Source organism: Streptomyces sp. cf386 (assembly GCF_900103585.1).
In the GTDB taxonomy this organism is placed as follows: domain Bacteria; phylum Actinomycetota; class Actinomycetes; order Streptomycetales; family Streptomycetaceae; genus Streptomyces.
Window position 1 is genome coordinate 308,670 of sequence record NZ_FNHV01000010.1, and the last position, 56,069, is coordinate 364,738.

Here is a 56,069-nt window from a genome sequence, read left to right on the forward strand (position 1 = left end):
GCGCAACCGTCACAGTCCCCGCACCCAGCGTGGTCCGGCTCAAGCGATTCGTCCGGGTTCCCTATCGGGGGCCCGTTCCTCTTACCCGCAGGGCGCTCTTCGCGCGCGACGGGGGCCGGTGCATGTACTGCGGTGGCGTCGCAACCAGCGTCGACCATGTCATTCCGCGCAGCCGCGGGGGCAAGCACGTCTGGGACAACGTGGTGGCGTCCTGCCGCCGCTGCAACCACGTGAAGGCCGACCGACATCTGTTCGAGATCGGCTGGCGGCTGCGCCACAAACCCGCCCCACCCACCGGTCTCGCCTGGCGCATCATCGGCACCGGGCATAGGGACCCGCGCTGGCTGCCGTACTTGCAGCCGTTCGGCGCGGAGGACGCCATGGCCCGGATCGACGGCATTTCCGCCTGACGATTCGGGCTTTCGCATACCCGGTGTCTCCGGGGCTCCGCGGTCAGGCCGTGGGGCCCCAGCACGGGATGTCTCAGTCGCGCGCCCCCTCCGCCCGCGCGCCCCGCAGGACATACGTCACTCCGCCCACGCCGAAGGCGACGAGCGCCACCACCCATGCGTCCCGCTCCCCGGCCGGCTGCACCAGCCATGCCCACAGCGGCACCGTGGCCCCGTGCAGGGCGGAGGCGCCCAGATACACCGCGCTGACATACCCGAAGACCGGCAGCCAGCTCAGCCGGGCGCCGAGCAGGACGGCCGCGGTCGCGGTGAGGCCGGTGCAGCCGAGGATGTTGCGGATCATGGCCGGCGGGCCGAAGAAGGACGGGTGTCCGAGGACGGCCCACGGCAGCAGGGCCGCGGCCAGCGCGGTGAGCGCCAGCAGATGGATCAGACGGCGCCGCCACCAGGGACGGACGGCCGTACGGTCCAGTTCGTCGGAGGCCGTGTACAGGCTCGTGCCGATCACCGCGCCCGCGAACAGCGGGGCCAGCGCGATCACCGGCACCCTGCGGTCCGGGTCCAGATAGGCGTCCAGGCCGTGCGCGGCCCAGACCGCGAGGGCGGCTGTCGCGGCGAGGGCGGCGACCGTGCGCGGGAGGGCGCGCGAGCGGGCGTACAGGAGCGGGCCGGACGTCGTCACAGGGCCGGCACCTCGCTCGGGTCGCATGCGCGCGCGGTCGCGAGGTACGCGGACAACCAGGCGCGGCGCTCCTCGTCGCCCATCGCCTTCAGACGGGCGCGGGCATCGAGCCGGTCCCGCAGGTCCGCGCGGTCGGCCTTGCTCCCCTTGGCGTTCAGCTCGTCGAAGTCCTGCGCCGACGGACTCGGCGCCAGGTAGTGCTCCACCGCGTCGTCGGCCCTGGCCACGCGCGGGTCCACGGCCTTGTCGCACTCGTTGCGGCCGTACAGCGCCATCCCGGCCTCCCACGCGAACCGTTGCGGATCAGCGAGTTTTCCCCGTACGACCGACCAGCCGATCGGCAGGTGGACCTCGTCCGGGCCGGGCTCACCCGGCAGATCGGTGAAGCGGACCGGCAGGTTCCGTACGCCGTGCAGTCGGTCCGTCAGGCCGGACAAGGCGTCCGTGACCTGCGGCAGGAGGTCCTTGTAGCGGGCGTTGACGCAGATCTGCGGAGCGGTGGAGGTGTCGCACACCTGCTGCCGGGCGAGCGTGTTGGTGTGCCACAGGCCGTCGCCGGTCTGCACCAGCAGGGCGCCCGCGGCCGTCGCGGCGGCCAGCGGCACCAGGGCCGTGAACCGGCGGCGGGCCGCGTACGCGAGGACCGCCGCCACCGCGAGACCGCCCGTCCACACCGCCACCACGGGCGGTTGCCACCACACCGGTACGTCGATGTCCGAAGCGGAGCCGAGGGGCGTCAGCTGCCGGAGCGGGCCCGTGTTGTCGTACATCACGATGCCGAGGACCGCGTACCCGGCCACCGCGAGCAGCGGCGCCGTCAACATCCAGGGCAGGAGCCGGCCCACGACGTGGCCCACCAGGGCGGCGGACGCCAGGGCGACCGCGTCCGTGAGCGGCGCGACGAGGTCCGGACGATCACCGGTGGCGCAGAGCGCGGTGGCGAGCAGGGCCAGGGCGGCGGTGACCGCGTACCCGGCGACGATCCAGCACGCCACCGGCAGGGCTGCGGCCAGGAACCGGGCGAGCGGGCTCCGCACGGCTGTCGCCAGCAGTTGCTCGGTACGGCGTCTGCGCTCCCGGCCGCCCTGCCGGCAGCCGGCGGCCAGGGCCAGCGGGACGCCGAGCAACAGGGCTGCCGTGTGCAACTGCTCGCGGGTCTCGGCCCATCCGCCCTGCCACTGCGCGGACGCGGCGGCCAGCGTGGCGGCGAGGGTGAGGAAAAGGGCCGCGCCGGTCCAGGGGGCGAAGCCGCGGCGGAACTCGGCGCGGAGGGGGTGGCGGGGTGTGCGCGGGGGAGGGGCGCTCGGTGCGTTGCGGTGCGTCTGCGGCTCCTGTTCCTGCGCCGGCCCCTTCTCCTCCCCCTTCTCCTGCCCCTTCTTCCCCTTCTCCTCCCCCTGTGCTGCTACGAGGGTCATCGGGTCGTCCCTTCGAGGGTGTGGGCCGTGCGGGCGGGGGACTCGTGGTCGCGGTGGGCGCGCAGGGCGGCCGTATAACCGCGCTCGATCGGGTTGTCGCCGATGACGCCTGCCGCCGTTTCGCCGAGCGCCGCTAGGGAGTCGGGGGTGCCGCGGTAGGCGACTCGGCCCGCGTCGACGAGGGTGACCTCCGTGCAGGCCGCCGCCACGTCCTCCACGAGGTGGGTGGAGACGATGACCGTGGCCGAGGCGCCCAGTTCGCGCAGCAGTTCGCGGAACTCCATGCGCTGCTCGGGGTCGAGACCGGCGGTCGGCTCGTCGAGGAGCAGCACCTGGGGGTCGTTGACGATGGCCTGGGCGATGCCGACCCGGCGGACCATGCCACCGGACAGCGTCTTGACCTTCGCGTCGATCCGGTCGGCGAGGCCGACCCGGGCGACGGCCCGTTCGACGGCGGCCGGGGTGTCGGCGGCGGGCATGTCCTTCAGCCACGCCACGTACGCGACGAACTCCCGCACGGTGAAGCCCGGGTAGTAGCCGAACTCCTGGGGCAGATAGCCGAGTTGACGTCGCACCGCGCTGCGGCGCCGCTGCTCCCCGGTGTCCTCGCCGAGGATCTCCACCCGCCCGCCGGTCGGTTCGGCGACCGTGGCGAGGACCCGGATCAGCGAGGTCTTGCCGGCCCCGTTCGGACCGAGCAGGCCGTGGACGCCGGGGCCGAAGTCGACGTCGAGGGAGTCGAGGGCGACGGTCCTGCGGTGTCGGACGTGGAGGTCGGTCACGCGGATGGTGGGCAAGGGGGCTCCAGGGTGTGGGCGTGGGCGCGGCTGTGGTCGGTGGGTCTGACGTCGGGTCGGACCAGCCCGGACCCGGGCCGCCCGGTCGGGGTCAGCGCCGGTCCAGGTGGTCGTAGGCGGAATGGCGGGCGGCCAGCAGCGCGGCGCACAGGACTGCCGCCGCCGCCCAGCCGCCCTGGGTCGGGGCGCCGTCGAGGTAGGCGGAGGTCTGCTCGGCCAGGCGTGCGGTCAGCCGGCCGTCCGCGGTGAGTACCGGGGCCAGTACGGCGCACAGCCAGCCGCCGCCGGTCAGGGCCGTGGCGGCACGGAAGCCGACGTAGCCGGCCAGGGCCAGCGCGATCAGCGTCAGCGCGAGCCCGGGCAGCAGCCAGGCAGCCGCGCCGGGGGCGCCCGACGACGGCAGCAGCAGCCCGGCCAGGGTCAGCAGCGGAAGGCTCACCGCCAGCACGGCGGTCGTCCGCGTCAGCACCAGCCGGAGTCCGGCCGAGGGGGTGGACGCCGCGATCTCGTGCAGCGGATCGGCGTGCGCCCCGTAGGACAGGGCGACCCCGGCGACCGGCACCACCGGAGCGACGGCCAGCAACAGGGGCCGCGCCCCCGCGAAGTCGGCGAACCGGGCCAGCAGAACAGCAGCGAGTGCCACCCCCAGCACGGCAGCCGACCAGGCACCACGTACGGCGGGCCCGGCGGCCCACAGCACACGGGATGTGCGGGAGCCGGTGGGGGGAGTGGGGAGGTGCCGGTCTGCACGGGGGCGGACTTGGGGGAGGAGGCGGGCTCGGGGGGAGCGTGCTGCGGAAGCCCGACTCTCCTGCGACGTTCGCGTGGTCGGCGCCGGCTGGGTGCTGTGGGCGGCCGTAGTGCCCCGCGCTGCCCGGGCCCCCCGCGCAGCCGACGTGCCCTCCACCGCCCCCCTCTCGCTCGCCCTCAACACCGCCCCCAGTACCGACTCCCGCACCTCCGCCAGCACCACCCCCGCCGACGTCTCCCGCACCGCCCGTGACACCCGGGCCGCGCAGTGCCCGCAGGACTCCAGGTGTTTCTCCAGGGACCAGGCGTCCGGGTCCGGGAGGGAGCCGTTCGCGTAGTGGGTGACGAGGGTGTCGGACGCGTGCCAGTCGGTCATGCCTGGCCTCCCAACGGTGAGGGGTTCAACTGGGCGAGCGCGGCGCGGAGTTCGGCGCGGGCGCGCATCGCCCGGGACTTGACCGTGCCCTCGGGTATGCCGAGCAGGCGGGCGGTCTCGCGGGTGGACAGTCCGTCGACGACCGTGGCGCGCAGCACGTCGCGCAGTTCGGGCGAGATCCGGTCGAGGGCGGTGCCCACATCCCCGTACTCCAGCCCCGCCAGCACCCGTTCCTCGGTGGACGGCACGGCCGTCGCCGTCGGGTGCCCGGTCCGCGCCTCGTCCACCGGCGGAGCTTCCAGCCGCGTGGCCCGCTCGTGCGCGCGCCGTGCGTCGACCAGGCGGCGCGCGGCGATGGTCCACAGCCAGCCGCCGGCCTCTTCACCGCGGTGCGCGTCGGCCGACCGCCACACCGTCACGAACGTGTCCTGCAGCACCTCGCGCACCACCTCGGGGTCGGCGCAGCGCCGACGCAGCCGTGCGTGCAGCCATCCCGCGTGCCGGTCGTAGAGCGTGGCCATCGCGGCCGAGTCCCCGCCCGCGACGGCACGCAGCAGCGCCGCGTCCGAGTGCTCCTCGTCCTTCTCCCGGTGGCCCCCCATGGGGCGGAACAGTCTCACACCCCGTCTATCGACGACTCCGGGGCGACCGGTTCACGAACAGCGGAACAGCGGACAGGGGAGCGGCGGACAGGGGAGCAGCGGCACATGAGAGAGCGCCCGTGGCCGATGTGCTGTCGCTGTCGGCCACGGGCGCTCGGGAAGGCGGTCGGGGTCAGTCGGCCGCCGGGCGCCACTGGTGGGCGGCGCGGATGGCGGTTCGGCCGCCCAGCAGGCCGACCACCGCCGCCAGTACGGCGCATCCCGCCATCGCGCCCGCCAGCACGCGCCAGGAGAAACTGCCCTCCTGCACGACGGCGATGAAGAACATCGAGTGCCAGGCGCTGACGGCTCCGGTGATGACCGTGGCGATCAGCAGCGGCACGGTCAGATGCCACAGGGCGACCGACCGGAAGACCCGGTGACTGCCGGTCAGCACGGCGAGCGGCGCCAGCACATGTCGGACCCGTACGAACTCCGCGGCCGCGCTCATCGTGCCGGCGAGCAGCAGGAGGGTGAGGCCGAGGGAGCCGAAGAGCAGGATCCAGTTGTTCAGCCGGGCCTTGTTGGAGGCGCCGGTCAGCCAGTTCTCGCCCAGCGTCTCGACGTTGACGGCCGGTACGGCAGCGTAGGCCGCCCGCTCCACCTCGGCCTGCTGCCCCAGGGTCTTGGGGACCACGAGGAGCTGGCCGTAGAGCTGGTCGAGCGGCAGGTCCGAGGGGGCGACCTGAATACGCAGCTCCGGCCCGTACCAGTTGCGGATCTCCGCCAGGCGCCGGTCGCCGCCCTTGGCCGGCTCGGCGGAGGCGGGGCACGTCAGGCCCAGCGACTTCAGGGCGTCGCAGGACCCCTGGAGGAGGGGTGCCGGCTGCTCCGGGTTCGTGTCCACGGAGAACAGCCCCGCGCCCGCCGGGAGCGAACCGGCGAGGTCCCGGATCGCCGGCTGGGTGATGTCGCGGCTGTAGACACTGAGGACGGAGTCGCCGACGCGGGCCTCGGAGGCGCGTGCAGCTGCCGCCTTCTCGCCCAGTCGGCTGTTCCACACCTGGAGTTGGGAGATCAGCCCGAGTCCGATGACCATGGCGATCGCCAGCCGGACCACGACACCGGGGTGCGCGACCGTCCAGCGGCCTCCGATCAACTGGCCCGCACGGCCGGTGCGGAAGCCCTGTGCGGCGAACTTCTCGCCCAGCGCACGGCTGGCAGCGGCGGCCACGGACGGCAGCAGTGCCCACATGACGACCGTGCCGAAGGCGAAGAGGAGGAGGCCGGGAGTCCCCCGGAAGTACTGGCTGAGCGCGACGAGGGCGATGCCCGCGCCGCAGCCGTACAGCCGCCACTTCGGAATCCGCGAGGCGAAGGACCGGGGCCGGGTGGCGGTGCCGCTGCGGTCGACGCGGTGGAGCAGAACGACCCCGCCCAGGCTGATCACGAACGACACCAGCAGCGCGGTGACCGTCATCGGCCAGGCCGCCCGCAGGTCGTCGCCGTTCAGCAGATAGCCGGTGGGCGGAATCCGCAGGTCGGTGGCGGACGCCGCGAGCATGGGGAGGACCGCCACCGCCGTGCCGGCCGCGATGGGCAGGGCGGCCTCGCCGATGTTGACGACCGCGCGGTGCCGCCAGGTGCCGCCGAGTGCCTGCAGCAGGCCGCTGCGGCGGTCGCGGGTGCGCGAGCCGACGCGTGCGGCGACGACCAGCAGGGACAGCGCCGGCAGGCCGGTCAGTACGCCGAGGGTGAGCAGCACCTGGCCGAGCGGGCGGCCGTACAGGTCCTCGCCCATCGGGAAGGCCCGTCCGAAGCCCGTCGCGTACTGCCAGGCGTCGCTCTCGCCGAGCTGGTCCGGAGTCTGGGCGGGCCGGACATAGGCGAGGCGTTCCGAGGGGGAGACGAGGCCGGACTTGCCGATGGTGCCCGCATAGTCGCCGTACCGGTCGGTGATCCCCTCCTGCTTGCCCTCGCGGACCAGCTCCGGGGAGAGCACCGCCTCGCCGGGGGCGGGCCAGCGGGACAGGCCCGGCGGGGGCGGGGCGTCGGTCTTCAGCGGGGAGACGTAGATGACGGAGTGCTGGACCTCGCCGACCGCGTCGAAGCTCTCCCGCCACATCGTGACGGCGTCCTGCCGTCGGTCGGTGAGCAGCGGTCCGCGTGCCTGGTCCCGGGCCTCGCGCCCGTCGTAGGTGGCCACCGCGGCCACCGATCCCAGGGCGACCACGGCGACCGCCACCGCTGCCGCGAACAGGGCCCAGAAGCGCAGCCGGTCGCCCGGGCTGCCGCGCCCGGCCGCGAACCCGATGCGCAGCAGCTGTCCCCACAGCCGTCCGCCCCGCCCCGCCGACGGGGTGGCGGCACCCGCATCGCGGGTCTGCTCGGTGACGGTGCTCACGCGTCCACCCCGTCCCGTACGTCCGTCAGCACGCCGGACTTGAGCCGCAGCGTCCGCTGGGCGCGCGCGGCGACCGACGGGTCGTGGGTGACGAGCAGCAGGGCACAGCCACGCTCCCGGGACACCGCGAACAGCAGGTCGGCCACGGCCTCCCGAGCCTCCGGGTCGAGGGCGCCGGTCGGCTCGTCGGCGAGGAGGACGGCGGGGTCCGTGATGAGAGCGCGGGCGACGGCCGCGCGCTGGCGTTCACCGCCCGAGAGCATGCCGGTCGGGGTCGTGCCGTGCGGCACCCCCAGGTCGGCCAGCAGCTCGGTCGCGCGCCGGTACGCGGCCTTGTGGTCGCCGCCGCTCAGCAGCATCGGCAGCGCCACGTTCTCCACGGGGGTGAGTTCGGGCAGCAGCTCGCCGAACTGGAAGACCATGCCCATGTGTTCGCGGCGCACCTGGGCCAACTGCCCCGCCGGAAGTCCGGTCAGCTCCCGCCCGTTGATCCGTACGGTGCCGCTGTCCGGCTTGACGAGGCCGAGGACGCAGGTGAGGAGCGTCGACTTCCCGGAGCCGCTCGGGCCGGTGACGGCCACCGACTCACCGGGCTCGACTCGCAGGCCGACACCGTCCAGCAGCACACGCTCGCCCAGCCGATAGTGGAGATCCTCCACCTGCAGACCGGTCGATTCTCCGGCAGTCACCCTCGTTCGCTCCTTCAACAGAAACAGAAACAGCTGAACCGCCGGACCGGCGTGAAAGCCGGTCCGGCGGAGAGAACTCACGTCCGACCCAGGTCAATCCCAGGTCGGCTCACTCAGGGGGCAGCTCACTCAGGGAGCGACCCAGCCCGAGCAGTCGTCGGGCGCGGCGTTGTTCTCGTCGCAAGCCTGGAACTTGATGATGCGCGATCCGTCACCCGAGACGACGCGGGTGCCGGAACCGCTGTGGTTCCACAGCGTGCGCTTGGTGTCGGGGCTGGCCTGACGGTAGTACTCCGCCTTGCCCGGGTCGCCGTCGGAGCTGCCGTCGTAGACGGAAATCACGCCACTGTCGCTGTTCCACGGGTTCGTCGCGGTGACACCGCCCCCCTTGGCGCTGATCGCGATCGCGCTGCTGGTCGGCAGCACGAGCGCGGCGGCTATGACGGCCCCGGCGACAATCTTGATTCTGGACACGTTGTTCCCCTCCTGTGTCAAGTGGCTGGTGGGCAGCGCGAGTTGACGCGGCACGGCGCCTGTGCGGCGGTTCCGCGCTGTTGTTCCCAGGCGTTGATGACCGTCACACAGGTAACACCCGGGTAGGAAGTCGTTTAAGCCCCGGTGACGAGAACGAGATGGCCGATCCGGTGTGGGAACGCGTGTGCTTCGGTTGCCTCTCGGGGAGCCGGCCGCAGGGCTGAGCGGAACGGCGTGCAGGGATTCGCTCTCATGTGCGCGACAAGCCTGCGGAGTCGAACCGGAATTCCCGGAACCGTCACGGCGCCGGCGCTTTCGGGAGCGTTCGCCGTCGGGGTCGAGGGTTCGGTTATTGGCCGGATCCGATCACCGGTTATCACCCGAACCGATCTACGAATTCACCGGCAAATCCCCTCATAGGGGATGCATGATGAATTTATCGGAAAATGCAGGGAGTAGTGCGAAAATCGATAGCCCATTCCCGCTCGCGCACCCCGCGACTTGTACAGCGCCAAAGCCCCGGGATGTGTCACAGCGGCATTCGCTCCGCGTGCGGCGGGCGGCAGAATGTGAGGAGAGGCACGTTGTTGGTTTCTGTACGTCTGCCGTGACGTCTGCTGGGTAGGGCTGCGGTACTGGACGTCGTACTCGACACAAGGAGGCCATCGTGGCCGCGCATGTTCTGCTCTCTGCCCTGTCCAAACCCGAGGCGCCCATCGAGCCCGAGATGCACGACTGTGTCTTCAGCGCCGAGGGCGCCTGCGCCGAGATCCCCCTCACCAGCGAACCGCCCCTGCCCGACGCCGAGCCCCTCACCAGTGAGCCGCCGCTCGCCGACGCCGCGCCGCTGACCAGTGAGGCGGCTGCCTGGGACATGGGTATGGACACCGGTATGGACATGGACATGGACTTCCCGAGGCCGTAGATGACAGCACAGCGGCCGGCCGGCGCCCCAGACCAGGAACTTCCCTCCGACGATCTGTCCCGGCTCGCCGAGCTGTGCGGCGTCGCCCCCTCCTACCGGCCGTCCGCCGACCGCACGGTCACGGCCTCCGCCACCGCGCTCACCCTCGCCCTGGCCGCCCTCGACGTCGACACGAGCACGCCTGCCGCCGTCGGTGCCGCGCTCGCCGCGCGCGAGCGGGAGCTGCGGGAGCGGCTGCTGCCGCCGACCGTGGTGTGCTGGAGCGGCGACGCCGAGCCCGAGGCGCTGGCCGCGCTGCCGTCCGGCACCCGGCTGCACATCGAGACCGAGCAGGGCGAGACCCGGGCCACCGTCGGCCAACTCCCGTCCGGAGTCCACCGCTTGACGGTGACCGCACCCGACGGCCGTACGGCGACCAGTCGCCTGGTCGTCGCCCCGCCCCGGCTGCCCACACCCGCCGGACGCTCGTACGGCCTCCTCGTCCAGCTCTACTCCCTCCTCTCCCGCCGCTCCTGGGGCATGGGCGACCTCGGTGACCTCGCCGAACTCGCCGCCTGGGCCGGCCGGGCGCTCGGCGCCGGATTCGTGCAGGTCAACCCGCTGCACGCGGCCGTACCCGGCGCCCCGACCGACCCCTCGCCCTACCGCCCGTCCTCCCGCCGCTTCCCCGACCCCGTGCACCTGCGGGTCGAGGACGTGCCCGAGTTCGCGTACGTCGAGGACCGTGAGCGCGTGCAAGGGCTGCTGGAGCGGGCCGGGCGGCTGCGGGAAGCGGTGCTGGAGAAGGGGGAGCTGATCGACCGGGACGCGGTGTGGGAGGCGAAGCGGGAGGCGCTGGAGCTGGTGCGCGAGGTGCCGCTCGGGCCGGGGCGACGGGCCGCCTACGTCGACTTCCTCGCGCGCGAGGGACAGGCCCTGGAGGACCACGCCACCTGGTGCGCGCTCGCCGAGGTGCACGGCTCCGACTGGCCGCGGTGGCCGGCCGGGCTACGGGATCCCCGGTCGCCCGAAACCGCCCGCGCGCGCCGCGAGTTGATGGACCGGGTCGACTTCCACTGCCGTCTCGCCTGGCTCACCGACACCCAGCTGACCGCCGCCCAGCGGGCCGCCCGGGAGGCCGGGATGCCGGTCGGGATCGTGCACGACCTGGCGGTCGGCGTGCATCCCGGGGGCGCCGACGCCTGGGCACAGCAGGAGTACTTCGCGGCCGGGATGTCGGTGGGCGCACCGCCGGACGCCTTCAACGCGCGCGGCCAGGACTGGGGGCTGCCGCCCTGGCGACCGGATCGGCTGGCCGAGTCGGGGTACGAGCCGTATCGCCGACTGCTGCGGGCGCTCTTCCGCTCCGCGGGCGCCCTGCGCATCGACCACGTCATGGGGCTGTTCCGGCTGTGGTGGGTGCCGCAGGGGCATCCGCCGACGGAGGGGGCGTACGTCCGCTACGACGCCGAGGCCATGCTCGCGATCCTGGTGCTGGAGGCCTCCCGGGCCGGGGCGCTGGTGATCGGGGAGGATCTCGGCACGGTCGAGCCGGGGGTGCGGGAGACGCTTCGCAAGCGGGGCGTGCTCGGTACCTCGGTGCTGTGGTTCGAGCGGGACTGGGACGGGGACGGCCGTCCCCTGCCGCCCGAGTCCTGGCGCGCCGACTGCCTCGCCACCGCCACCACCCACGACCTGCCGCCCACCGCGGCCCGCCTCACCGGCGAACACGTCGAACTCCGCGACAGCCTCGGCCTGTTGACCCGGCCTCTGGAACAGGAGCGGGCGGAGGCGTCGGCGGACACGGGCGAGTGGCTGGAGCTGCTGTCCCGGCTGGAGCTGCTGCGGGGCACGCACGGCGGGCAGTGCGACTCGGAGGAGGAGGCCGAGATCCAGGCCGTCCACCGCTTCCTGCTGCGCACGCCGGCCCGCATGGTCGGCATCTGGCTCCCGGACGGCGTGGGCGACCGGCGCCCGCAGAATCTGCCGGGAACGTGGGACCAGTACCCGAACTGGCGGCTGCCGATCGCCGACGCCGAGGTGAGGGCGGTGACGCTGGAGGAGTTGGCGGGGTCGGCGAGGGTGTGGGCACTTGTGGAGGCGGTGCGGGCGGACGCGGGTCGGCATTCCTAGGGCACCCCGGGCGCGCGGCCCGTCATGGGGTTCTGTACTTTTGGGACCGTGGACAAGAAGAACGCCCTGCGCGCCGGCGCCCTGGCTGCCGGTACGACGCTGATGATGCTGCTCATGTCGTCCCCCGCGCTCGCGCTCACGCGTGACGACGGCGACGACCCCGGCCAGGGCCTGAGCGTCATGGAGACGCTGGGCCAGTTCGTCTTGGCCCCGATCGTGCTGTTCGCGGTCATCGCGGGCCTCGTGATGGTCCTGGACCGCTCCACCGACCGCCAGCCGAAGGCCAAGGCCAAGGCGAAGGCCTGAGCAGGCACGATCAGGCCGAGGAGGCCTGATCAGGGCGGCTGAGCCCGCTCACAGCTCTTCCCGAGGGCGCCGGCCCCGTCGTCCCGTACGCGTAACCGCCGTACGGGACGACGAGGTCGGCGCCCTCGGTGTGTTCTCACGCCGGGTACGGCGCCGTCAGATACCGCTGCACCGTGGGCGCCAGCCACGCCACGGCCTCCTCGGGGGCCAGATCCACGGCGGGCGGAAACCGCAGGACGTAGCGCGTGAGCGCCAGCCCCAGCAACTGCGCCGACACCAGCGCCGCCCGCGCGGGGGCCTGCTCGGGGTCGGGGCACATCCGGCGCGCGACCGGCACCAGCTGGTCCCCGAAGATGCCCCGCATGCGCTCGGCCCCGGCCTGGTTGGTCACGCCGACTCTGAGCAGGGCCGTGAGCACCTCGTTCTGCTCCCACATGCTCAGGAAGTGCGACACGAGCGCCCGGCCGACGTCCTCCCGGGTCAGTGACGCCGGGTCGGGCAACCGCAGATCGATGGCGACGGCCGCCGCGAACAGGCCCTCCTTGTTGCCGTAGTAGCGCATCACCATCGACGGATCGATGGACGCGTCCTTGGCGATGGCGCGGATGGTGGCGCGGTCGTACCCGTCGGTCGCGAAGCGCTCGCGGGCGGCGTCGAGGATCGCCTTGCGCGTGGCGTCGGAGCGACGGGGTGGGGTGGGGGGCGTGCTGTGCGTCATGCCAACAACTGTAGGCCAACACCTGTTGACACCCAAAGGGTGCGGTTCTAGTGTTGCCAACAACCGTTGGCAAACAAGTGTTGGCAATAGGAGGCCACCATGAACGGCACTCGCACCGGCACTGTGGGCAGCACCCACCCCGTGATCGTCGTCGGCGCCGGCCCCACCGGCCTCCTCCTCGCAGGCGACCTCGCCGCCGCCGGTGTCCCGGTGGCCCTCGTCGAGAAGCGCCCCCACAAGATCAGCAACCTCTCCCGCGCCTTCGGCGTGCACGCCCGCACCCTGGAGCAGCTCGACGCCCGCGGCCTCGCCGACCGGCTGCTCGCCACCGGCAGCACCATCACCGAGCTGCGTCTCTTCCGTCGCCTCTCGCTCGACCTGGGCACGCTGCCGTCCCGCTTCCCGTTCCTGCTCATCACCCCGCAGTACGAGGTCGAGCGGCTGCTGGAGCGGCGGGCTCGGGAGCTGGGCGTCGAGTTCCTCTTCGAGCACGAGGTCGTCGGACTGCGGCAGGACGACGGCGGGGTCGACCTCCAGGTGTGCGGCCCGGACGGGGCGGTCGTCACCCGTCGCGCGGCCTATGTCGTCGGCGCCGACGGTCACCGCAGCGCCGTACGCCGTGCGCTCGGTCTGCCCTTCCCCGGCGTCGCCGTCATCAAGTCCCTGTTCCTGGCGGACGTCCGGCTCGCCGAGCAGCCGGGGAGCGTGCTCACCGTCAACGGTGCGGGCGACGCCTTCGCGATGATCGCGTCCTTCGGCGACGGCTGGTACCGCGTCATGGGCTGGAGCCGCCGGCACGAGGTCCCCGACGATGTCCCGCTCGACCTCGACGAGGTCAGGGAGGTCACCCGTCGCGCCCTCGGCACCGACTACGGCATGCACGACGCCCGCTGGCTCTCCCGCTTCCACAGCGACGAACGGCAGGCGCCCGCATACCGGGTCGGGCGGGTCTTCCTCGCCGGAGACGCCGCGCACGTGCACTCGCCGGCCGGCGGCCAGGGCATGAACACCGGCCTCCAGGACGCGGCCAACCTCGGATGGAAGCTGGCCGCGGCCGTGCGGGGCTGGGCGCCCGACGGACTGCTGGACACCTACCAGGCCGAGCGCCACCCCGTCGGCAAGGCCGTGCTGCGCAGCAGTGGCGGGCTGGTCCGGCTGGCGCGGGCGCAGAACCCGGCCCTGCGTGCCCTGCGCGCCCTCGTCTCCGCCTTCGCCGCCATGGCCGGGCCCGCCCGGACGAAGGCCCTGGCCCAGATCTCCGGCATCGGCTACCGGTACCCGGCTCCCCGCGGCGCCCACCGCCTCACCGGCACCCGCGCCCCCGACGTCACACTCGCCGACGGCAGCCGCCTCTACGAGGCCCTGCGCGGCGGACGGTTCGTGCTGATCACGCCGAAGGCGGACGAGGCCGAGGCTTGCGGCAGCCGGGGCGCCCGCGAGGACCGGCTGGCCGTCGAGCGCTGGGCGGGCGACCGCCGTACGACCGTGCTGGTGCGGCCCGACGGATACGTGGCGTGGGCGGCGGACGTGACGGACGCGGCGGCGGTCGAAGCGGCGCTCGCCGCTCACCTGGGGTGAGGGGAGCCCCGCCTACCGCTGCTCGGGCGTCCCCGCGAGCAACTCCCGCAACAGGTCGGCCAGTTGGTCGGCCTGTGCGTCGTCGAGGGCTGACAGGGCCTCCGTCTGGGCGGTGAGGCCCGCGCCGACCGCCTCGTCGATGAGGGTCAGCCCCTTCTCGGTGAGGGTGACGTGCAGGCCGCGGCGGTCGTGCGGATCGGGGGAGCGGCGCAGCAGGCCGGCCCGTTCCAGCTTGTCGAGGCGGCCGGTCATGCCTCCGGTGGTGAGCATCAGCGTCGCCGAGAGCTGGCGGGGCGAGAGCGTGTAGGGGTCGCCGGAGCGGCGCAGGGTCGCCAGGACGTCGAACTCACCGCGGGAGATGCCGTGGGGTGCGTACGCCTTCTCCATCCGGTCGCCCATCGTGCGGGAGAGGCGGAAGATCCGCCCGAAGACCTCCATCGCCTTGGTGTCGAGGTCGGGGCGCACGGCCGCCCACTGGTCGACGATCGCGTCGACGGGGTCCTTGCGCTGGGGGCGTTCGCTCATGGGCCGAGTATCGGTCGCCGGAAGCTCGACTGCAAGAAAGTGGCTTGACGGTAAGTGGCTTAGCGCTAAGCTAATTTACCGCTGACCTACCTGAAGGGTGTGTCCCATGACCGCCTACCGTGCCCACCGTGCCGGCGGTGCCTCCCGCCCGGCCCTGATCCTCCTCACCGCCCTCGCCCCCATCTCCTGGGGCACGACCTACGCGGTCACCACCGAGTTCCTGCCGGCGGACCGCCCCCTGTTCACCGGCCTGATGCGCGCCCTCCCCGCCGGTCTGCTGCTGCTCGCCGTCGCCCGCGTCCTTCCGCGCGGCGCCTGGTGGTGGAAGTCGGCGGTGCTGGGCGCGCTGAACATCGGCGCCTTCTTCCCGCTGCTCTTCCTCTCCGCGTACCGGCTGCCCGGCGGTATGGCGGCCGTCGTCGGCTCGGTCGGCCCGCTGTTCGTCGTGGGCCTCTCGGCGCTGCTGCTGGGGCAACGGCCGACGGTACGGAACATGCTCACCGGCGTCGTGGCGGCCTTCGGCGTCAGCCTCGTGGTGCTGAAGGCGGCCGGTGCGCTCGATGTCGTCGGCGTGCTGGCGGCCCTGGCCTCCGCGGCGTCCATGTCCGCCGGCACCGTGATGACCAAGCGGTGGGGACGGCCGGACGGCGTCGGCCCCCTCGCCCTCACCGGCTGGCAGCTGACGGCCGGCGGCCTGCTCATCGCGCCGCTCGCCCTCCTGATCGAGGGTGCGCCGCCCGCGCTCGACGGCCGCGCCACCGTCGGCTACCTCTACCTGGCGCTGGCGAACACGGCGGTCGCGTACTGGCTCTGGTTCCGCGGCATCGGCCGCCTCAGCGCCACACAGGTCACCTTCCTCGGCCCCCTCTCCCCGCTGACCGCCGCGGTGGTGGGCTGGGCGGCACTGGGGCAGGCGCTGACGCCGGTGCAGCTCGCGGGCATGGTGCTCGCGTTCGGGGCGACGGTGGTGGGGCAGATCGGGTCGCGCCCCAAGGTCCAGCGACCTTTCAGTTCTGCTGAAGATAAGGGCCGAAAAGATTCGATGGACGTGACCGGTCTGGCGCTGCGACGGTAGATCGACCCCGATCACCGACCAGCGAAAGGACCTCCGTGACCGTCGTCCTCCCCAGGACAGCCCCCACCCCGACCTCCCTCGTCAAGGCGACCTCCCTCGGTATCGCGCTCGCCGCCCTCGCCACCGTCGTCTGGTCCGGCAGCTTCGTCGCCTCCCGTGCGCTGGGCGACAGCGTGCCGCCGGTGCAGCAGGCGTTCTGGAGGTGGGTGGTGGCGTTGGCCGCGGTGGCTCCCTTCGGCGCTCGACAGGCCTGGCGGCAGCGGGAGTTGATCCGCCGCCACCTCGGCTACCTGGTCGTCGCCTCGCTCTTCGGCGTCACCGCCTACAACACCCTCGTCAACCAGGCAGGGTTGACCACGCCCGCCGCCAACATGGGCATGATCATGGCCGCTTCGCCGGTTCTGATGGCCGTGTTCGAGCGGGTCGCGGGGGTACGGCTGGGAGCGCGCCGGGTGCTGGGACTGCTGACGGCCTGCGCGGGCGTGGTGCTGCTGATCGGGGGAGGCACGGGCGGGGCCCGTTTCGCGGCGGGAGATCTGTGGATGATCGCGGCGGCCTGCTGCTTCGCCTCGTACAGCGGCCTGCTGCGGCGCAGGCCCGCCGAACTCGGCGGCACGGCCTTCCTGTTCACCACCTTCCTGCTGGGCGCGGCGCTGCTGCTGCCCGCGCAGGGCGTGAGCCTGGCGGTGCAGGGCGGCTTCGACCCGACGCCCGGCACCGTCCTGCCGATCCTGTACGTGGGGATCGCCTCCTCCGCCGTCGCCTTCTTCGCCTGGAACCGGGCGATTGCGCTGGTCGGCCCGAGCCGAGCCGGGGTCGTCTACTACCTCCAGCCGGTGTGCGTGGCCCTGCTGTCCCGGGCGGTCCTCGGCGAGGCGGTCGGCGGGCCGCAGGTGCTGTGCATGGCGCTGATCCTCGGCGGGGTCGTCCTGGGGGCGGCGGCGCGTCGGTGACGTAGGTTGCCGCCATGGTCGAGTGGGACATCCGGAAGCTGCAGATCCTGCGGACGTTGCGGGAGCGGGGGACCGTGACCGCGACCGCCGAGGCGCTGCGGATGACGCCGTCGGCCGTGTCGCAGCAACTGACGAACCTCGCCAAGCAGGTCGGGGTGCCGTTGCTGGAGGCACAGGGGCGGAGGGTGCGGCTCACGGACGCGGCGCGGCTGGTGCTGCGGCACGCCGAGGCCGTGTTCGAGCAACTGGAGCGGGCGGACGCCGAGTTGGCGGCCTACCGGCACGGCGAGGTCGGCGAGGTGCGGGTGGCGGCCTTCTCCACGGCGGTGCCCGCGCTGGTCGTACCTGCCGTGCGGGCGTTGCGGGAGACGTCCCCCGGGGTGGTCGTACGGGTGCGGGAGGCCGAGGCGGGGGAGGCGTACGAGGTGCTGGCGGCGGGGGAGGCGGACCTCGCCCTGTCGCTGGCCGCGCAGGCGCCGACGGTCGGGGACGCGCGCTTCACGCGGGTGGAACTGCTCGCGGACCCGCTGGACGTCGCCCTCCCGACGGGGCACGAACTGGCGGATGTCGAAGGGCTTCGGCTGGCCGATCTCGCCGGGGAGGACTGGATCTTCGGCGGCAGCGGGCCGTGGTCGGACATCACGCGGGGGGCGTGCGAGGCGGCCGGGTTCACTCCTCGGCAGGGGCATGCGGCGGCCGGGTGGACGGCGATCCTGGCGATGGTGGAGGCCGGGATGGGGGTGGCGTTGGTGCCGCGGATGGCCGCCGTGGCGCGGGGTGGGGTGGTGATGCGGGAGGTGGCGGAGCCGCGGCCGGTTCGGCATGTGGTGGCGGCTGTGCGGAGGGGGAGTGAGGCCGGGCCCGCGGTGGGGAGGGTGCTGGGGGCTCTGCGGGAGGCCGCGCGAGGCTGACGCACCGCGCGGCGGAACCCAGAGCCCATGGCTCTCAGGGCCGGTGCACCTCGTACAGGAAGCAGCCGTACTCGACGGCCCGGACGTGGACGAGCGCCACCGTCGGGTCGGTGAACGCCTCCGCGAGAGCCTCCGTGAAGTCCCCCGGATCCACGAGCCGACCTCCGAGAATGCGCCCCTCGGCCGAGTAGCGGCGCACGGTGCGGTGGGCGCCCGTGAAGGGCAGGGCGTCACCGTCGGGCCCCGCGCACTCCTCGGCGTGGATGAAGACGGGGCCCTGCTCGTCGTACGCCCCCGGGTCGGCGCCCGTCTCGGCCGCCCAGCGGCGCAGCGGAGCGTAGGACACGAGGGCGATCAGTTCGCCGGGCGCGCTGCGGCGCAGGCAGCAGCGCAGGGGCGCCCCGCCCTCCTCGTCGGTCACGGGAACCATGCGGCGCCCCGCGTCGTCGGCGGAGCGCAACTCCTTCAGGGCCGTCGGTTCGATGGGGCGTGCCAGGTGGGTCGTCATGTCCCCAGCCTCCCGCGCGTCGGCCCCGCCCACCGGCGGTAAACGGACATCGCGCTCCGCCCGCGCAGACGAGGGGCGCCCGCTGCCGTGGCACCGGGCGCCCCTGTCGACGTACGTACGACGGCCGTTACCGCTCCGCCGCCACGTCCGCGGCCTGTGCCTTCAGCGCCCGCTCCACGCCCGCCCGGGACTCCGAGACGAGGCGACGCAGGGCCGCGTTCGGCTCTGCCGACGACAGCCACGCGTCCGTCTTGCGCAGCGTCTCCTCGGAGACCTGGATCGCCGGGTAGAGGCCGATCGCGATCTGCTGGGCGATCTCGTGGGAGCGGGAGTCCCAGATGTCCTTGACGACCTCGAAGAACTTGTCCGTGTAGGGGGCGAGGAGTTCGCGCTGGTCGGTCTGGACGAAGCCCGAGATCACCGCCTCCTGCACGGCGTTCGGGAGCTTGTCGGAGTCGATGACCGACGCCCAGGCCTCGGCCTTGGCCTCGGGGGTCGGGCGGGCGGCGCGGGCCGTGGCGGCGTGCCGCTCACCGGCCGCGGTCTTGTCCCGCTCGTACTCGCCCGCGATCTCCGTCTCGTCGAAGCGGCCCACCGCCGCCAGCCGCTGCACGAACGCCCAGCGCAGCTCCGTGTCCACGGCCAGCCCCTCGATCTCCTGGGAGCCGTCCAGCAGACCCTCCAGCAGATCCAGCTGCTCCGGCGTGCGGGCCGTCGCCGCGAACGCCCGCGCCCACGCCAGCTGGTGGTCGCTGCCCGCCTCCGCCGCGCGCAGGTGGGCCAGCGTGGCGTCCGTCCAGCGGGTCAGCAGGGCCTCGCGGGCGGCCGGGGCGGCGTACAGCTCGATCGCCAGCTTCGTCTGGCGCTGCAGCGACTGCACGACGCCGATGTCGGACTCCTTGCCGATGCCCGACAGGACCAGGGAGAGGTAGTCGCGGGTGGCGAGTTCGGCGTCGCGTGCCATGTCCCAGGAGGACGCCCAGGACAGGGCCCGGGGGAGCGAGGCCTCGAAGTCGCCGAGGTGCTCGGTCACGAAGGCCAGCGACTGCTCGTCCAGGCGGACCTTCGCGTACGACAGGTCGTCGTCGTTGAGGAGGATCACGTCCGGGCGGGGCTTGCCCGACAGCTGCGGTACGGCGGTCAGTTCGCCGTCCACGTCCAGCTCGACGCGCTCGGCGCGCAGCAGCTTGCCGGAGGCCGCGTCCAAGTTGTAGAGGCCCACCGCCACACGGTGCGGGCGCAGCGTCGGCTCGCCCTTCGCGCCGGCCGGCAGTGCCGGAGCCTCCTGGCGGATCGCGAAGGACGTGATCACACCGCCGGCGTCGGTCTTGATCTCGGGGCGCAGGATGTTGATGCCCGCGGTCTCCAGCCACTGCTTCGACCAGGTCTTCAGGTCACGGCCGGAGGTCTCCTCCAGGGCGCCCAGCAGGTCGGACAGGCGCGTGTTGCCGTACGCGTGCCGCTTGAAGTACGCCTGCACGCCCTGGAAGAACGCGTCCTGGCCGACGTACGCCACGAGCTGCTTGAGGACCGAGGCGCCCTTGGCGTAGGTGATGCCGTCGAAGTTGACGAGCACGTCGTCCAGGTCGCGGATCTCGGCCATGATCGGGTGCGTCGACGGCAGCTGGTCCTGGCGGTACGCCCAGGTCTTCATCTGGTTGGCGAAGGTGGTCCACGCCTGCGGCCAGCGCGACTCGGGGTGGTACGCCTGGCAGGCGATGGAGGTGTAGGTGGCGAACGACTCGTTCAGCCACAGGTCGTTCCACCACTCCATGGTGACCAGGTCGCCGAACCACATGTGGGCCAGCTCGTGCAGGATGGTCTCCGCGCGGCCCTCGTACGCCGCGCCCGTCACCTTGGACCGGAAGACGTACTGGTCGCGGATGGTCACCGCGCCCGCGTTCTCCATCGCGCCCGCGTTGAACTCCGGCACGAACAGCTGGTCGTACTTCTTGAACGGGTACGCGTAGTCGAACTTCTCCTGGAACCACTCGAAGCCCTGCCGGGTCACCTCGAAGATGGCGTCCGAGTCGAGGTACTCGGCGAGCGAGGGACGGCAGTAGACGCCGAGCGGGACGGACTGGCCGTCCTTCTCGTAGACGCTGTGCACGGAGTGGTACGGGCCGACGATGAGCGCCGTGATGTACGTCGAGATGCGCGGCGTCGGCTCGAAGGACCAGACGTTGTCCTTGGGCTCCGGGGTGGGCGAGTTGGAGATGACCGTCCAGCCCTCCGGGGCCTTCACGGTGAACTGGAAGGTCGCCTTCAGGTCGGGCTGCTCGAAGGACGCGAAGACACGGCGGGCGTCCGGCACCTCGAACTGGGTGTAGAGGTACGCCTGCTGGTCGACCGGGTCGACGAAGCGGTGCAGGCCCTCGCCCGTGTTGGTGTACGCGCAGTCGGCGACGACCCGCAGGACGTTGCGGCCCTCCAACAGTCCGGACAGCGCGATCCGGGAGTCCTTGAAGACCTCGTCCGCGTCGAGCGCGTCGCCGTTGAGGGTCACCTCGTGGACGGTCGGGGCCACGAGGTCGATGAAGGAGTCGGCGCCGTTCTCCGCGGCGTCGAAGCGCACCGTGGTCACGGACCGGTAGGTGCCGCCCTCCTGCGCGCCGGAGAGGTCGAGATCGATCTCGTACGAGTCAACGGTGAGCAGCTTCGCCCGCTGCTGCGCCTCTTCGCGAGTCAGGTTTGTGCCAGGCACGCGGTCATCTCCTCGATATGTGTGGGTTGCGCCATCCTTCCACGGGACCTGCGCGGGAGGCGACGTCCAAGGGCCCCCACGACACGGCCGTAGGGAAAGCCCTGTACCTGAACCGTCGGTCAGCACGCGAAAGGGGCGGGACACCTCTCCGGTGCCCCGCCCCCTATGTCGCTCGCCGTCGGTCGCGGTCGGTCGCGCGGGCGTCAGCCCTTCAGCTCGGCCGCCACCAGCTCCGCGATCTGCACCGCGTTCAGCGCGGCGCCCTTGCGGAGGTTGTCGTTGGAGAGGAAGAGGGCGAGGCCGTGCTCGACCGTCTCGTCCTGGCGGATGCGGCCGACGTACGACGGGTCCTGGCCGGCCGCCTGGAGCGGGGTCGGGACGTCGCTGAGAGCCACACCGGGGGCGCCGGCCAGCAGCTCCGTGGCGCGCTCCACGCTGATTGGGCGGGCGAAACGGGCGTTGACCTGGAGGGAGTGGCCGGAGAAGACCGGGACCCGCACACAGGTGCCGGAGACCTTCAGCTCGGGGATCTCCAGGATCTTGCGGGACTCGTGGCGGAGCTTCTGCTCCTCGTCGGTCTCGTTCAGGCCGTCGTCGACGATCGAACCGGCCAGCGGCAGGACGTTGTACGCGATGGGGGCCACGTACTTGTTCGGCGCCGGGAACTCCGCCGCCGAGCCGTCGTGGGTCAGCTTGGGCGCGTCGTCGCCGACCTTCTTGACCTGCTCGAACAGCTCGTCCACGCCGGCCAGACCGGAACCGGAGACGGCCTGGTAGGTGGCGACCACGAGGGCCTCGAGGCCCGCCTCGTCGTGCAGCGGCCGCAGCACCGGCATCGCGGCCATCGTCGTGCAGTTCGGGTTGGCGATGATGCCCTTGGGGCGGTCGGCGATCGCGTGCGGGTTGACCTCGGAGACGACCAGCGGGACCTCGGGGTCGCGGCGCCAGGCCGAGGAGTTGTCGATCACCACGGCGCCCTGGGCGGCGACCTTCGGCGCCAGGGCCTTCGACGTCGAGCCGCCCGCCGAGAACAGCACGATGTCCAGGCCGGAGTAGTCGGCCGTGGTCGCATCCTCCACCGTCACGCCGTCCAGGACCGTCCCCGCCGAGCGGGCCGAGGCGAACAGGCGCAGCTCGGTGACCGGGAAGTCGCGCTCCTTGAGGATCCTGCGCATGACCGTGCCGACCTGACCGGTGGCTCCGACGATTCCGACCCTCACGGCGACTCCTTCTAGGCGTTCTTGCATGTCTGCGGCCTTTCCATCATGCGGCCGACCCTGGTCCGCCTGTCCAATTCTTTGCGCTTCATACCCCCGGACCGGGACACCCCGACCGGCCAGACGGTTCCGGAACTCCCGTCCGCACCCGTGCTGAGCTGCATAAATTCGTCCCACAGGGCCCTCGTGCCGCAAGCTGTGCTGCACTCGCGCGGCGGTGTGACGTACACCTCGGAAAAACTCCCGACGCCCGGGGCGAACGTTTCCGCGCGCTGCGGCGTCGTAGAGGAAACGCGGTGAGGGGGTGGCTTGTGCTGCGCAGAAAGGCCCGCCGTGCCCAGGAGGTCGATCACACCGATCCCCTGGACGCGGCCCAGGAGCGTCGGGTGCGGGCGGTGCTCGCGCTCGGCGGGGTGCCGCAGGCGGACCTGCTGGACGGGGTACAGCAGGTCCGGCTGCGGTTGCTGGAGCGTGCCGCGAGCGGGCGTGAGGCGCCGCGGGACGTGTCGGCGTGGGCGGCGGTCGTCGCCTCCAACCTCGCCATGGACTGGCACCGGGCCAAGAAGCGCCAGGAGCGGCTCGGCGAACGGCTCGCCTCCCTGCGCCAGCCGGCCGTCCACCCTTCCGGCGAGGACACCAGCCTGCTGTCCCTCGCCGTGGCCCAGGGCCTGGACGACCTGCCCGACGCCCAGCGTCAGGTCCTCGTCCTGCGCTTCTTCGCCGATCTGTCGGTGCGCGGGATCGCCGAGGAGCTCGGCATCCCGGAGGGCACGGTCAAGAGCAGGCTGCACACGGCGGTACGGGCCCTGCGCGCCCGCCTGCACGAGGACGAGGTGGTGTGACATGACCGCCGAGAACCAGGGCCGCGGCGCCGACGCGCTGATGGCCGCGATCACCGGTGAACCGCTGTCCGACGAGGCCCGGGCGGACGCCGCCTTCATGGCCGAGCACGACTCCGCCGCGGCCGACGTGGCGCTGCTGCGCGAGCAGCTCGACATCATCGGGCAGGCGCTCGCCGAGCCACCGGCGCCCTCGCCCGCCCCCGTTCCCGTACGACAGCCCTCCCGCGCCCGGCGCCGGTTCTTTACCGTCGCCCTCGGCTCGCTCGCCGTGGCCGCCGCCGCGTCCGTGCTGGCGGGCATGGGCTGGCTGCTGACCCAGGCCGGGTCCGGCGCCGATTCCGACGCGGGGGCGAGCAAGGCGGACCAGGCCGTCCCCTCCATGCAGTCCGGCGACACCGACTTCGGCAGCCCGCACTACCTCGCCTGCTCCCGCGTGGTGGCCGAGGGGCGGGCCACCTCCGTCGAGCAGGTCCCCGGTGCGGCGTCCGTGCGCGTCACCCTGGACATGACCCGCTACTACAAGCCGGACAAGGGCGAGCGGGAGCTGACGTTCGTGGTCGACGAGGACCTCGTGCCAGGCCTGCGCAAGGGCGACCAGGTACTCATCGGCATCCCCCAGGGTGCCCGCCAACCCGACTTCTGGGCGGTCGGCGAGCAGGACATCGCCCCCGAGCGGGCCTTGATCACCGCCTCGCTGCCCGAGGCACGGGAGCGCACCTGCTGAGAGCGGTGAAACGACAAGGGCGGGCGCCCGTACGGACGCCCGCCCCCACTGCCGTACCACTGACTACGGCGTGACCTTCTCGATCTTCACGCTGCCCACGCCCGCGACCGTGCCGCGCGCGTTCAGCAGCTGGACCTGGCCGAAGAACTCGCGGCCCTCCGGAGCGGCCGCCTGAGCGGTGACGCTGCCGGTGACCGTGGCCGAGTCACCCGTGCCGAGCTTCACCGGCGCCTCGTCGACCGTGACGGTGCCGAGCGCGGCGGAGAAGAACACGTCCAGGTAGTCGTACGCCGTCGAGCCGGCCGGCACCGAGTAGCCGATGACGTCGATGGTGTACGTCCCGGCGGCCGGGTTGGCGACCGAGACCGACTCCTCCGAGTCACCGTCGGCGGAGCTGCCCACCTCGGTGCCGGCCGCGTCGTGGACGACCAGGTCGAGGTCGGCGGCCGCGTCGGAGACGTTGCCGATGGTGACGTCGAGCGACGTGGCGCCCTCGGGCACCTCGACCGTGGTGGTCTGCGTGGCGCCCTCGGCGATGGTCGGACGCGCCGTCTTCGAGGAGCCGAGCGGGCCGCCGGCCAGCTTGCCGTCGACGGCGGCGTAGTTGTTCGTCACCTTCCAGGAGGCGGCGGCCGGGGTGCCGACCTTGGCCTCGGGGATGGTCACGGTCTCCGGGTCGAAGGCCGCGCCGAGGACGGTGACGTCCAGCTTGTACGGGTTGTCGAGCAGCGGCGACGTACGGCGCGACTCGACCTCGATCTCCCAGACGCCGGGCTGCGGGTCGGCGTACGCACGCACGTCCGGCTTGCAGCCGTTGCCGGCGAGGTAGTTGTTGTAGCAGTACGGGGTGCCCGTGTTGTCCGACGGGACGCCGTACGGGTGGATGGCGATGAACCGGGTCTGGCTCTTGTCCTTCAGCCCGCCGATCGCGACCTCCAGCGACTTCGCGCCCTCGGGGACGGTCACGAAGTACGACTTGTTGCTGTTGCGCTGCACCGAACCGGACGTCGAGTAGCTGTACTTCAGCGGCTCCGACACCACGACCGTGTTGAGGATCTGCTTGTCGATGCCCTCGGTGCGCGGGTCGTCGACCTCCAGGATCGCGCTCTTGATGCCCGCCGAGCCCGGCTTGGCGGCGACCTTCACGGTGACCGGCTTGTTCAGGCCGAGGCTGATCTCGTCGGAGCCGACGATCCGGAAGGTGTCACCGGCGTTGTTCTCCAGGTGCAGCTCGTGCCGGATCGCCTTGTCCGCGCCGGACGTACGGGTGATGGTGATGTCGTACGTCTTCTTCTGCCCGGCCTTCAGGCCGCCCTCGCGGTCGTAGACGCCCGTGCCGAAGCCCGGCGTCTTCAGGAACTGGTCGATCGCGGTGTCGACCGGCGCCTTGACCGTGTACTCGTGGGCGGTGGCGCCGTCACGGATCGAGTCCCAGGCGTCCTCGATGTTGATGAGGCCGGCACCCTCCTCGTACGCCTGAACACCCTTGATGTGATCGGCGGTCGAGGTGAGAGCGGTGCGCAGCTTCGCGGGCGTCAGGTCGATGCCCTTCTGCTTGGCGGCGCTGAGCAGCAGCGCGGACGCGCCCGCCGCCTGCGGGGACGCCATCGAGGTGCCCTGGAGCATGCCGTAGCCGGCCGGCAGCGTGTAGCCCGACTCGGCGACCGGGGCGCCCGGCAGCCAGGTCTGGATGGTGTTGATCGCGGCGCCCGGCGCGGAGAGAGTCGGGGTGAAGCCGCCGTCCTCACGCGGGCCGCGCGAGGAGAACGGCATCATCGCGTACTTCTTCTCCACGACCGAGCCGTAGTTGGCGGCCCAGGTCTCCTTGGAGATGGTCGCGCCGACCGAGATGACCTTGGCGGCCAGTGCCGGGTCGCCGATGGTGTTGGCGCCGGGGCCGGAGTTGCCGGCCGAGATCACCAGCTGCACGCCGTAGGTGTCGATGAGCCGGGTGTACAGCTCGGCGCGCGCGTTGTTGCCGTCGTTCAGTGCCGGGAGGCCACCGATCGACATGTTCACGATGTCGACGCCGCGGTTGACGACGAGGTCGATCATGCCCTCGGTGAGCGCGACGTTGGTGCAGCCGCCGGTCCAGGTGCAGGCACGGGAGGAGACGAGCTTCGCGCCCGGCGCCTGGCCGTTCATCTCGCCGCCGAACAGGCCGTTGGCGGCGGTGATGCCGGCGACGTGCGAGCCGTGCTCGGACTCGATGACGCCGATGTTGACGAAGTCGCGCTTCTGGCCGACCCAGTCCCCGCCCAGCGGGTCCATCGGGACGTCCTTGCGGATCTGCACGACGAACGGCTGCCGCTCGGCGACGTCGGTGGCCGGGTTGTCGGTGCCGAAGTACCCGATCTGGTAGCCGTCCTTGTACGGCTTCATCGGGGTGTCGTCACCGAAGTCGTTGTTGTTGTTGAGGTCGACCCGGACCGTGCCGTTCGCGGCGTCGTACAGGACGCCCCAGGAGTCGGTCTTGTCGCCGTCGCGGTTGGCGTCGCCCGCCGCGTCGCCCCCCGTGGTGTACGACTCCAGGAAGGTGCTCACCTGGTACGAGCCCGCGGGCGCCGTCCAGGTCTTGCCGCTGTAGGTGAAGGTGGGCCCGGAGACGGAGGTCACCATCGGGCGCCAGGTGCGGTCGCTGTCGAGGAGAGGGTCGGTGGCGGTGACCCAGTCGACTATCTTCCGCTCGCCGGTGGTGGTCTTCTGCAGCGCCGGGTGGCCGAGGTCGACGCCGGAGTCGAGGATGCCGATGGTGATGCCGCGGCCGTCCGCCTTCGGGTGGTCCTCGACGAAGTCGACGGCGCCGGTCTCGAAGGACGGGTTGTACGGGTTCTCGGCCGGGGTGTTCTTGTCCGGGGCGGAGGCCGCGGTGGCGGCGGCCGTCGACTTCTTCGTGTCGACGGCGGGGTCGTCCAGGGGTATCTCCTCGCGCAGGTCGATGCCGTGCACCGAGGAGAGCTTCGTCGCCGCGGCGATGGCCTTGTCGGCCTTGCCGGTGGGGACGGTGGCCCGGACGTAGCCGAGCTTGTCGTAGGTACGGCCCACAGAGCCGACCGCGTCCAGCTGCTCGGCGACCTTCTCGGTCTGGCCGGGCGCGGTCGCGACCATCATCGTGACGTTCTTGTCGCCGTCGGCCTTGGCCTCGGCGAGCAGGTCGGCGTCGCTCGAACCGAGCTTGTCGTGCGCGGACTTGACGCTCGGGTCCGAAGCGGCGGGCGCGGTGTTCGCGGCCACGGCCATGGGTATCGGCCCGGCCGCGGAGAGCGCGGCGACCAGACCTGCGGCCACGGCTATGAGGGCCGCGCGTCTCGGGCCCGGCTTCGGATCGCGCTGGGGGGTGAGGGTCATCGGCATCCCTTGTAGGTAAAGGAGCAAGAGGCGTCCGGTATGCGACACCGGACGACCGCACAGCTTTATGCAAGGGAAGGATGTTTGGGAAGAGTTGACCGAATCGAAATGGACGGATGGGGAAAACCCCCTAGTGACTTTGGGGAGATGAAGTACATACGGGACACAACGCCTGGACGCTAATGTCCGTATGTGCGCAAGAAGCTGAGGGTGGCGGCCTACGCCATATGCGTTCGTGACGGACAGCTCCTCCTCGCCCGCTCCCCGGCGCCCGGCGGCGGTTTCGAGTGGGTGCTGCCGGGCGGCGGCATGGAGCACGGCGAGGATCCCTACGACACGGTCGTGCGGGAGGTCGACGAGGAGACCGGCTATACCGTCGAACCCACCGGACTGCTCGGGATCGACTCCTCCCACCGCACCTTCCCCGGCCGCTTCGGCCGGAGCGTCGACCATCACGGCGTACGGCTCGTCTACGAGGCCCGGATCGTGGGCGGCGAGCTGCGCTACGAGGCGAACGGCTCGACCGACATGGCGGCCTGGCACCCGATGGACGCGGTGCCGGAGCTGATCCGCGTCCCGATGGTCGACAAGGGGCTGTCGCTGTGGCGCGAGCGGCCGGCCGCGGGGCGGATCCAGGCCGCCGGGAATCAGCTCGGGAACCAGCCCGGCACATAGCCCGGCGATCAGCTCGGGAAGTAGCTTCACTACCCCGAAAGATGAACACGGAGTGACCGCGTCCCGGCCGTTCGAGGAGCGGCCGTGAACGCGGAAGGTGGGCGAAGATCCACGTACGGTGATCGGCGCTGCGCGTTGCCGTCATGTTCATGCGCAGGTCATTCCCGGTGCCAACGATCCACAGTGAGCGGGCCGTTCGCGTCAGCGATCGCCCGTGACCACTGCCGACGCAGTTCGCACTCGGGGAGATCGCGCCATGTCGCGCATACGCTCTGTCGCCAGCTCCGCGCTGGGGGTCCACCGCCGCACCCTGCTCGCCGCCACCGGGGCGGTGACCCTCTCCGCGGGCGTCGGCTACGCCCTGCGGCCCACCGACAGCCAGGCCGCCACGACCACCGAGACCGCGGGTACGGCGAGCACCGGCACGGGCAACGCCGCCGCCGAGGCCCCCGTCGGCGCCTCCCGCAGGCTGCCGGTCGCACTCGCGCCGTACACCCGGGGCACCACGCTCACGAGCGTCGCCGCCCCGCGCGGCACCTCCGGCTACCGTCGCCTCGGCGACGGCCCCGGCTGGAAGCGGGTCGTCCGCGAGAACCTGGCGTCGGCGAAGTCGGGGCGCGAGAACCGGCGTACGGCGCTCGCCGCCTTCGTCCAGCTCACCGACCTGCACCTGATCGACGCCCAGCACCCGCTGAGGCTGGAGTACCTCCGCTCGACCGACGTGCACGCCTGGCGGCCGCAGGAGGCGCTGACCGTGCCGGGCGCGGTGGCGCTCGTCGAGCGGCTCAACGCGCTGCGGGGCGGCCCCGTCACCGGTGCCCCGTTCCACTTCGCCATGACCACCGGCGACAACACGGACAACAACTGCAAGTCCGAGCTGGAGTGGTTCCTGACGGTGATGAGCGGCGGCCGGGTCACCCCGAACACCGGTGACCCGCGGCGCTACGAGGGCGTCCAGAACAGCGGCCTCAAGCTGTACTGGCAGGCCGACGACAGCATCCGCGACGCCGACAAGCAGCTCGGCTTCCCGCACATCGAGGGCTTCCTGGACGCCGCGATCCGTGAGCTGCGCAGCCCCGGGCTGAACATCCCGTGGTACTCGACGGTCGGCAACCACGACGCGATGCCGCTCGGCACCTACGCCTCGCACAGCGACTCCTACCTGACCGACCTCGCGGTGGGCGGCAAGAAGCTGATGAACGTCTCCGCCGCGGACGCCAAGAAGCTCCAGGACTCCCTCAAGCAGGACAAGGACCCGCGGGGCACCGTCTTCAAGGACTTCCTCAAGGCCCACGCCCGCTCGATGCGCTCGGTCACGCCGGACGAGAGCCGGGCGCCCTTCACGCCCAGGGAGTACGTCCAGGCGCACCTGAACCCGGCCGTCCAGGGCCACGGCCCGGTCGGCCACGGCTACTCGACGGCCAACCTGGAGGCGGGCACCCAGTACTACAGCTTCCGCATCGCCGAGGACGTCATCGGCATCAGCCTCGACACCACCGACCCGGGCGGCCACTACGAAGGGTCCATCGGGGCGGCCCAGTTCAAGTGGCTGGACCGGACGCTGCGGGAGAACAAGGACTCGTACGCCATCATCTTCAGCCACCACACCAGCGAGACGATGGACAACCTCCGCCGCGACCCGGCCCGCCCCAGCGAGCGGCGCGTCGGCGGCGCCGAGCTGCTCTCGCTGCTGGGCAGTCACCGAGGCGTCCTCGCCTGGGTGAACGGCCACATCCACAAGAACGTCATCACGCCGCACCCCGGCGCGGACGGCCGCTCCTTCTGGGAGATCTCCACCGCCTCCCACGTCGACTTCCCCCAACTCGCCCGGATCATCGAGGTGGTGGACAACAAGGACGGCACGATCTCCCTGTTCACCACCCTGATCGAGTCCTCGGCCCCGCACCGCACCAGCTTCACGGACCTCTCCCAGACGGGCCTGGCCGCCCTCTACCGCGAGCTGTCCTTCAACGCGCCCGGCGCCCGCTCGACGCTGGCGGGCGAACGGAAGGACCGGAACACGGAGTTGGTGCTGAAGAAGGGCTGACAGGGGCGCGGGTGCCGGGATGGTCAGCTCTCCGCGGGCCCGGCCTCCCGGCCGTGGATGTGCTGGGACCCGTGCTGCACGGCGAACACGGTCGCGGAGTCCCGGGCCGTGTTCGTCTGCCGCAGGGCGTGCGCCCGGCGGCCCTCCGCCAGGGTGCCGTCGGCGGCGTCGAAGGCGTCGACCAGGCGGACGAGCGGGTCCCGGCAGGACGGGTCCTCGCGCAGCAGCGCCGCCAGCTCCTGGGTCCAGTAGCCGAACAGGGCCCGCCGTACGTCGTCCGGGCTCGGGGAGTCCCGTACCAGTTCGGCGTTGCCGTCGAGCTGGGCCTCCAGCGCGGCCCGGCGGCCACGGCGGAACAGCCCGGTGATCGCGCCCCTCGTCTCCAGCCAGGCGTCCGTGGCCATCGCCGTGACGAGCGCGGCGGCGCCCGCCTGCGCGAGGACGGTCAGTTCGTCGTTCACAGGGGCTCCCTCACGATCTCGCACGATCCCGCACGGTGCTTCACGGTCCTTTGACGACGCGGATGTTCATGTCGCCGTTCTGCGTGGCGTAGACGACACCGTTCCCCGAAGCCCTGCCGACCTGCTTCGAGTTGCCGCTCGGCGACCGGTCACGCTTCTTGGTGTCCGGCTTGCCGGCGGGCGCCTCCGGCCCCGGCGCCGGCGTCCACCCGGGGGTGTGGAGCCAGGCGTCGGCGGTGAGTTCCTTCAAGGTGAAGCCGACCCGGTGGAAGGCGGCCGGATCGATGCCCTCGTAGCCGTGCCGCACCGTCTCGTCGTAGAAGTGCTGCGACATCAGCAGCGAGACCGGCACCGTCCGAGGCGCCCCGGCCAGGGCCTTGCGCGCGGGAGGGGCGTCGAGCAGCCGGGCCAGGGTCTCCAGCGGGACTCCGGCGACCTCGCCGGTCGGCGTGAGGCAGACCTCTCCGGCGTGCAGGGCGACCCGGACCCGGATCCGGGTGGCCGGGCCCTCGGTACGGGAGTTGTGGTCGCGCAGCAGGTCGGCCAGCTCGTGGACGAGCGGGTGGACCAGGCTCGCCTTCCGCGTCCCGGCCGGCGCGGTCACGCGCAGACCGTCGCCCAGGTCCTCCCGGACGCAGGCGTCCCAGTCGATGCCGCTGTGCGCCAACGCCGTACGGAGCACGGTCCGGAGCGTCTCACGGTTGCGCACCAGCGCCACGTTTCCCCGCCCGGACGACTTCTCGATGTCCACGGCCAGGACGGCCCGGTACTCCCACTGTGCTTCCATACGGCCCTTCTTCGACTCGGCGGCGGAGGCGGTGCGGCGCGGAGCACGGGTGTGCGGGCTCCGCGCCGCCGCTCCCCTCCTCCACTGTGCCCCCGGTGCGCTGACGACAACTCGTAGGAATACAGGGTTCGGTGGGAGAGCGCGTGCAATCGGTGTGAGTGTGCCGACGTGACCGGGGCCCCGGGGCGACACTGGGTCCGGGTGAAGTGAGGGACCCGGGGGAGAGGTGGGGTCATGGACGGCGGACGGCGCGGTCGCGCGGAGAACGGGCGGCCGGACGGGGAGCGGGACTGGCCTCTGTCGAGCCTGCTCGGCCGCCTCGGTCCGGCCGACCGCGACCATCTGCTCACGCTGGGCACGCGGGTGCCGTATCCGGCCGACCAGGTGCTCATGTGGGAGGCCGAGCGGACGGACCACGTACTGATCCTGCTCCACGGCCTGGTCAAGGTCACCGGTCACGCCGACGACGACCGCGAGGCCCTGCTGGCCGTACGCATGCGCGGCGACCTGCTGGGCGAACTCGCCGCACTGGACGGGCAGCCACGCTCGGCCACGGTGACCACCTGCGGGCCCGTCGTCACCCAGACCGTGACCCGGGCGGACTTCCTCGCCTGTCTGCGGGACCGGCCCCGGATCGCGCACGCCGTCAACCAGTCCGTCGTGGCCAAGCTGCGGGCCGCCAACACTCACCGCGTCAACTTCATCGGCTGCGACGCCGCGACCCGGCTGGCCCGGGTGCTGCACCATCTCGCGATGACGTACGGCGAACGGGACGGCGACGACAGCGCGGTGATCCGCTGGCCGATCACGCAGCCCGAACTCGCGACCCTGGCGGGTGCGTCCGAGCCCAGCGTGCAGAAGGCGCTGCGCAGGCTGCGGGAGGAGGGAGTCGTCGCCACGGGGTACCGCTCCGTCCGGGTCGAGGGCCTGGCTCGGCTGAGGTCGATCGCGTACCCCGATCCGTGACTCCCTTGCCCACGAACTCCCTTGTGGTGAAAACCGTATTTTGATGGTGGAGCCGTGTGAGCCCGTGGCTAGCGTGACGCCTGCACCAAGGGAGCGATCACGACAACGGGGTAGCCATGGCGAGCATCGACGAAGACGACAACGACCAAACCGGCAGTCAGCAGACGGGGCAGACGGGGCAGACGGGCAATCGGATCACCATCGGTGGGGACGCCACCGCCCCGGTGATCGCCGGGAACCACATCGCGTACATCGGCGCGCAGCACGGCTCCACGGTGAACGTGCTGGTGGAGGGCGAGCGGCCGCAGCCGAGGCGCCGCGAACGGGTCGAGCTGCCCCCGCGGCGGCAGAGCGCCCCGCTCGGCCGGGCCGCCGACCTGGCGTCGCTGGACGCCGCGCTCCGGGGCGGCGACACGGTGCAGCTGTGGGGATCACCCGGCGTCGGCAAGAGCGCGCTGCTGCGGCACGCGGCCCGCACGCTCGGTGCGGGACCCCACGGGAAGCTGTTCCTCGACGCCGCCCGGCGCGAGCCCGAGGACCTGGCCCAGGACATCTTCGAGGCCTGCCACGAGACCCATGGCTACGCCCCGTCCCCCACCGAACTGCGCCGCCTCATGGCGGGCATGGAGGTGACGGTGTACGTCGACAACGCCGACTACACCGCGGAACAACTGCGCATGGTCATGGACGCCGCCCCGGACGCGACCTTCGTCTTCGCCGCGCGGGAGAGTTCGCTGCTGGGCTCCGACGGCAGGGCGCAGCGGCTCCAGGGCATCGACCGGGACGCCGCGACGGAGTTGCTCGCCCGGGAACTGGGCCGTCCCGTCGCCGAGGCGGGCGAACAGGAGACGGCCGCCGCGTTGTGGGAGACCGCGTCCGGCACGCCGCTGTTGCTGCTGCGCGCGGCGGCCGTGGCCCGGCTGGACCCGTCGGGCGAGGCCGTACTGCCCAAGCCCGGCGCGGTACGGGACCTGCTGCCCCCGCTGTTCGACCGGCTCGACGGCCCCTCGCTGCGCGCCCTGCACCTCCTGGCGACCCTCGGCGACGCCGAGCTCGCGCCGGTGCACATCGGCGAGTTGAGCGAGACCTCGGATCCGGCGGTGCTGTGCGAGGGACTGGCGAGGCTGGGCCTGGCCCAGGAGACGGAGCTGGGCTATCGCGTGGCCACGGACGTCGTTCCGGCGCTGCGGCAACGTGAGGGCCTGGTGCCGTACTCGCTGGAGCGGCTGTGCACTTACTTCGCGGAGTGGGCGGCACGGTCGACGACTCCGGCGGTCCAAGTCGCCGATCACGCCCGTGCGTTGGAGGTGGTGGCGGAACTCGCCGAGGGTTCCGGGCGGGCCGACCTGGCGGTCCAGGTCGTCCGGGCCGCCTCCCCCGCCCTCGCCCGCTCCCTGCGCTTCGGTGTCTGGGGGCGTCTGCTCGACCAGGGACTGCCGGCCGCGCAGCGGGCGGGGGACCGCCAGGCCGAGGCGTACTTCACGCATGAGCGGGGCATCCGGAACATCCTGACCGGCAACCGGGTGCTTGCGGGGGTGCTGTTGGTGCAGGCGGGGGTCCTGTGGCGGCAGTTGGGTGATACGCAGGGGGCGGAGGCGGCGTCGGTGGCCCAGCAGTATGTTCCGGAGCAGGCGCTGTCGCCTTCTGGAGGGGGGCCGGGGGCGTCGGCGCAGGGCGATGTGGGTGGGTCGGCGGATGTGAGCAGCTCGCCGCCGGGGGGTGATTCGACGCCTGGGTTGGATGGGAGCTCTTCGGGGGGCGACCCGACGTCGGTACAGGATGTGGGTTCTTCCGGGGTCGACCCGACGCCTGTGCAGGACGTGAGCGGGTCTCTTGTGCCTGATCCGGGGCCCGTGCCGGACGTGAACTCCGCGGTGCCGGACCTGACGCCGGTACAGAGCGTGACCCCGCCGGGAACCGGCATGCCTGTCGATACCGGAACGGCCGCGTCCCATGCGGTGGGAGCACCGCCGCCCGGCCTGATGGAAGGCGGCAGCGTTGTCGCCTCCTCCGGAGGGGGAGCGGCGGCTGGAACCGGAGTCGCCGCGGCCCTCAAGGTGGCCGCGGTGATCGCCGCCATCGCCATCGGAGCCGTCGCCATCGAGCAGAACCAGAACTCGTCGGACCCTGCCACGGACACTCCGGCCGTCGCCGCCACCGCGCCGGATCTGGGTCTCGACCACACCCCGGATCCCGTGGACCCGGCCCCCGTCGAGTCGGAACCGACCGGCCTGGCGGGAGTGTGGGAGAGCAGCGAAGGCGGAGGGATCGAATTCGTCGAAGCGGGACCCGGAAGCTACACAGCGACCACGCAGGACATCTGCGGAAACACGATCACCGCGGAATTCACCGGCAGCGGCGACACCTATAGCACCACGGCGCCGGCGTACGACATGTCCAGTGGCTCATGCGGAGCTGTTCTTGGCGAGGTCCGTACGACGATCACCATCGGCCCGGACGGCGACACCGCCGAGGTCACCCGCGAGATGGCCTCCGCCATCGACGACACGGTGACGTGCTACACCTGCACGCCGTTCACCCTGACCCGCGTGTCATAGCCGAACGTTCCCTTCACCCGTCCCCACCCGAGGAGCCCCACCCATGACCCACAAGCCCCCCAGCCACAACGAGATCCACATTGGCGGCAACGCCTCCGGCCCCGTCGTGGCCGGCGACAACATCCGCGTCAAGGTGACCCAGCCCGCCGAGACGACCCGGACGGACCAGACCAACACGGCCAAGGATGACGGCACCGTCTACGCCGCCGCCAACGGCGACATCCACATCCACCACGACGAGGCGGGCGACGAGGAAGAGGACTGACGGCGCCGACTCCGCTCCTCCTCGGTACGACCTGGCTGAAACAGGGTCAACCACCGCACAGGGCATCAACCTCCGCACCCGCACCCCGGGTCTCTCCCCCCGACCCCGCTCGACGTGAGCGGGCGGAAGGGGGAGAGACATGAGCGTACGTACGGCCCGCACGGCCCTGGTGGCGGCGACGGCGGTGGCGTTGTCCGTCGCCCTCGCGGCTCCCGCGCTGGCGGCGGCGCCCGCCGGAACCGACCACACGGCGACGCGCAAGGCCATCGCGGCCGCCGTCGAGGACGGGGTCCCCGGCGTGACGGTGACCGCGAAGGACGGGCGCGGCGGGTGGTCGGCGACGGCGGGCGTCGGCAACCTCAAGACCGGGAAGCCGCGTTCGGCGGACGACCGCTACCGGGTCGGCAGCATCACCAAGACGTTCGTCGCCACGGTGCTGCTCCAACTGGAGGCGGAGGGCAGGTTGTCGCTGGACGACACGGTGGAGAAGTGGCTGCCGGGGGTGGTGCGGGGCAACGGCCACGACGGCGGCCGCATCACCGTCCGCCAGCTCCTCAACCACACCAGCGGCATCTTCAACTTCACCGCGGACGACGACTTCGGCCGGACGTACTTCCTGAAGGACGGCTTCTTTGAGCACCGCTTCGACACGCGGTCTCCCGAGGAGCTGGTGGATATCGCCATGGGGCACCAGCCGGACTTCGCCCCGGGCACGTCCTGGAACTACTCGAACACCAACTACACCCTGGCCGCGATGGTCATCGAAAGCGTCTCGGGCAACCCGTACGCGGACGAGATCCGCCACCGGATCGTCGAGCCCCTGCACCTGCGCGCCACGCTCGTCCCCGGCACCTACCCGAAGCTCCCGAAACCGAGCAGCCGCGCCTACGGCAAGCTCGCCGAGACGACCACCGGGCCGACGTACGACGTCACGGAGCTCAACCCCTCCCTGGCCGCCGGTGCGGGCGACATGATCGCCGACTCCGCCGATCTGAACCGCTTCTACTCGGCCCTGCTGAAGGGCAGGCTCCTCCCCGCGAAGCAGCTCTCCGAGATGAAGTCCACGATCAAGGTCGACGCCATCCCGAACGCGGGTTACGGCCTCGGCCTGATCGAACGCAAGCTGAGCTGCGGCGTCACGGTCTGGGGCCATGGCGGCGGTATCCACGGCTCGACGTCGGAGGCGGTGACGACGGCGGACGGCCGCCACTCCCTCGCCTTCAACTTCAACGGGGACTGGACGGGGGACACCGATGCCGTGATCGAGGCGGAGTTCTGCGGCAAGGCGCCGGCGACGGCCGGTGACCGAGCGGGCTCGGGCAAGGCGCACGGGGTTGGTTCGGGCGACGTGATGTCCGTACCGCGTCTTCGCGGCTGATCGGCTGACCCGGCGTCGAGGGTGCCCTAGCCGCACTCCTCCACCGCCTCCCGGAGACGCCGGATCGCGTCGCCCAGCACGCCGTCGGCGAGGTTGCCGTAGCCGAGGACCAGGCCGTGGTCGGCGTGGTCCTCGGTGGCGTGATAGGCGGCGAGGTCGGCCACGCGCACGGATCGGGTGGCCGCCGCGGCGACCACGGCCGCGGGGTCCACGGTGCCGGGCAGGCGCAGCAGGAGATGGAGACCGGCCGCGATGCCGGAGACCGGGGCGCCGGGGAGTTCATGGGCGAGCGCTCGGACGAGGGCGTCGCGGCGGTCGCGGTACCGCTTCCGGCAGGCCCTCAGGTGGCGGTCGTAGGCACCCGACTCCAGCAGCGCGGCGAAGGCGAGCTGGTCGAGGGTCGGGGGCTGGATCGCCGTCTGGTCGGCCAGGTACAGATGGCGGGTCCAGCGTGCCGGTGCCACGATCCAGCCGATGCCGAGCGCCGGCGACAGGATCTTGCTGAGCGACTTGAACAGCACGACCCGGGACGGGTCCATGCCCTGCAAGGCCGCGACCGGGCGGCGGTCGTAGCGGAACTCCGCGTCATAGTCGTCCTCCAGGACGACGCCGTCCACCTGACGAGCCCACCGCAGCAGGGCCGCGCGTCGCTCGGGGGCGAGCACGGTGCCCAGCGGGAACTGGTGCGCCGGGGTGGTCAGTACGGCCCGCAGGCCCGGGTGCCCGGCGAGGTCGTCGACGCGCAGACCGCCGCCGTCCGTGCGGACCGGCACCGGCTCCAGGCCCGCGGCGCCGATCACCTCGCGCAGCCGGGTCCAGCCCGGTTCCTCGCAGCCGACCGCGGTGATGCCGTCGGCGCGCAGGGCCTGGCACATGCGCCGCATTCCGTCGGTCACGCTCGTGCACACCGTCACGTCCTGCGGGTTCGCCGAGACACCGCGGGAGCGCCCCAGATACGCGACGAGGAGCCGCCTGAGCCGGGGGTGACCGCCGGGCGGCGGATACCCGAACTCGGCGAACTCCGCGGTGGCCGCCTGCTCCCGTACCGCTTCGGCCCACCGGCGACGCGGAAACGCGCGCAGGTCCGGCAGCCCGGGGCCGAGGTCGAAGCGGACCGCGGGAGCCTGCCGGGACGCGGGACGTCCGGAGCCCGTGTCCGGTGCGTTCGACCAGCGCACCCGGGTGGCGGAGCCGGTCTGCGCCTCCAGATACCCCTCGGCGATGAGCTGGCCGTACGCCTCGGTCACCGCCCAGCGTGAACAGCCGAGGTCGGCGGCGAGCTGCCGGCTGGGCGGCAGGGCGGTGCCGACCTCGATACGCCCCTCCCTGATGGCCGCACGCAGGGCCCGCTTCACCCGCTCGTGCAGGGGGCCGTCGCCGGACCGTTCCAGGTGGAGCAGGAGATCGCCGGCCAGATTGGTCTGTGATACCCGCATGCCATTGGACGGTAGCAGCGAGCCATTGCTGGCTACTTTCGAGTCGTCCGAGTCATCAGTGGAGTGCGCGCAGACGGAGTGCGCGGGGACGAAGGAGGACGTCATGGCCACTGTGCGGCGCTCGCTGCGGGTCGAGGCCCAACACCCGGTGCTGCGCGGGGTGTTCGAGGACTGGCACGCCAAGTCCGGTGCCCTGTCGGCCCGGCCGGACGCACCGGTCGTGCCGGACGAGGCGCGGCGGGGGTGGATCTCGTGGCGTTGGCCGAGTAAACCGGAGTGATTGCCTCCGTTTCGTGGTCCGAGCCCGTACCTTCGAAGCATCACGGCTCAGAAGGACGCGAAAGGTCGCAACCGGCCAATGAATCTCGACATATTCAGCGAGATCCAGAACCCCCGCCCCTGGCCGCCCGGCGACGACCACCAGCACCTGCGCATCCAGCAGGCCATCGAACAGGCGGTGCTCGCCGACGAGTCGGGCTACGGCTGCTGGTGGCAGGTCGAGCACCACGGCGCCGAGGAGTTCAGCCTCTCCTCCGCGCCGGAGCTGCTGCTCGCCGCGCTCTCCCAGCGGACCTCACGGATCCGCCTCGGACATGCCGTGCTCGCCCCGCGCGAGATCAACCACCCCATCCGGATCGCCGAACGCGCCGCGATGCTGGACCAGTTGAGCGGCGGTTGCGCCGAGATAGGGCTCACCCGGTCCACCCCGCCCGAGTGGCGGCTGTTCGGGGCCGACCCGGCGACGGTGCGGGAGCGGACGCGGGACGCCTTCGAGGTCGTACCGAAGATGTGGACCGGGGACACGTCGGTGAGCGGCGGGGTGCCCGTCGTACCGGCGCCGCACCAGCGGCCGCATCCGCCGCTGTGGCAGGCGGCCTCCAGCCCGGCGTCGTTCGAGGAGGCGGGGCGGCGCGGGGTCGGTGTGCTCGGAACGACGCTGTGGGAGCCGCTGGACCGGGTGGCGAGGCTGGTCGGGCTGTACCGGGCCGCCGCGGCGGAATGCCGGGAGCCGGTCGGCGCCGTCGTCAACGACCAGGTGGCCTTCTTCACCTTCGTGCACTGCGCGGAGACCGACGAGCAGGCCATGCGGGACGGCGCGGCAGCCGCCGCTGGTACACGGCCCGCGCTCTCACCTTCTTCGAGGCCGCCGACGCCTTCCTGGAGACCATGGAGCGGGAGAAGGCGCTGATGGCCGACCCGTCCGGCGGCGGTCTCGCCGGTGAGTTCCTGCGGAGGGAAGCCGAGGCGGCGGGCGCCCCCAGCGCCGCGCTGCTGGTCATCGGGCGCATCCTGCAGGGCGAGACGGTCCCCGACGACGAGGTCTACGACGCCCTCGCCGAGCAGGACTCCCTGATCGTCGGCAGCCCCGAGACGGTCCGCAAGAAGCTGCGCGCCAACGCCGACCTGGGCATCGACCGGCTCATGTGCTTCCAGCAGGTGGGGGCGCTGTCCCAGGAGAGCGTGCTGGGGAGCATGCGGCTGGTGGGGGAGCTCATCGCGGAGTTCGACGGCTGAGCCTGGTGGCCGTCAGGGCCAGCAACCCCGCTGTTCCGTAGGCCACATAACCGGCGCCCCGCCAGTAGAGACCGGACCGGTCCCGCTCTTGGGCGTACTTCTGCTGGTCGTACGTCCTCGTGCCCGTCGAGCGGCCGTTTTCGGTGCTGTAGGAGACCGCGCAGGTGTGGCCGCGTCGCATGGGGCCGGGGTGCGACTCGCCGTCCTCGCCCTGTTGGAGGCCGGGGCACTCCGGGGCGCCGTAGGACGAAGCACCCCTCGCCAGCGTGACCAAGCCCCACAGCAGCGGCAGCAGGAACAACGCCACCAACGCGCCTCGCCATCCACGTCTCATCCCGCACAACCTAGCGAAGGCGCCCATGGCACGAGGAGGGGCCGCCGGCACCAGGCCCCGGCGGCCCCTCCTCTCCCCTCCTGGTGCTGCCCGCGCGGTCCGTCACTACCGCGGCAGCACCACGACATACGCCGCCGGATCCCGGTCCGCCGCCGCCATCAGCGCCGTACGGACCACCGCGGCCTGCTGCTCCATCGCGTCCCGGAGCTTCTTCGGGGTGATGTACACGACCGTGATGCCCAGCCGTTCCAAGTGCTCGCGCTTGCGGGCGTATTCGGACCAGAGCGCGTCGTCGTCCTCGCGGTGGCCCTGGCGTGGAGCCCGGGTGTCCAGCTCCACCGCCACCGCCTGGTCCGGCCAGTAGGCGTCCAGGCCGCCGAGGTGCGGGCCGCCGGGCAGGCGCAGGTCGACGTTCCAGACGGGGTCGGGGAGCCCGTAGTCGTGGACCATCTCGTAGAGGCGGTCCTCGGCGATCGCGCGGCCCTCGGCGAGCAGGGAGTCCACCGCGTCCACGACGTGGGGGCGGGACAGCAGCTTCGCCTGGTTCAACTCCCGTACCACCGCCGCAGGTTCGCAGTGGCCGGCGCGGACGGCCTCCGTGAGCAGGCGGCGTACGGCGCCCGCGTCCGTCAGTTCGGCGACCGCGTCGGCCAGGGCGCGGGGGACGGGGGCCACCGGGAGGCCCGTCACCTGCTGCGGGGTGGGCAGCGCGGGGGTGCGCAGGATGCGGACGCAGCCCGTGGAGCGCAGCCGGCGCATGCGGGGGACCAGGACGTCGATGGTGTCCAGCGCGGTCAGCGGCGGCGTGGCCGAGAAGCCGTGCAGCGTCAGCGCCGCGAGGCCGGTGATCATCACCTCGCTGTAGCCGGGGGCGGTGTGTCCCTCGCCCGCGTTCGGCTGGGACGGCACCCCGGGCGTCCGCTCCCGCGCCGCGTACATCAGCACCGCGTGCAGGCGCTCCTCGCTGGTGGGCGGGCCGGGGTGGAGCAGGAAGACGCCGGGGAGGAGCTGCCGCCAGGGGCCGCCGGGACGGCACTGCTCGTTCGTCTCGGCGGCGGGGACACCGTGGGACTTCAGCTGTGCGGTCGTCATGACACGGCGGTGCACCTCGGAGAGGTGGCGCAGGGGGCGGGGGAAGAGCGGGGGGACCGGGGTGTTGTGGTTCATGACCCGGAGATTCCCGCGTCCGATCCGCCCGCTAACCGCTGTTACACGCCCGTCGACAAAAACGGACAACCTGGCACTAAAGGACGGATGTTCGGATGCCGAGTAGGCACGGAAAACCCCTGGTCCGTTCGGGTTGGACCAGGGGTTACGGCTGCTATTGCCTGAATTCCGTAACGGTCACGGAGGGCCGTGATCGTTGGCCAAAGGTCTTATGCGGTTGACGCCGATCCGGAAGCCGCCGCGTCGCACGCCTGCCCCCGCAGCCCCCGCGCCAGATCGTCCCGCGCCTCCAGCACCAGCCGCCGCAGCGCCGGAGCCGCGCCCTCGTGGGCCGTGAGCCACGCGTCCGTCGCGTCCAACGTGGCCTGCGACTGCTGGAGCCCCGGGAACAGCCCCCGGACCACGTCCATGCCGATCTGGATCGACCGCTCGTCCCACACCCGCTCGATCGCCGCGAAGTACTTGTCGGCGTACGGCGCGATGAGCTCCCGCTGCGAGGGCTGGGTGAAGCCCGCGATGGTCGCCTCGACCAGGGCGTTGGACAGCGCGTCGGACTCGACGACCTGCGCCCACGCCTGCGCCTTCACCGCCTCGGAGGGCCGCGCGGCGAGGCAGCGCACCTGGTGGCGCTTGCCGGACGCGGTGTCGTCACGGGCCAGTTCGGCCGCCAGCACCGACTCGTCGGCGACCCCGTGCGCGGCCAGCGGACCCAGGAACGCCCACCGCAGCTCCTGGTCGACGTCCAGCCCCTCGATCTTCTCCGTGCCCTCCAGCAGCCCCCGCAGCAGCCCCAGATCCTCCGGACCCGACGCCGCCGACGCGAAGAACCGCGCCCACGCCAGCTGCTGCTCGCTGCCCGGCTCGGCGGCCCGCAGCTCCCGCAGCGCGCCCTCGGCGACCAGCCGCTCACCGGTCGGCCGCCAGTCCGTCGCCACGTAGTGCACCAGCGAGGAGTTAGCCCACGCGTGCAGCATCTGCAGCACGCCGATGTCCGACTCGCGCCCCGCGAACCGCAGCACCAGGTCGACGAAGTCCCGCGCCGGCAGCAGCGCGTCCCGCGTCATGTTCCACAGCGCCGACCAGCACAGGGCACGGGCCAGCGGGTCGGTCATGGTGCCGAGAGCGGAACGCAGCGTCGCCAGCGACGTCCCGTCGAAGCGGGTCTTGCAGTACGTCAGGTCGTCGTCGTTGACCAGCACCAGCTCCGGCGCCTCGGCGCCCGCCAGCTCCGCCACGACCGTACGCGGACCGTCGACGTCCACCTCGGCCCGCGTGTACCGCTCCAACGCCCCGTCCGCGCCCCGCCGGTACAGCCCCACCGCGACCCGGTGCGGACGCAGCTCCGGGTGCGACTCGGCGGCCTCCTGCAACACCGCCAGCTCCTCGACCCGGCCCTCCGCGTCCAGCAGCACCTGCGGGGTCAGCGAGTTCACGCCCGCCGTCTGCAGCCAGGAGCGCGCCCACGCGCCCATGTCCCGGCCGCTGGTCTCCTCCAGCACCGACAGCAGATCGCCGAGGCGCGTGTTGCCGTACGCGTGCCGCTTGAAGTAGCGCCGCGCGCCCTCCAGGAACGCGTCCTGACCGACGTACGCCACCAGCTGCTTCAGGACGGAGGCACCCTTGGCGTAGGTGATGCCGTCGAAGTTCAGCTTCGCGTCCTGCAGGTCGCGGATGTCCGCCGTGATCGGGTGCGTGGAGGGCAGCTGGTCGGCGCGGTACGCCCATGCCTTGCGGCGGTTGGCGAAGGTGATCCAGGCGTCCTTGAAGCGGGTCGCGCCGACGTTCGCGAACGTGCCCATGAAGTCCGCGAAGGACTCCTTCAGCCACAGGTCGTCCCACCACACCATGGTGACCAGGTCGCCGAACCACATGTGCGCCATCTCGTGCAGGATGACGTTGGCCCGGCCCTCGTACGACGTCTGCGTCACCTTGCCGCGGAAGATGTACTCCTCGCGGAAGGTCACCAGACCCGGGTTCTCCATCGCGCCGAGGTTGTACTCCGGCACGAACGCCTGGTCGTACTTCCCGAAGGGGTACGGGTAGTCGAAGTGGTCGTGGAAGAAGTCCAGGCCCTGCTTGGTGACCAGGAAGATGTCGTCGGAGTCGAAGTACGGGGCGAGGCCCTTGCGGCACATGGCGCCGAGCGGGATCCGCAGCGTCGTGCCGTCGGCGAGGACGCGCTCGTAGGAGTCCGTGACGTAGTGGTACGGGCCCGCCACGACACACGTGATGTACGTCGAGATCGGCTTCGTCTCGGCGAACTTCCACATCCCGTCGGCGAGTTCACCGACCCCGTTGCTCCACACCGTCCACTCATCGGGCGCCCGCACCTCGAAGCGGAACGGCGCCTTGAGGTCCGGCTGCTCGAAGTTGGCGAAGACGCGGCGGGAGTCGGCCGGCTCGTACTGCGTGTAGAGGTAGACCTCGCCGTCCTCGGGATCGACGAAGCGGTGCAGGCCCTCACCCGTGCGGGAGTAGGCGCACTGGGCGTCGACGACGAGCTCGTTGTCGGCGGCCAGGTCCTCCAGGATGATCCGCGAGCCGTCGAAGACCTCGCTCGGGTCCAGGTCCGTGCCGTTGAGGGAGACGGCCGTCACGCTCGGCGCGATCAGATCCGCGAAGCTCGTGGCGCCGGGCTCGGCGCAGCGGAAGCGGATCGTGGTGACCGAGCGGAAGGTGCGCGGCGCGGCGCCTTCCGGGTCGCCGTCGCCGACGGCGGAACGCACGTCGAGGGATACGTCGTACCCGTCGACGGACAGCAGGGCGGCCCGCTCCCGGGCCTCGTCACGGGACAGATTCTCACCGGGCACGGGTGGCACTCCCTGGGGTGGTGTTCAGTATGCGGACAGTCCTGATCCTGCCATGCGCCCCTCCCGCACGGCACCGGGGAATGGTCGGGCGAGCAGCGGCGTTCCCCCACATGTTTCGCGGACACACGCTTGCCTCATGAGGAGAGACATGTCGGAGAAGACCCCCGTCGACTTCTGGTTCGACCCGCTGTGCCCCTGGGCCTGGATGACCTCCCGCTGGGTGCTGGAGGTGGAGAAGGTCCGCGACATCGAGGTCCGCTGGCACATCATGAGCCTGGCCGTGCTGAACGAGGACAAGCTGGACGACCTCCCCGAGGAATACCGCGACATGCTCGCCACCAAGGCGTGGAAGCCGGTGCGCGTGGTGACCGCCGCCTGGCAGAAGCACGGCGCCGACGTCCTCGGCCCCCTCTACACCGCGCTCGGCACCCGCTTCCACAACAACGGAGAGGGCCCGACCACCGAGGCCATCGCCGCCGCGCTCGCGGACGCCGGCCTGCCCGCCGACCTGATCGACTACGCCGACCAGGAGGACTTCGAGTTCGACGCCGAGCTGCGCGCCTCCCACAAGGAGGGCATCGAGAAGGTCGGCCAGGAGGTCGGCACCCCGGTCATCGCCGTCCCCGGCGCCGACGGCGAGCAGATCGCCTTCTTCGGCCCGGTCGTCACCCCGGCCCCCAAGGGCGAGGACGCCGCGCGGCTGTGGGACGGCACCCTCGCCGTGGCCTCCGTGCCGGGCTTCTACGAGATCAAGCGCACCCGTACCAAGGGCCCGGACTTCAGCAACCTGTAGGGGTCACTCCGGCTCGGTGGCGGCGGCCGCCTCCTCGCGGAACCTGTCGGGGAGGATGCCGCCGCCTCGTGCGTGCAGGTGGGTCTGGTAGAAGAGGCAGCCCGGCGCGGTGCAGCGCCAGAGGTTGTCCACGAAGTGACGGGGCCCCTTCTCCTCCCGCACGGCCGCCTTCTCGTCGGGCTTGAGCTGCCGGAAGTCCTGCCAGCCCCGGCAGGTCGGACACCACCTGCGGATCACTAACCCCTCCTCGCCAGCACCGCCAGATCCGGGAAGTCGGTCACCACCGCGTCGACCCCCATCCCGAAGTACAGCGCGTACTCGGCGAACGCGTCCCCGAAATCGTTCGCTCCGCTTCCCCGCCGCAGCTCAGCGGGCAGGAACTGGTTCTCCGCCCGGAACGTGTACGGACCCACCCGCAGCCCTGCCGCATGCGCGTCCGCGAGCAGGGACGTACCGACGAGCGAGGACTTGTCCGGCCCGATCCACCCCGCGTACGCGGCGATCCGCGCCAGCCCCGCCGGCGTCATCATGTCCTTGTACGTCGTCGGATCACCGGCGGAGACGAGGTCGTACGGCCCACCGGTCGTCCCCAGCGCCTGCCACAGCGGTACCCCCAGACGCTCGGCCGCGATCCGCTGCAGGCTCGTCGGCTCGAAGGACTGCACGACGCACTCACGCCGGCCGAGCCGGCCCCGACGGATCACGGACGCCAGCTTCGGCTCCAGCGGCAGGCCGATCGAGCGGAAGTACGTCGGGTGCTTGGTCTCCGGGAAGACGGCGACGGTCCGGCCGTACGTCTTCGACAGTCCGCGCGCCAGGTCGACGACCTCCTGGAAGGTGAGGACCCGGTCCCGGCCGTCGAACACGGTGTTGCGGTTGCGGACCAGCGGCAGCCGCTCCACCGCCCGCAGCGTCTTCAGCTCCGCCAGCGTGAAGTCCTCGGTGAACCAGCCGGTCACCGACCGTCCGTCCACCGTCTTCGTCGTACGGCGGTCCGCGAACTCCGGGTGCGCGGACACGTCCGTCGTCTGCGAGATCTCGTTCTCGTGCCGGACGACCAGCACATGGTCCTTGGTCGGCACCAGGTCCGGTTCGATCCAGTCGGCTCCGGTCTGCACGGCGTAGGTGTACGAGGACGCCGTGTGCTCCGGGCGCCAGCCGGCCGCGCCGCGATGTCCGATGACGATCGGGCGGCCCGGTGGGTGGGAGTCGGCGGTCGCCGTCGCGGGGACGGCGGCGGCGGTGGTCGTGGGGACGGCGACGGCCGCCGTGGTGCCGGCGGCCGCGAGCAGCAGGGATCTACGTCTCGGGTACATACAACTCCCTTTCCTCGTAGGGCTCTTCAGATACGTCGTGCCCGGCCGCGGGCCTCCGTCAGACGGGCCAGGTGTTCCTCGTACCCCTTCGCGTAGTACGCGGCCCGCCCCGGGTCCGGCTCGACGACCGCCGTCGGCCGCGTCCACACCTCCGCGTCCAGCACCACCCCGTACCGCTCGGCCGCCGCCAGCACCGCGCCCCGCGCACCCACCTCGCCCTCGACGACCCGGAGCGGACGCCCCAGGACGTCGGCGAGCAGCCGCATCCACGCCGGGCTGCGGGTACCGCCGCCGCACACCGCCAGCGTCCCGGTGAGCCCCGCCGCCTGAAGGCAGTGCCGGGCGGCGTAGCCGATGCCCTCGCAGGTCGCCCGGATCAGGTCGGCGGGGGTCGACTCCAGGGAGACGCCGGTCAGTTCGGCACGCAGGCGCGGTTCGACGAAGGGGGCGCGCTCGCCGGAGGGGGCGAAGTACGGGAGTACGCGTACGCCGTGCGCCCCCGGCGGGGTCTCCGCCAGCAGCCCGTCTACCTCCTCGTGCCGGACGCCGGTCGTCGACAGCACCCAGTCCAGCGCCGCCGTACCGACCATCGCGGGCATCGCGCGCAGCCAGTGCCCCGGCCGGTCGGTGTTGATGTACAGCCCGGCCGGTTCGCCCGTCAGATCGAGGTCGGTGGTGGCGACGAGGCTGGCCAGACAGGTGCCGACGATGAGCAGACCGTCGCCGGGGGACGTCACGCCCGCGCCGAGTGCGCAGGCCGGGAGGTCGTACGGGCCGTTCGCGATACGGGTCCCGGGCGGGAGGCCTTCGCCGAGCGTGTGCGCCGTCGCGATCGGGTCGCTGACCGGGGCGAGGAGGCCGCGCCGGTGGGTCAGCCCCAGGAGTTCGACCACGCCGTTGTCGTACGTCCGGGTACGCGGGTCCAGGAAGGGCATCGAGGCGTCCGACACGTCGGTCGTCGGGCCCGCGCCCGTCAGCCGCTGGAACACCATGTCCTTGCAGTACAGGGCGGCCTTTGCCGCGTCGAGGGCCTTCGGCTCATGGCTGTCCAGCCACGCCAGCAGCGGGCCGGGACACCCGGGGAACATCGCGCTTCCCGTCCGCCGGAACACCGCCTCGAACGTGCCGTCCGCCAGCCAGCGGTCGACCAGTTCGTGTGCGCGGCCGTCCATCCAGGAGGCGGCGGGGCGCACGGGGTGGCCTTCGGCGTCCAGCAGCCATACGCCGTCGCCCTGGCCGGTTAGGCCGGCCAGCTCGATCGGCTCGGGGACGCGGGAGGTCACCTCGGCGAGTACGGCGACGACCGCCCCGTACATCTCCTCCATGTCCTGCTCGACGAACCCGCCGTGCAGGGTGAGGCGTACCGGGCGGGACGCCACGGCCAGTTCGCGGCCCTCGGCGTCGAACGCGGCGGCCTTCACCGTGGATGTGCCGACATCGATACCGACGTACATGTCGCGGCTCCTCATGTTCTCGCTCGGTCGGCTGAGACGTGCCTTCTGCAGCGGGGTGCCGAATATCGGGCTCGGTCGCCTCCGGGGCGCCACATGCCGGTGTCGTCGGCCCAGTGAGGTGGGTGGGCTCTCACCCGGCCCCTCACCCGGCCATCTTGCTCAGGTCAGACAGTGCGCCAGCTGCTCCCCACGAGCCCAGCGGCCCACCTCTTCGGCGGCGATGCGTGCCGCCTTCTCGGCGACCGCGCGGCTCGCCCCGCCCAGATGCGGGGTCAGTACGACACGGTCGGCCAGGGCGTGCAAGCGTGAGTCCGGTGGGAGTGGCTCCCTTGCGTACGTATCGAGGGCCGCCGCCGACACGTGCCCGCTCTCCAGCGCGTCGCACAGGGCGTCCTCGTCCAGCAACGGCCCCCGCGCCGCGTTCACCACAACCGACCCCTCCGGCAGCAGGGCCAGTTCGCGGGTGCCGATCAGGCCTCGGGTCTCAGCCGTGAGGCGGGCGTGGAGGGTGATCACCTGGGAGCGGCGCAGGAGTTCGTCGAGGGAGGCGACCCGCAGGCCGTGGATCTCGCCGTGGACGTACGGGTCGTGGACCATGACCCGCGCGCCGAACGCGCACAGTGCCCGCGCGACCCTGCTGCCCACGGCGCCGTAGCCGACCAAGCCGACCGGCAGGTCCTCCAGCTCCAGGCCGCTGTGCTCGTAGGTGTAGTAGGTCGCCCCTTCCCAACTGCCCTGCCGGGCCAGGAGGTCGTGGGCCTGGGGGATGCGGCGCAGGGCCGCCAGCATCAGGCCGACGGTGAACTCGGCGGTGGCGGCGGCGTTGCGGCCGGGGGCGTAACAGACGCGGACGTCGTGTCGTTTGGCGGCGTCCAGGTTGACGTTCACCGGGCCGCCCCGGCAGACGACCACCAGCCGCAGGTCGGGGCACGCGTCGAGGACCCGCTCCGTCACCGGGCCCATCTGTGTGACCAGCACCTGCGCACCCGCCAGCGCCTCGATCAGCTCGTCCTCGGCGTCGCTCGCCTCCGTCACCTCGGCCACCGGACCGAAGGGCTCCAGGGGCCAGCCGAGTCGCAATTCGCCCACTTCGCAGGTGAGTTGGCGCGCCAGTGCCTCTCTGATGAGCGACGGCAGGATGAAATGGTCACCGGCGGCCACCACGCGCACGCTGTTCCCGTTGGTCATCGCAGGGAGTCTCCTGTCTCGGCGTCGAAGACATGGGTGAGGTCGGGGTCGGCGGTGACGTGGACGCGGTCGTCGTGGGCGAGGCGGACCTCGGGGTCGGTGAGGACGACGAGGGGGCTGTCGACGCCGTCGAGGGCGAGGGTGGCGATGCCGGACTCCAGGAGGGGTTCGTGGGCCACCACGCGGGCGGCGAGGCCGTCGTCCTCGCCGGTGAGGGTCAGGTCCTCGGGGCGGATGCCGACCGTCACCTTCCGGCCGGCCGGCACCGGCACCGGCACCGGCAACGTGATCCGGATGGTGTCGGAGAGGCGGGCTTGGCCGTCGTCCGTGGCCGTGCCGGGGAGGAGGTTGATCGCGGGCTCGCCGACGAAGTCCGCGACGAAGACATTGGCGGGGCTGTCGTAGATCTCGTACGGGGTGCCGAGCTGCTGGATCACGCCGTCCTTCATCACGGCGATCCGGTCGGCGAGGGAGAGGGCCTCCTCCTGGTCGTGGGTGACCAGGATGGTGGTGTGGCCCAGGTCGCGCTGGATGCGCTTCAGTTCGCGGCGGGTCGTGTCGCGCTGGGCCGCGTCCAGGTGGGAGAGGGGTTCGTCGAGGAGGAGGACGTCCGGTTCGCGGATCAGGGCGCGGGCCAGGGACACGCGCTGCTTCTGGCCGCTGGACAGGCCCGCGGGGTGGGCGTCGAGGAGGGGGGTGAGGTCGACGCGGTCGGCGATCTCCTTGACCTTGCGGTCGACGTCGCCTCGGTCGGCCCGGCGCCGTGCCTTCAGGCCGAACGCCAGGTTCTCCGCCACCGTCAGCGGCGGGTAGAGGGCGTAGTTCTCGAACGCGACCCCGATGTTGCGCTGTTGGGCGGGGCGAGCGATCACCGATGAACCGCCGACCAGGATGTCCCCGCCGGTCACCGACTCCAGGCCGGCGATCATCCGCAGGGTGGTGGACTTTCCGCAGCCCGAGGGGCCGAGCAGGCCCAGCAGCTCGCCCGAGCGCAGGGTCAGGTCGATGCCGCGTACGGCGTCCACGGCCGGGCGGCCCCGCGCGCGATAGGTCTTGCGCAGATCACGTAGTTCCAGCTCGGTCATCGCTGCCCTTCGTCACGGTCGGTGCCTCAGGACCTGTCCTGGCGCAGACTTCGTAGGTGACCTTGTGCTCGTCCAGGTCCCGCAGCGCCTCCGCCGACGCCCCGTCGTCCACGAGGAGCAGGTCGAAGCGGGAGAGGGGGACCACCCGGTGCAGGGCGACCCGGGCGAGCTTGGTGTGGTCGATCAGCAGGATGTTGCGGGCGGCCGCGTCGAGCATGGCCCGCTTCACCGACACGATGTGCTGCTCCTGGTGGTAGGCGTAACCCCCGTTCACGGCCGATGTGGAGGTGAAGCAGACGTCCACCCGCAGCTGCCCTATCGCCTCGACGCAGGACACGCCGAGGAAGGAGGAGTGGAGCGGGTCGTAGTCGCCGCCCAGGGCCATCAGGTGGATGCCGCGCTGGTCGGAGAGGAGGTTGATGGCCTCCAGGAAGTTGGTGACGACCGTCAGCGGGGTCACCTCCCCGAGCCTCAGCCTGCGGGCTATCTCCAGGGTGGAGGTGGAGTCGTCCAGCATGATCGCCATGCCGGGCTCGATCAGCTTCAGGGCGCGGTCGGCGACGGCGGCCTTCTCGGCGCGCATGGTCTTGAGGCGGTACTGCACGTTCGACTCGAAGACCCCGGACGGCTGTGCCGTCACCCCGCCCCTGAACTTCCTGACGATTCCCTGCCGTTCGAGCTCGTCCAGGTCCCGGTGGATCGTCATCAGACTCACGCCGAACCGCTCGGCCAGCTCGGCGGCCGTCGCCGTCCCGTCGGCGAGGACCTGCTCGGCCATGGCGGCCTGGCGGGCGGCGGGGCCCTGCTGTGCGTTGTTCACTGCCCGGTCCTTGTTCACTGCCCGATCCTTCGTCCTGGACGCTCCGGCCGGTCGGCCTCGAACAGGAGCAGGTTCTCAGGCCGGACCGACAGCCGTACCGGATCGTCGGGACGAAGGCCGGCCGCGTCGCCGCGCGGGGCGACCAGGGACACATGCTGCTCACCGAGCCGGACGGTGACCTCGACGGACCGGCCGAGCACCTCGGTGACATAGACCGTGCCGGTGAGTTCGTGACCGGGGCCCGCGCCGAGGGTGAGGTCGCGGGGCCGGACGCCGATCAGCACCTGAGTGCCGGGTGCCGCCTCGGCGCGGATCGGCAGCTCGACCTTGCCGTCCGCCGACCGGAAGCCGCCGTCGGGTGCGACGGCCCCGGGGAGCAGGTTGATCCTGGGCCGTCCGAAGGCCCGGGCGACCTCCGTGTCGTACGGCCGGTACCAGATCTCCTCCCGCGTCCCCGTCTGCACGATCCGCCCGTCCCGGATCACCCCGATCCGGTCGCCGAGCGCCAGCGCCTCGACGGAGTCATGGGTGACGTAGAGGGTGGTCGTGCGCCGCACCGCCCCGATCGCTTTCAGCTCGGCCCGCATCTGCTGGCGCAGCTTGGCGTCCAGGTGGGAGAGGGGCTCGTCGAGGAGGAAGGCGCGGGCCGGGCGGACCAGGACGCGGCCGAGGGCGACGCGTTGACGCTGGCCGTTGGAGAGTTGGCCTACCGGCCGGTCCAACAGGGCGGAGATGCCGAGGAGTTCGGCGATCTCACCGATCCGCTCCCGGGCCTGGGCCGCGGGGAGGCGGTGGCGTGGGGAGCGGAGCGGCGAGGCGAGGTTGTCGTAGGCCGACTTGTGCGGGTAGAGGGCGTAGCTCTCGAAGCACATCGCCACGCCCCGGTCGTACGGCTCTACGCCGCGCATGTCCTTGCCGTCGAGCTCGACCGTGCCGGAGTCGGGCTGTTCGAGCCCGGCGACGGTCTTGAGCGTGGTCGTCTTGCCCGCGCCGGACGGGCCGAGCAGGCAGAAGAACTCGCCTTCGTGGACGTCGAGTTCCAGGTCGTCCAGGGCTGTCGTCTTTCCGTACGTCTTCGTGATGCCCCGCAGCGCGATGGCTGTGCTCATGGCTGTGCTCATGACTTCACCGCCCCGAACGACAGCCCGCGCACCAGATACCGCTGGATGGTGAGGGCCAGCAGCAGCGGCGGTACGACGGAGACGAGCGCGGCGGCGGCCGTGAGGTTGTACTTGGGGCGGTCCCCGCCGAGGAAGGACAGTGCGCCCACGGTCACGGTCTGGGCCTCGTTGGAGGTGAGGATGAGCGGGAAGACGAAGTTGTTCCAGGCGAAGATGAAGGCGAGCAGTGATACGGCCGCCACCCCCGGCTTGACCAGCGGGAGCGCCACCTTCACGAACGCCTGCTTGCGGGTGTAGCCGTCCAGCAGCGCCGCCTGCTCCAGCTCGGGGGTCAGGTCGGCGAAGTAGGACCGCATGATCCACACGATCAGCGGCAGCGTGACCAGCTGGAGGACCCAGATCATGCCGACGTACGTGTCGAACAGGCCGAGCTTCTGGTAGAGCACGAACAGCGGGATGATCACGGTGAGTTCGGGGGCGAACCGGAACGACAGCAGCGTGAACATCAGGTTCTCGGAGCCCTTGAACCGCCAGCGCGCCGAGGCGTACGCCGCCGGGAGCCCCACGAGAAGCGACAGGACCACCGCGCCCACCGACACCACCAGGCTGTTGACGAAGAACCGTACGAACGGGATGCCCTCGCTGTCGCCGAGGACCGTGCGGTAGCCGTCGAGGGTGGGCGAGAAGGAGAAGTAGGTGGAGAAGAGTTCGTTCGTGGGCTTCAGCGACAGGATCACCATCCAGGCGATGGGGAACAGCGCGAAGACGAAGTAGAGGATGAGGGCGGCGTCGGCCAGCCACCCCAGCAGGCGCCTTTTGATGGTCGTTTTGACGGTCATTTCACCTCGGCCGCCTTCCGCTGGATCTTCCCCAGGTGCTTCACCAGCACCATCGCGGCGAGATACACCACCGCCCACAGCACGATCGTGTAGCTGATGCCGAACGAGTACCGCTGGAAGCGGATCGCCTCCAGGTAGGCGCGGATCTGGAGGACGACGGTCGAGTCGCCTGGACCGCCCTCCGTCAGGGCGTAGATGATGTCGAACACCTTCAGCGAGTCCATGAACCGGAAGATCACGGCCACCAGCACATACGGCCACAGCATCGGCAGCGTCAGCCGCCGGAACGTGTACCACCAGCCCGCACCGTCCACGGCCGCCGCCTCGAAGGGGGAGGTGGGCAGCGACCGCAGCCCGGCGAGGGCGAGGATCGCCACGAACGGGGTGTACACCCATACGTCCACGGCGATCGACGACAGCAGCGCGCCGGTGGGGGTGTCCGTCCATTGAACTCCCCCCAGCCCGAAGGGTTTCAGCAGGTAGTTGATCACCCCCACCGACGGCTGGAGCATCAGCTTCCAGATGATCGCCGCGATCACCGGCGCGATCATCAGCGGCAGGATGAGGATCTTCTCCAGCACCCGCCCGACGATCGACGACCGGTGCAGCAGCAGGGCGACGGCCACGCCCAGCACGGTCTCCACGAAGGCCGCGCCCACCGCGTACAACACCGTCACCCACGCCGAGTTCCAGAAGGCCTCCTGCGTGAAGACGGTCTCGTAGTTCTCGAACCGCACCATGTCCGGCTGCGGTTTGCTCGCCGAGAAGTCGAACAGCGTGTAGTAGAGGCCGAGCCCGAAGGGATAGAGGATTCCGCAGGTCAGCAGGAGGGCGGGGACGATCAGGACGTACGGGCGCAGGGCGAGCCGCCATCCCATCGCGCTAGCCCACCTTGTCGGCGAGGTCGCCCGCCAGCCCGTCGAGCACCGACTTGGCGCCGCCACCGCCGTAGATCTCCTGGAGGGCGGCGGCCCAGCTGGTGGTCGCGTCGAAGAACTGCGCCTGCGGGGTGAACTGGATCTTCGTCTGGTCGACGACGGTCTCGAAGGTCTCGATGAAGCCCGGGAGGTGCCTCATCTTGTCCTTGTAGTCGGCGGCGTCGGCGATGGACTTGCGCACCGGGTCGATGTGGTTGTGCGTGATCGCACCCTTGAGCAGGTGCTCCTTGCCGGTCGCCCACTGCAGGAACAGCCAACTGGCGCTCTTCTTCTTGCTCTTGGCGTTCATGCCGAGCGACCAGATCCACATGTTGGTGGCGAGGGAGCCGTCAGGTCCCTTCGGCCCGGGATGGAAGGCGATCTTCCCGGAGGCCGGACTCGCCCCCTCCACGGCCTGGAAGTAGGCGGCCGTGTCCGCGTCGAACAGCATCCCGGCCTTCTTCGCGCCGAGGTCGCTGGAGCACTGGTACCAGGTGTACGACGTCCAGGACGGCGGCCCGCCCTGCTTGACCATGCCGGCCCAGTCCTCGGTGAAGGCGACGGCCTCGGGGCTGTTCATGGCGGGTGTGAGCTTCCCGCCCTCGACTGTGAAGTCCTTGAGCCCGTTGCGGGCGTACATGGTCATGAAGCCGGGATGGATGGTCGCCCAGCTTCTCGATCCCCGTACGGCGATCCCGTACATGCCGTCGAAACCGGCTCCCGGCGCCTTCTCCTTGATGGCACCCGCGATCTCGCGCAGCTCGTCGAAGGTCTCGGCGGGCTTGAGGCCGAGCTTCTTGAAGACGTCCGTGTTGTAGGCGACGACGTTGGTCTCCCAGCCCCACGGCAGCGCGTACTGCCCGCCCTGACCGAGCGGCGCGCCCGCCTTCAGCGACCACTGGTCGGCCTGGAGGAGGTTCGGGAAGAAGTCGGCCTGGTCCCATTCGGTGCCGGTGGCCGAGGAGTTGCGCATCCAGGGGCCGAGGTCTTCGAGCCACCCCGGCGGCCCGTACTGCCAGACCATGTACGCGCCCAGCATGAAGACGTCGTACGAGGCGCGCCCGCTCGACAGGTCGACGGTGAGCTTGTCGAAGTAGTTGTCCTCGGGGAAGACGTCGTACTCGACCTTGATGCCGGTCTTCTCGGTGAAGGACGTGAGATCCGCGATGAGGGCGTCCGTGTACGGGTGCTTGTTGAGCAGCGCCTTGACGGTCGTCCCCTTCTCGCGCTTCCAGTCGAAGGAGCCGGTGACGTCGTCCGCCGCCGAGCCGTCGCTCTTGTTGTCGTCGCCGCCGAATCCGGCACCGCAGGCGGAGAGGAGGGGCGTGGCTGCCAGGGCGGCGCTCAGCGCCAGGAACCGTCGGCGGTCGTGCGCGTGCGTGTTCATCCGTGACCTCCACGTGGGGTTCGGCCATCCGGGTGCGAGTGGTTAACACGGCGAGTCGACTCGTTAACAGAGGGTGGAACGGCGGAAGTTGGGCGTCAATCCCTCGCGCAGGGGAAAATCTCAGGGCAGAGTGTGAAGTTAACGGATCGAGATGTGCGGGAGTGAGCCGGAGGCGAGCAACCACCAGGGCAAGGAGGTCCGGATGGCGCAGGAGCACGACGCATGGCTGGGGATCGACCTCGGCACCCAGAGTGTCCGAGTCCTGCTGGTCACCGGGGACGGCACCGTCCTCGGCAGCGGCTCGGCGCCCCTCGGCGGGCGGCGGGACGGGGGGCGGCACGAGCAGGATCCGGGGGAGTGGTGGGAGGGACTGTGCGCGGCGTCCCGCGCCGCTCTGCGCGGGCGGCCTCGGTTGCGGGTCGGCGGGCTCGCGGTGTGCGGGACGTCCGGGACCGTGCTGCTGACGGACGGGGCGGGGCGGCCGATGAGCCCGGCGCTGATGTACGACGACAGGCGGGCGACCGCCGAGGCGGCGAGGGCGCGGATGGCGGGGCTCGCGGTGCAGGACACCTGGGCGCTGCCGAAGGCGCTGTGGCTGACCGAGGCCTACGGCGAGGGCCGGATCACCCACCAGCCGGACCTGGTCGTCTCCCTCCTCACCGGCGAGCTGCCCCCGGCCGACTCCAGCCACGCCCTCAAGACCGGCTACGACCTGGAGCGCGACGCCTGGCCTGCCATGCTGCCCCGACTGGGCCTGCCCGACACGGCGATCCCCGACGTCGTACGCCCTGGCAGCCGCCTCGGCGAGGTCTCCGTGTCCGCAGCCGAGGCCACCGGCATCCCCGCCGGGACCCCCGTCATCGCCGGGATGACCGACGGCTGCGCGGCCCAGATCGCCTCCGCCGCCCTGCGCCCCGGCTCCTGGAACTCGGTGCTCGGCACCACGCTGGTCCTCAAGGGCGCGTCCCCGACGCCGGTCCGGGACCCGACCGGGGTCGTCTACAACCACCGTGCGCCGGACGGGAGTTGGCTGCCGGGCGGCGCCTCCAGTGTGGGCGCGGGGGTACTCACGGCGGCGTTCCCGGGCGTGGACCCGTCGGCGATGGACCAGGCGGCCGCCGCGTACGAGCCGTCCGGCGCGATCACCTACCCCCTGGTGTCACCCGGCGAGCGCTTCCCGTTCCTGGCCCCGGAGGCCTCCGCGCTTGTGCTGGGCGAACCGGAGTCGGACGCCGACCTGTGGGCCTCGCTCCTCCAGGGCGTCGCCCTCACGGAACGCCTGTGCCTGGACTACCTCCACCACCTCGGCGCCCCCCTCGACGGCCCCCTCACCTTCACGGGCGGCGCCGCCCGCAGCCCGTACTGGAACCAACTGCGCGCCGACATCCTGGGCCGCCCGGCCCGAGTACCACAACAGACGGAACCGGCCCTGGGCATGGCCGCGTTGGCGGCATACGGCACAGGCGCGACCCCCGACCTGCCGGAGGCCGCAGAATCCATGGCCCACATCACCACCACCGTGCACCCCCGCCCCAACCACACGACCCGCTTCGCCGAGCCCTACGCCCGCCTGATCGACGAACTGACAACCCGAGGCTGGCTGCCCCCAACGGTCGCCGCGCACGCACATGCGCGCTTGGACGCGGATACTGCGGGCTCATGAACACACGCCCGCACCGATGCCGGCGACGGGGAGGCCGTGGGCGGGCTTCCCGGCCGCGCGCCC

51 protein-coding genes (1 of these 51 only partly in view) are annotated in these 56,069 nt (G+C 71.7%); 21 read left to right on the forward strand and 30 right to left on the reverse strand.

The window, feature by feature from the left end:
* Positions 1-410, forward strand: partial view of an HNH endonuclease gene (locus BLU79_RS26465; RefSeq protein WP_093908392.1) — the 3' portion only. It extends 127 nt beyond the left edge of the window; 410 of the gene's 537 nt are visible here — the last part of the coding sequence; its start codon lies beyond the left edge, outside the window; its stop codon occupies positions 408-410.
* Positions 411-483: 73 nt separating this feature from the next.
* Here the strand turns inward: BLU79_RS26465 and BLU79_RS26470 are convergent, their stop codons facing one another.
* From BLU79_RS26470 to BLU79_RS26505, 8 genes are all read right to left on the reverse strand, one after another.
* Positions 484-1,092: a hypothetical protein gene (locus BLU79_RS26470; protein ID WP_256333466.1), complete on the reverse strand. Its 609-nt coding sequence runs from the start codon at positions 1,090-1,092 to the stop codon at positions 484-486.
* A complete protein-coding gene (locus tag BLU79_RS26475; RefSeq protein WP_256333467.1) occupies positions 1,089-2,507 on the reverse strand; it encodes a hypothetical protein in 1,419 nt (472 codons plus the stop codon). Before BLU79_RS26475 ends, BLU79_RS26470 begins: the two co-directional genes overlap by 4 nt.
* Positions 2,504-3,304 carry an ABC transporter ATP-binding protein gene (locus BLU79_RS26480; RefSeq protein ID WP_256333468.1) on the reverse strand — a complete coding sequence of 267 codons (801 nt, stop codon included), beginning with the start codon at positions 3,302-3,304 and terminating at the stop codon, positions 2,504-2,506. The genes BLU79_RS26475 and BLU79_RS26480 overlap by 4 nt, the downstream gene beginning before the upstream one ends.
* Before the next feature lie 91 nt (positions 3,305-3,395).
* A complete protein-coding gene (locus BLU79_RS26485) occupies positions 3,396-4,430 on the reverse strand; it encodes a zf-HC2 domain-containing protein (protein WP_093908394.1) in 1,035 nt (344 codons plus the stop codon).
* The gene (locus tag BLU79_RS26490; RefSeq protein ID WP_093908395.1) at positions 4,427-5,032 is read right to left on the reverse strand and encodes an RNA polymerase sigma factor; all 606 of its coding nucleotides are present in this window, start codon (positions 5,030-5,032) and stop codon (positions 4,427-4,429) included. The genes BLU79_RS26485 and BLU79_RS26490 overlap by 4 nt, the downstream gene beginning before the upstream one ends.
* Before the next feature lie 172 nt (positions 5,033-5,204).
* The gene (locus BLU79_RS26495; RefSeq protein WP_256333469.1) at positions 5,205-7,415 is read right to left on the reverse strand and encodes a permease; all 2,211 of its coding nucleotides are present in this window, start codon (positions 7,413-7,415) and stop codon (positions 5,205-5,207) included.
* On the reverse strand, positions 7,412-8,104 hold the full coding sequence (locus tag BLU79_RS26500) for an ABC transporter ATP-binding protein (protein WP_256333470.1): 693 nt from the start codon (positions 8,102-8,104) through the stop codon (positions 7,412-7,414). The genes BLU79_RS26495 and BLU79_RS26500 overlap by 4 nt, the downstream gene beginning before the upstream one ends.
* Positions 8,105-8,233: 129 nt before the next feature.
* On the reverse strand, positions 8,234-8,578 hold the full coding sequence (locus tag BLU79_RS26505) for a hypothetical protein (protein WP_256333471.1): 345 nt from the start codon (positions 8,576-8,578) through the stop codon (positions 8,234-8,236).
* Positions 8,579-9,305: 727 nt separating this feature from the next.
* On the opposite strand from BLU79_RS26505, the gene BLU79_RS26510 reads away from it, so the two are divergent.
* From BLU79_RS26510 to BLU79_RS26520, 3 genes are read left to right on the forward strand one after another with little or no spacing between them, the layout of a single operon-like run.
* Complete coding sequence (locus BLU79_RS26510) at positions 9,306-9,503, forward strand: hypothetical protein (RefSeq protein ID WP_256333483.1); 198 nt, start codon at positions 9,306-9,308, stop codon at positions 9,501-9,503.
* Positions 9,504-11,615 (forward strand): 4-alpha-glucanotransferase, encoded by a 2,112-nt coding sequence (gene malQ, locus BLU79_RS26515; protein WP_093908397.1) that lies wholly within the window; start codon positions 9,504-9,506, stop codon positions 11,613-11,615.
* Positions 11,616-11,663: 48 nt separating this feature from the next.
* A complete protein-coding gene (locus tag BLU79_RS26520; RefSeq protein WP_031476771.1) occupies positions 11,664-11,921 on the forward strand; it encodes a hypothetical protein in 258 nt (85 codons plus the stop codon).
* A 136-nt stretch (positions 11,922-12,057) separates the two neighbouring features.
* Here BLU79_RS26520 and BLU79_RS26525 read toward each other — a convergent pair whose 3' ends face one another.
* Entirely contained in the window at positions 12,058-12,639 is a 582-nt protein-coding gene (locus tag BLU79_RS26525; RefSeq protein WP_093908398.1) for a TetR/AcrR family transcriptional regulator, read from the reverse strand.
* Positions 12,640-12,738: 99 nt separating this feature from the next.
* On the opposite strand from BLU79_RS26525, the gene BLU79_RS26530 reads away from it, so the two are divergent.
* On the forward strand, positions 12,739-14,217 hold the full coding sequence (locus BLU79_RS26530; protein ID WP_093908399.1) for an FAD-dependent monooxygenase: 1,479 nt from the start codon (positions 12,739-12,741) through the stop codon (positions 14,215-14,217).
* A gap of 12 nt (positions 14,218-14,229) precedes the next feature.
* On the opposite strand, the gene BLU79_RS26535 is transcribed toward BLU79_RS26530, so the two are convergent.
* Positions 14,230-14,742 carry a MarR family winged helix-turn-helix transcriptional regulator gene (locus tag BLU79_RS26535; RefSeq protein WP_093908400.1) on the reverse strand — a complete coding sequence of 171 codons (513 nt, stop codon included), beginning with the start codon at positions 14,740-14,742 and terminating at the stop codon, positions 14,230-14,232.
* A 106-nt stretch (positions 14,743-14,848) separates the two neighbouring features.
* Here BLU79_RS26535 and BLU79_RS26540 point away from each other — a divergent pair, with 106 nt between their 5' ends.
* The 3 genes from BLU79_RS26540 to BLU79_RS26550 are packed head-to-tail and all read left to right on the forward strand — an operon-like array spanning position 14,849 to position 17,681.
* The gene (locus BLU79_RS26540) at positions 14,849-15,817 is read left to right on the forward strand and encodes an EamA family transporter (protein ID WP_093908401.1); all 969 of its coding nucleotides are present in this window, start codon (positions 14,849-14,851) and stop codon (positions 15,815-15,817) included.
* Positions 15,818-15,852: 35 nt separating this feature from the next.
* A complete protein-coding gene (locus tag BLU79_RS26545; RefSeq protein WP_093908402.1) occupies positions 15,853-16,770 on the forward strand; it encodes a DMT family transporter in 918 nt (305 codons plus the stop codon).
* Positions 16,771-16,784: 14 nt separating this feature from the next.
* On the forward strand, positions 16,785-17,681 hold the full coding sequence (locus BLU79_RS26550) for a LysR family transcriptional regulator (protein WP_093908403.1): 897 nt from the start codon (positions 16,785-16,787) through the stop codon (positions 17,679-17,681).
* 34 nt (positions 17,682-17,715) lie between these two features.
* Here the strand turns inward: BLU79_RS26550 and BLU79_RS26555 are convergent, their stop codons facing one another.
* The 3 genes from BLU79_RS26555 to BLU79_RS26565 form a co-directional block, all read right to left on the reverse strand.
* Positions 17,716-18,189: a DUF1203 domain-containing protein gene (locus BLU79_RS26555; RefSeq protein ID WP_093908404.1), complete on the reverse strand. Its 474-nt coding sequence runs from the start codon at positions 18,187-18,189 to the stop codon at positions 17,716-17,718.
* A 127-nt stretch (positions 18,190-18,316) separates the two neighbouring features.
* Positions 18,317-20,893 carry an aminopeptidase N gene (gene pepN, locus BLU79_RS26560; protein WP_093908405.1) on the reverse strand — a complete coding sequence of 859 codons (2,577 nt, stop codon included), beginning with the start codon at positions 20,891-20,893 and terminating at the stop codon, positions 18,317-18,319.
* Between the two features lie 203 nt (positions 20,894-21,096).
* A complete protein-coding gene (locus BLU79_RS26565) occupies positions 21,097-22,113 on the reverse strand; it encodes an aspartate-semialdehyde dehydrogenase (RefSeq protein ID WP_093908406.1) in 1,017 nt (338 codons plus the stop codon).
* 308 nt (positions 22,114-22,421) lie between these two features.
* Between BLU79_RS26565 and BLU79_RS26570 the strand changes: the two genes are divergently transcribed.
* On the forward strand, positions 22,422-22,952 hold the full coding sequence (locus BLU79_RS26570; RefSeq protein ID WP_093908407.1) for a sigma-70 family RNA polymerase sigma factor: 531 nt from the start codon (positions 22,422-22,424) through the stop codon (positions 22,950-22,952).
* A 1-nt stretch (position 22,953) separates the two neighbouring features.
* Positions 22,954-23,676, forward strand: coding sequence for a hypothetical protein (locus BLU79_RS26575; RefSeq protein ID WP_093908408.1), 723 nt, complete (start codon positions 22,954-22,956; stop codon positions 23,674-23,676).
* 63 nt (positions 23,677-23,739) lie between these two features.
* Here the strand turns inward: BLU79_RS26575 and BLU79_RS26580 are convergent, their stop codons facing one another.
* A complete protein-coding gene (locus BLU79_RS26580; protein WP_093908409.1) occupies positions 23,740-27,024 on the reverse strand; it encodes a S8 family serine peptidase in 3,285 nt (1,094 codons plus the stop codon).
* A 192-nt stretch (positions 27,025-27,216) separates the two neighbouring features.
* Here BLU79_RS26580 and BLU79_RS26585 point away from each other — a divergent pair, with 192 nt between their 5' ends.
* Both BLU79_RS26585 and BLU79_RS26590 read left to right on the forward strand, forming a co-directional pair.
* Entirely contained in the window at positions 27,217-27,699 is a 483-nt protein-coding gene (locus tag BLU79_RS26585) for an NUDIX hydrolase (protein WP_093908410.1), read from the forward strand.
* A 256-nt stretch (positions 27,700-27,955) separates the two neighbouring features.
* Positions 27,956-29,746 carry a TIGR03767 family metallophosphoesterase gene (locus BLU79_RS26590; RefSeq protein ID WP_093908411.1) on the forward strand — a complete coding sequence of 597 codons (1,791 nt, stop codon included), beginning with the start codon at positions 27,956-27,958 and terminating at the stop codon, positions 29,744-29,746.
* A gap of 23 nt (positions 29,747-29,769) precedes the next feature.
* On the opposite strand, the gene BLU79_RS26595 is transcribed toward BLU79_RS26590, so the two are convergent.
* Together BLU79_RS26595 and BLU79_RS26600 are read right to left on the reverse strand one after the other, a co-directional pair.
* Positions 29,770-30,207, reverse strand: coding sequence for a hypothetical protein (locus BLU79_RS26595; RefSeq protein ID WP_093908412.1), 438 nt, complete (start codon positions 30,205-30,207; stop codon positions 29,770-29,772).
* Between the two features lie 40 nt (positions 30,208-30,247).
* A complete protein-coding gene (locus BLU79_RS26600) occupies positions 30,248-30,994 on the reverse strand; it encodes a hypothetical protein (RefSeq protein WP_093908413.1) in 747 nt (248 codons plus the stop codon).
* A 234-nt stretch (positions 30,995-31,228) separates the two neighbouring features.
* Between BLU79_RS26600 and BLU79_RS26605 the strand changes: the two genes are divergently transcribed.
* The 4 genes from BLU79_RS26605 (at position 31,229) to BLU79_RS26620 (ending at position 36,161) form a co-directional block, all read left to right on the forward strand.
* Entirely contained in the window at positions 31,229-31,960 is a 732-nt protein-coding gene (locus tag BLU79_RS26605; RefSeq protein ID WP_093908414.1) for a Crp/Fnr family transcriptional regulator, read from the forward strand.
* A gap of 116 nt (positions 31,961-32,076) precedes the next feature.
* Entirely contained in the window at positions 32,077-34,518 is a 2,442-nt protein-coding gene (locus BLU79_RS26610; RefSeq protein ID WP_093908415.1) for a hypothetical protein, read from the forward strand.
* A gap of 43 nt (positions 34,519-34,561) precedes the next feature.
* On the forward strand, positions 34,562-34,783 hold the full coding sequence (locus BLU79_RS26615; RefSeq protein WP_093908416.1) for a hypothetical protein: 222 nt from the start codon (positions 34,562-34,564) through the stop codon (positions 34,781-34,783).
* Positions 34,784-34,922: 139 nt separating this feature from the next.
* Positions 34,923-36,161 carry a serine hydrolase domain-containing protein gene (locus tag BLU79_RS26620; protein WP_177001181.1) on the forward strand — a complete coding sequence of 413 codons (1,239 nt, stop codon included), beginning with the start codon at positions 34,923-34,925 and terminating at the stop codon, positions 36,159-36,161.
* A 26-nt stretch (positions 36,162-36,187) separates the two neighbouring features.
* Here the strand turns inward: BLU79_RS26620 and BLU79_RS26625 are convergent, their stop codons facing one another.
* Positions 36,188-37,597, reverse strand: coding sequence for a MocR-like pyridoxine biosynthesis transcription factor PdxR (locus tag BLU79_RS26625; protein WP_093908417.1), 1,410 nt, complete (start codon positions 37,595-37,597; stop codon positions 36,188-36,190).
* 103 nt (positions 37,598-37,700) lie between these two features.
* Between BLU79_RS26625 and BLU79_RS48355 the strand changes: the two genes are divergently transcribed.
* The 3 genes from BLU79_RS48355 to BLU79_RS49240 all read left to right on the forward strand — a co-directional run bounded on the left by BLU79_RS48355 (position 37,701) and on the right by BLU79_RS49240 (position 39,112).
* Positions 37,701-37,877: a hypothetical protein gene (locus tag BLU79_RS48355; RefSeq protein WP_177001182.1), complete on the forward strand. Its 177-nt coding sequence runs from the start codon at positions 37,701-37,703 to the stop codon at positions 37,875-37,877.
* A gap of 78 nt (positions 37,878-37,955) precedes the next feature.
* Positions 37,956-38,786 (forward strand): LLM class flavin-dependent oxidoreductase, encoded by an 831-nt coding sequence (locus BLU79_RS26630; RefSeq protein ID WP_256333472.1) that lies wholly within the window; start codon positions 37,956-37,958, stop codon positions 38,784-38,786.
* Positions 38,765-39,112 (forward strand): LLM class flavin-dependent oxidoreductase, encoded by a 348-nt coding sequence (locus BLU79_RS49240; protein ID WP_256333473.1) that lies wholly within the window; start codon positions 38,765-38,767, stop codon positions 39,110-39,112. The genes BLU79_RS26630 and BLU79_RS49240 overlap by 22 nt, the downstream gene beginning before the upstream one ends.
* Here BLU79_RS49240 and BLU79_RS26635 read toward each other — a convergent pair.
* The 3 genes from BLU79_RS26635 to pepN (BLU79_RS26645) all read right to left on the reverse strand — a co-directional run bounded on the left by BLU79_RS26635 (position 39,090) and on the right by pepN (BLU79_RS26645) (position 43,423).
* Entirely contained in the window at positions 39,090-39,446 is a 357-nt protein-coding gene (locus tag BLU79_RS26635) for a hypothetical protein (RefSeq protein WP_093908495.1), read from the reverse strand. The two genes, BLU79_RS49240 and BLU79_RS26635, sit on opposite strands and share 23 nt — an antisense overlap.
* A gap of 105 nt (positions 39,447-39,551) precedes the next feature.
* A complete protein-coding gene (locus BLU79_RS26640; protein ID WP_093908418.1) occupies positions 39,552-40,613 on the reverse strand; it encodes a hypothetical protein in 1,062 nt (353 codons plus the stop codon).
* Positions 40,614-40,822: 209 nt separating this feature from the next.
* On the reverse strand, positions 40,823-43,423 hold the full coding sequence (gene pepN, locus BLU79_RS26645; RefSeq protein WP_177001183.1) for an aminopeptidase N: 2,601 nt from the start codon (positions 43,421-43,423) through the stop codon (positions 40,823-40,825).
* Positions 43,424-43,571: 148 nt separating this feature from the next.
* Between pepN (BLU79_RS26645) and BLU79_RS26650 the strand changes: the two genes are divergently transcribed.
* Entirely contained in the window at positions 43,572-44,216 is a 645-nt protein-coding gene (locus BLU79_RS26650) for a mycothiol-dependent nitroreductase Rv2466c family protein (protein WP_093908419.1), read from the forward strand.
* A 3-nt stretch (positions 44,217-44,219) separates the two neighbouring features.
* Here BLU79_RS26650 and BLU79_RS26655 read toward each other — a convergent pair whose 3' ends face one another.
* The 10 genes from BLU79_RS26655 to BLU79_RS26700 form a co-directional block, all read right to left on the reverse strand.
* Positions 44,220-44,453, reverse strand: a complete 234-nt coding sequence (locus tag BLU79_RS26655) for a hypothetical protein (protein WP_093908420.1) — start codon at positions 44,451-44,453, stop codon at positions 44,220-44,222.
* Positions 44,453-45,532 carry a glycerophosphodiester phosphodiesterase family protein gene (locus tag BLU79_RS26660; RefSeq protein ID WP_093908421.1) on the reverse strand — a complete coding sequence of 360 codons (1,080 nt, stop codon included), beginning with the start codon at positions 45,530-45,532 and terminating at the stop codon, positions 44,453-44,455. Before BLU79_RS26660 ends, BLU79_RS26655 begins: the two co-directional genes overlap by 1 nt.
* Positions 45,533-45,558: 26 nt before the next feature.
* Positions 45,559-46,986: an FGGY-family carbohydrate kinase gene (locus tag BLU79_RS26665; RefSeq protein ID WP_093908422.1), complete on the reverse strand. Its 1,428-nt coding sequence runs from the start codon at positions 46,984-46,986 to the stop codon at positions 45,559-45,561.
* Positions 46,987-47,145: 159 nt separating this feature from the next.
* On the reverse strand, positions 47,146-48,174 hold the full coding sequence (locus BLU79_RS26670; protein ID WP_093908423.1) for a 2-hydroxyacid dehydrogenase: 1,029 nt from the start codon (positions 48,172-48,174) through the stop codon (positions 47,146-47,148).
* Positions 48,171-49,259: an ABC transporter ATP-binding protein gene (locus BLU79_RS26675; RefSeq protein ID WP_093908424.1), complete on the reverse strand. Its 1,089-nt coding sequence runs from the start codon at positions 49,257-49,259 to the stop codon at positions 48,171-48,173. Before BLU79_RS26675 ends, BLU79_RS26670 begins: the two co-directional genes overlap by 4 nt.
* Positions 49,237-50,037 carry a DeoR/GlpR family DNA-binding transcription regulator gene (locus BLU79_RS26680; RefSeq protein ID WP_256333484.1) on the reverse strand — a complete coding sequence of 267 codons (801 nt, stop codon included), beginning with the start codon at positions 50,035-50,037 and terminating at the stop codon, positions 49,237-49,239. Before BLU79_RS26680 ends, BLU79_RS26675 begins: the two co-directional genes overlap by 23 nt.
* A 56-nt stretch (positions 50,038-50,093) precedes the next feature.
* Positions 50,094-51,188 carry an ABC transporter ATP-binding protein gene (locus BLU79_RS26685; RefSeq protein WP_093908425.1) on the reverse strand — a complete coding sequence of 365 codons (1,095 nt, stop codon included), beginning with the start codon at positions 51,186-51,188 and terminating at the stop codon, positions 50,094-50,096.
* A gap of 8 nt (positions 51,189-51,196) precedes the next feature.
* Positions 51,197-52,039 carry a carbohydrate ABC transporter permease gene (locus tag BLU79_RS26690; RefSeq protein ID WP_093908426.1) on the reverse strand — a complete coding sequence of 281 codons (843 nt, stop codon included), beginning with the start codon at positions 52,037-52,039 and terminating at the stop codon, positions 51,197-51,199.
* Positions 52,036-52,917 (reverse strand): carbohydrate ABC transporter permease, encoded by an 882-nt coding sequence (locus BLU79_RS26695; RefSeq protein ID WP_093908427.1) that lies wholly within the window; start codon positions 52,915-52,917, stop codon positions 52,036-52,038. The genes BLU79_RS26690 and BLU79_RS26695 overlap by 4 nt, the downstream gene beginning before the upstream one ends.
* A gap of 4 nt (positions 52,918-52,921) precedes the next feature.
* The gene (locus BLU79_RS26700; RefSeq protein WP_093908428.1) at positions 52,922-54,343 is read right to left on the reverse strand and encodes an ABC transporter substrate-binding protein; all 1,422 of its coding nucleotides are present in this window, start codon (positions 54,341-54,343) and stop codon (positions 52,922-52,924) included.
* 202 nt (positions 54,344-54,545) lie between these two features.
* Between BLU79_RS26700 and BLU79_RS26705 the strand changes: the two genes are divergently transcribed.
* Positions 54,546-56,006 carry an FGGY-family carbohydrate kinase gene (locus tag BLU79_RS26705; RefSeq protein ID WP_093908498.1) on the forward strand — a complete coding sequence of 487 codons (1,461 nt, stop codon included), beginning with the start codon at positions 54,546-54,548 and terminating at the stop codon, positions 56,004-56,006.
* The last annotated feature ends 63 nt before the right edge of the window (positions 56,007-56,069 follow it).

Bases quoted from the DNA above. Each gene is read 5' to 3' on its own strand.
- BLU79_RS26650 (WP_093908419.1), top strand. From the start codon at position 43,572: ATGTCGGAGAAGACCCCCGTCGACTTCTGGTTCGACCCGCTGTGCCCC.
- BLU79_RS26675 (WP_093908424.1), bottom strand. From the start codon at position 49,259: ATGACCGAGCTGGAACTACGTGATCTGCGCAAGACCTATCGCGCGCGG.
- BLU79_RS26510 (WP_256333483.1), top strand. From the start codon at position 9,306: ATGCACGACTGTGTCTTCAGCGCCGAGGGCGCCTGCGCCGAGATCCCC.
- BLU79_RS26660 (WP_093908421.1), bottom strand. From the start codon at position 45,532: ATGTACCCGAGACGTAGATCCCTGCTGCTCGCGGCCGCCGGCACCACG.
- BLU79_RS48355 (WP_177001182.1), top strand. From the start codon at position 37,701: ATGGCCACTGTGCGGCGCTCGCTGCGGGTCGAGGCCCAACACCCGGTG.
- BLU79_RS26490 (WP_093908395.1), bottom strand. From the start codon at position 5,032: ATGGGGGGCCACCGGGAGAAGGACGAGGAGCACTCGGACGCGGCGCTG.
- BLU79_RS26705 (WP_093908498.1), top strand. From the start codon at position 54,546: ATGGCGCAGGAGCACGACGCATGGCTGGGGATCGACCTCGGCACCCAG.
- BLU79_RS26640 (WP_093908418.1), bottom strand. From the start codon at position 40,613: ATGAACCACAACACCCCGGTCCCCCCGCTCTTCCCCCGCCCCCTGCGC.
- BLU79_RS26540 (WP_093908401.1), top strand. From the start codon at position 14,849: ATGACCGCCTACCGTGCCCACCGTGCCGGCGGTGCCTCCCGCCCGGCC.
- BLU79_RS26630 (WP_256333472.1), top strand. From the start codon at position 37,956: ATGAATCTCGACATATTCAGCGAGATCCAGAACCCCCGCCCCTGGCCG.
- BLU79_RS26605 (WP_093908414.1), top strand. From the start codon at position 31,229: ATGGACGGCGGACGGCGCGGTCGCGCGGAGAACGGGCGGCCGGACGGG.
- BLU79_RS26610 (WP_093908415.1), top strand. From the start codon at position 32,077: ATGGCGAGCATCGACGAAGACGACAACGACCAAACCGGCAGTCAGCAG.
- malQ (WP_093908397.1), top strand. From the start codon at position 9,504: ATGACAGCACAGCGGCCGGCCGGCGCCCCAGACCAGGAACTTCCCTCC.
- BLU79_RS26615 (WP_093908416.1), top strand. From the start codon at position 34,562: ATGACCCACAAGCCCCCCAGCCACAACGAGATCCACATTGGCGGCAAC.
- BLU79_RS26580 (WP_093908409.1), bottom strand. From the start codon at position 27,024: ATGACCCTCACCCCCCAGCGCGATCCGAAGCCGGGCCCGAGACGCGCG.
- BLU79_RS26700 (WP_093908428.1), bottom strand. From the start codon at position 54,343: ATGAACACGCACGCGCACGACCGCCGACGGTTCCTGGCGCTGAGCGCC.
- BLU79_RS26535 (WP_093908400.1), bottom strand. From the start codon at position 14,742: ATGAGCGAACGCCCCCAGCGCAAGGACCCCGTCGACGCGATCGTCGAC.
- BLU79_RS26485 (WP_093908394.1), bottom strand. From the start codon at position 4,430: ATGACCGACTGGCACGCGTCCGACACCCTCGTCACCCACTACGCGAAC.
- BLU79_RS26625 (WP_093908417.1), bottom strand. From the start codon at position 37,597: ATGCGGGTATCACAGACCAATCTGGCCGGCGATCTCCTGCTCCACCTG.
- BLU79_RS26690 (WP_093908426.1), bottom strand. From the start codon at position 52,039: ATGACCGTCAAAACGACCATCAAAAGGCGCCTGCTGGGGTGGCTGGCC.
- BLU79_RS26550 (WP_093908403.1), top strand. From the start codon at position 16,785: ATGGTCGAGTGGGACATCCGGAAGCTGCAGATCCTGCGGACGTTGCGG.
- BLU79_RS26635 (WP_093908495.1), bottom strand. From the start codon at position 39,446: ATGAGACGTGGATGGCGAGGCGCGTTGGTGGCGTTGTTCCTGCTGCCG.
- BLU79_RS26575 (WP_093908408.1), top strand. From the start codon at position 22,954: ATGACCGCCGAGAACCAGGGCCGCGGCGCCGACGCGCTGATGGCCGCG.
- BLU79_RS26590 (WP_093908411.1), top strand. From the start codon at position 27,956: ATGTCGCGCATACGCTCTGTCGCCAGCTCCGCGCTGGGGGTCCACCGC.
- BLU79_RS26680 (WP_256333484.1), bottom strand. From the start codon at position 50,037: ATGGCCGAGCAGGTCCTCGCCGACGGGACGGCGACGGCCGCCGAGCTG.
- BLU79_RS26475 (WP_256333467.1), bottom strand. From the start codon at position 2,507: ATGACCCTCGTAGCAGCACAGGGGGAGGAGAAGGGGAAGAAGGGGCAG.
- BLU79_RS26600 (WP_093908413.1), bottom strand. From the start codon at position 30,994: ATGGAAGCACAGTGGGAGTACCGGGCCGTCCTGGCCGTGGACATCGAG.
- BLU79_RS26685 (WP_093908425.1), bottom strand. From the start codon at position 51,188: ATGAGCACAGCCATCGCGCTGCGGGGCATCACGAAGACGTACGGAAAG.
- BLU79_RS26665 (WP_093908422.1), bottom strand. From the start codon at position 46,986: ATGTACGTCGGTATCGATGTCGGCACATCCACGGTGAAGGCCGCCGCG.
- BLU79_RS49240 (WP_256333473.1), top strand. From the start codon at position 38,765: ATGGAGCGGGAGAAGGCGCTGATGGCCGACCCGTCCGGCGGCGGTCTC.
- BLU79_RS26530 (WP_093908399.1), top strand. From the start codon at position 12,739: ATGAACGGCACTCGCACCGGCACTGTGGGCAGCACCCACCCCGTGATC.
- BLU79_RS26525 (WP_093908398.1), bottom strand. From the start codon at position 12,639: ATGACGCACAGCACGCCCCCCACCCCACCCCGTCGCTCCGACGCCACG.
- BLU79_RS26555 (WP_093908404.1), bottom strand. From the start codon at position 18,189: ATGACGACCCACCTGGCACGCCCCATCGAACCGACGGCCCTGAAGGAG.
- BLU79_RS26620 (WP_177001181.1), top strand. From the start codon at position 34,923: ATGAGCGTACGTACGGCCCGCACGGCCCTGGTGGCGGCGACGGCGGTG.
- BLU79_RS26670 (WP_093908423.1), bottom strand. From the start codon at position 48,174: ATGACCAACGGGAACAGCGTGCGCGTGGTGGCCGCCGGTGACCATTTC.
- BLU79_RS26695 (WP_093908427.1), bottom strand. From the start codon at position 52,917: ATGGGATGGCGGCTCGCCCTGCGCCCGTACGTCCTGATCGTCCCCGCC.